The 55,223-nt window shown below is 72.8% G+C and carries 56 protein-coding genes (2 of these 56 only partly in view); 17 read left to right on the forward strand and 39 right to left on the reverse strand.

The features are described from left to right. The 6 genes from argJ to IO33_RS0108280 form a co-directional block, all read right to left on the reverse strand. A protein-coding gene (gene argJ / locus IO33_RS0108255; protein WP_031161955.1) for a bifunctional glutamate N-acetyltransferase/amino-acid acetyltransferase ArgJ crosses the window boundary here: on the reverse strand, positions 1 to 632 show its 5' portion. It extends 520 nt beyond the left edge of the window; only the first 632 of its 1,152 coding nucleotides appear in the window; its start codon is at positions 630 to 632; the stop codon falls past the left edge of the window. After that, positions 629 to 1,657 (reverse strand): N-acetyl-gamma-glutamyl-phosphate reductase, encoded by a 1,029-nt coding sequence (gene argC / locus IO33_RS0108260; protein ID WP_031161957.1) that lies wholly within the window; start codon positions 1,655 to 1,657, stop codon positions 629 to 631. Before argC ends, argJ begins: the two co-directional genes overlap by 4 nt. 56 nt (positions 1,658 to 1,713) lie before the next feature. Continuing rightward, positions 1,714 to 2,085 (reverse strand): GtrA family protein, encoded by a 372-nt coding sequence (locus tag IO33_RS0108265; RefSeq protein WP_031161960.1) that lies wholly within the window; start codon positions 2,083 to 2,085, stop codon positions 1,714 to 1,716. Continuing rightward, positions 2,082 to 3,032 (reverse strand): glycosyltransferase family 2 protein, encoded by a 951-nt coding sequence (locus tag IO33_RS0108270; RefSeq protein ID WP_031161963.1) that lies wholly within the window; start codon positions 3,030 to 3,032, stop codon positions 2,082 to 2,084. The genes IO33_RS0108265 and IO33_RS0108270 overlap by 4 nt, the downstream gene beginning before the upstream one ends. A 23-nt stretch (positions 3,033 to 3,055) precedes the next feature. After that, positions 3,056 to 5,614: a YfhO family protein gene (locus IO33_RS0108275; protein ID WP_031161965.1), complete on the reverse strand. Its 2,559-nt coding sequence runs from the start codon at positions 5,612 to 5,614 to the stop codon at positions 3,056 to 3,058. 195 nt (positions 5,615 to 5,809) lie between these two features. Next, positions 5,810 to 6,412 (reverse strand): ABATE domain-containing protein, encoded by a 603-nt coding sequence (locus IO33_RS0108280; RefSeq protein ID WP_245235735.1) that lies wholly within the window; start codon positions 6,410 to 6,412, stop codon positions 5,810 to 5,812. Positions 6,413 to 6,508: 96 nt separating this feature from the next. On the opposite strand from IO33_RS0108280, the gene IO33_RS0108285 reads away from it, so the two are divergent. From IO33_RS0108285 to IO33_RS0108300, 4 genes are all read left to right on the forward strand, one after another. Further along, positions 6,509 to 7,741: a cysteine desulfurase gene (locus IO33_RS0108285; protein ID WP_031161969.1), complete on the forward strand. Its 1,233-nt coding sequence runs from the start codon at positions 6,509 to 6,511 to the stop codon at positions 7,739 to 7,741. Between the two features lie 51 nt (positions 7,742 to 7,792). Further along, the gene (locus tag IO33_RS0108290; protein ID WP_031161971.1) at positions 7,793 to 8,218 is read left to right on the forward strand and encodes a MerR family transcriptional regulator; all 426 of its coding nucleotides are present in this window, start codon (positions 7,793 to 7,795) and stop codon (positions 8,216 to 8,218) included. Continuing rightward, positions 8,215 to 8,655, forward strand: coding sequence for a carboxymuconolactone decarboxylase family protein (locus IO33_RS0108295; protein WP_031161973.1), 441 nt, complete (start codon positions 8,215 to 8,217; stop codon positions 8,653 to 8,655). Before IO33_RS0108290 ends, IO33_RS0108295 begins: the two co-directional genes overlap by 4 nt. Before the next feature lie 103 nt (positions 8,656 to 8,758). Further along, positions 8,759 to 9,202 carry a DUF6314 family protein gene (locus IO33_RS0108300; protein WP_031161976.1) on the forward strand — a complete coding sequence of 148 codons (444 nt, stop codon included), beginning with the start codon at positions 8,759 to 8,761 and terminating at the stop codon, positions 9,200 to 9,202. Here IO33_RS0108300 and IO33_RS0108305 read toward each other — a convergent pair. The 3 genes from IO33_RS0108305 to IO33_RS0108315 form a co-directional block, all read right to left on the reverse strand. Beyond that, a complete protein-coding gene (locus IO33_RS0108305) occupies positions 9,184 to 9,777 on the reverse strand; it encodes a histidine phosphatase family protein (protein ID WP_031161978.1) in 594 nt (197 codons plus the stop codon). The two genes, IO33_RS0108300 and IO33_RS0108305, sit on opposite strands and share 19 nt — an antisense overlap. 89 nt (positions 9,778 to 9,866) lie before the next feature. Further along, positions 9,867 to 10,304, reverse strand: a complete 438-nt coding sequence (locus IO33_RS0108310; protein WP_031161980.1) for a GNAT family N-acetyltransferase — start codon at positions 10,302 to 10,304, stop codon at positions 9,867 to 9,869. Between the two features lie 11 nt (positions 10,305 to 10,315). Continuing rightward, entirely contained in the window at positions 10,316 to 11,800 is a 1,485-nt protein-coding gene (locus IO33_RS0108315) for an aminotransferase-like domain-containing protein (RefSeq protein WP_031161982.1), read from the reverse strand. Here IO33_RS0108315 and IO33_RS0108320 point away from each other — a divergent pair. After that, complete coding sequence (locus IO33_RS0108320) at positions 11,799 to 12,710, forward strand: DMT family transporter (protein ID WP_031161985.1); 912 nt, start codon at positions 11,799 to 11,801, stop codon at positions 12,708 to 12,710. The two genes, IO33_RS0108315 and IO33_RS0108320, sit on opposite strands and share 2 nt — an antisense overlap. Positions 12,711 to 12,729: 19 nt before the next feature. Continuing rightward, a complete protein-coding gene (locus tag IO33_RS0108325) occupies positions 12,730 to 12,957 on the forward strand; it encodes a DUF1918 domain-containing protein (RefSeq protein WP_031161986.1) in 228 nt (75 codons plus the stop codon). Here IO33_RS0108325 and IO33_RS0108330 read toward each other — a convergent pair. After that, positions 12,927 to 14,153, reverse strand: a complete 1,227-nt coding sequence (locus IO33_RS0108330) for a glycoside hydrolase family 10-like protein (RefSeq protein ID WP_031161989.1) — start codon at positions 14,151 to 14,153, stop codon at positions 12,927 to 12,929. The two genes, IO33_RS0108325 and IO33_RS0108330, sit on opposite strands and share 31 nt — an antisense overlap. A 172-nt stretch (positions 14,154 to 14,325) precedes the next feature. On the opposite strand from IO33_RS0108330, the gene IO33_RS0108335 reads away from it, so the two are divergent. Both IO33_RS0108335 and IO33_RS0108340 read left to right on the forward strand, forming a co-directional pair. Continuing rightward, positions 14,326 to 15,201, forward strand: a complete 876-nt coding sequence (locus IO33_RS0108335) for a 3-hydroxybutyryl-CoA dehydrogenase (protein ID WP_031161991.1) — start codon at positions 14,326 to 14,328, stop codon at positions 15,199 to 15,201. Between the two features lie 194 nt (positions 15,202 to 15,395). Further along, positions 15,396 to 15,653 carry a hypothetical protein gene (locus tag IO33_RS0108340; protein ID WP_031161993.1) on the forward strand — a complete coding sequence of 86 codons (258 nt, stop codon included), beginning with the start codon at positions 15,396 to 15,398 and terminating at the stop codon, positions 15,651 to 15,653. On the opposite strand, the gene IO33_RS0108345 is transcribed toward IO33_RS0108340, so the two are convergent. The 10 genes from IO33_RS0108345 to infC all read right to left on the reverse strand — a co-directional run bounded on the left by IO33_RS0108345 (position 15,650) and on the right by infC (position 26,556). After that, a complete protein-coding gene (locus IO33_RS0108345; protein ID WP_031161995.1) occupies positions 15,650 to 16,186 on the reverse strand; it encodes an NUDIX hydrolase in 537 nt (178 codons plus the stop codon). The two genes, IO33_RS0108340 and IO33_RS0108345, sit on opposite strands and share 4 nt — an antisense overlap. A 79-nt stretch (positions 16,187 to 16,265) precedes the next feature. Continuing rightward, entirely contained in the window at positions 16,266 to 17,606 is a 1,341-nt protein-coding gene (locus IO33_RS0108350) for an NsdA family TPR-like regulatory protein (RefSeq protein ID WP_031161997.1), read from the reverse strand. 192 nt (positions 17,607 to 17,798) lie between these two features. Then, positions 17,799 to 18,872, reverse strand: a complete 1,074-nt coding sequence (locus tag IO33_RS0108355; RefSeq protein ID WP_031162000.1) for a PP2C family protein-serine/threonine phosphatase — start codon at positions 18,870 to 18,872, stop codon at positions 17,799 to 17,801. Between the two features lie 185 nt (positions 18,873 to 19,057). After that, complete coding sequence (pheT, locus tag IO33_RS0108360) at positions 19,058 to 21,580, reverse strand: phenylalanine--tRNA ligase subunit beta (RefSeq protein ID WP_031162002.1); 2,523 nt, start codon at positions 21,578 to 21,580, stop codon at positions 19,058 to 19,060. Further along, positions 21,580 to 22,725 (reverse strand): phenylalanine--tRNA ligase subunit alpha, encoded by a 1,146-nt coding sequence (gene pheS / locus IO33_RS0108365; protein WP_031162004.1) that lies wholly within the window; start codon positions 22,723 to 22,725, stop codon positions 21,580 to 21,582. The genes pheT and pheS overlap by 1 nt, the downstream gene beginning before the upstream one ends. Before the next feature lie 125 nt (positions 22,726 to 22,850). Next, positions 22,851 to 23,984, reverse strand: coding sequence for a sensor histidine kinase (locus IO33_RS0108370; RefSeq protein WP_031162006.1), 1,134 nt, complete (start codon positions 23,982 to 23,984; stop codon positions 22,851 to 22,853). A gap of 50 nt (positions 23,985 to 24,034) precedes the next feature. Beyond that, positions 24,035 to 24,889 (reverse strand): TrmH family RNA methyltransferase, encoded by an 855-nt coding sequence (locus IO33_RS0108375; RefSeq protein WP_031162008.1) that lies wholly within the window; start codon positions 24,887 to 24,889, stop codon positions 24,035 to 24,037. A gap of 201 nt (positions 24,890 to 25,090) precedes the next feature. After that, positions 25,091 to 25,474, reverse strand: coding sequence for a 50S ribosomal protein L20 (gene rplT / locus IO33_RS0108380; protein ID WP_006141703.1), 384 nt, complete (start codon positions 25,472 to 25,474; stop codon positions 25,091 to 25,093). Between the two features lie 96 nt (positions 25,475 to 25,570). Further along, entirely contained in the window at positions 25,571 to 25,765 is a 195-nt protein-coding gene (rpmI, locus tag IO33_RS0108385; RefSeq protein ID WP_003977225.1) for a 50S ribosomal protein L35, read from the reverse strand. Between the two features lie 113 nt (positions 25,766 to 25,878). Next, on the reverse strand, positions 25,879 to 26,556 hold the full coding sequence (infC, locus tag IO33_RS0108390) for a translation initiation factor IF-3 (RefSeq protein ID WP_078963406.1): 678 nt from the start codon (positions 26,554 to 26,556) through the stop codon (positions 25,879 to 25,881). 381 nt (positions 26,557 to 26,937) lie between these two features. Here infC and IO33_RS0108395 point away from each other — a divergent pair, with 381 nt between their 5' ends. Continuing rightward, a complete protein-coding gene (locus IO33_RS0108395) occupies positions 26,938 to 27,294 on the forward strand; it encodes a DUF1844 domain-containing protein (protein WP_031162014.1) in 357 nt (118 codons plus the stop codon). Between the two features lies 1 nt (position 27,295). On the opposite strand, the gene IO33_RS0108400 is transcribed toward IO33_RS0108395, so the two are convergent. Beyond that, on the reverse strand, positions 27,296 to 28,027 hold the full coding sequence (locus tag IO33_RS0108400; RefSeq protein WP_031162016.1) for an SseB family protein: 732 nt from the start codon (positions 28,025 to 28,027) through the stop codon (positions 27,296 to 27,298). A gap of 128 nt (positions 28,028 to 28,155) precedes the next feature. Here IO33_RS0108400 and IO33_RS0108405 point away from each other — a divergent pair, with 128 nt between their 5' ends. After that, entirely contained in the window at positions 28,156 to 29,100 is a 945-nt protein-coding gene (locus tag IO33_RS0108405; protein WP_031162019.1) for a serine hydrolase, read from the forward strand. 188 nt (positions 29,101 to 29,288) lie between these two features. Here the strand turns inward: IO33_RS0108405 and mycP are convergent, their stop codons facing one another. Then, positions 29,289 to 30,476, reverse strand: coding sequence for a type VII secretion-associated serine protease mycosin (gene mycP / locus IO33_RS0108410; protein ID WP_031162021.1), 1,188 nt, complete (start codon positions 30,474 to 30,476; stop codon positions 29,289 to 29,291). Next, a complete protein-coding gene (locus tag IO33_RS52300; RefSeq protein ID WP_280921761.1) occupies positions 30,473 to 32,455 on the reverse strand; it encodes a hypothetical protein in 1,983 nt (660 codons plus the stop codon). Before IO33_RS52300 ends, mycP begins: the two co-directional genes overlap by 4 nt. Before the next feature lie 275 nt (positions 32,456 to 32,730). Between IO33_RS52300 and IO33_RS0108420 the strand changes: the two genes are divergently transcribed. After that, on the forward strand, positions 32,731 to 33,933 hold the full coding sequence (locus IO33_RS0108420; RefSeq protein WP_031162025.1) for an amino acid deaminase/aldolase: 1,203 nt from the start codon (positions 32,731 to 32,733) through the stop codon (positions 33,931 to 33,933). Positions 33,934 to 33,944: 11 nt separating this feature from the next. On the opposite strand, the gene IO33_RS0108425 is transcribed toward IO33_RS0108420, so the two are convergent. The 3 genes from IO33_RS0108425 to IO33_RS0108435 are packed head-to-tail and all read right to left on the reverse strand — an operon-like array spanning position 33,945 to position 37,512. Then, entirely contained in the window at positions 33,945 to 34,727 is a 783-nt protein-coding gene (locus tag IO33_RS0108425) for a 3-oxoacyl-ACP reductase (RefSeq protein ID WP_031162027.1), read from the reverse strand. Next, the gene (locus IO33_RS0108430) at positions 34,724 to 36,112 is read right to left on the reverse strand and encodes an aldehyde dehydrogenase family protein (RefSeq protein ID WP_031162030.1); all 1,389 of its coding nucleotides are present in this window, start codon (positions 36,110 to 36,112) and stop codon (positions 34,724 to 34,726) included. The genes IO33_RS0108425 and IO33_RS0108430 overlap by 4 nt, the downstream gene beginning before the upstream one ends. A gap of 35 nt (positions 36,113 to 36,147) precedes the next feature. Continuing rightward, positions 36,148 to 37,512 carry a glutamine synthetase family protein gene (locus IO33_RS0108435; RefSeq protein ID WP_031162032.1) on the reverse strand — a complete coding sequence of 455 codons (1,365 nt, stop codon included), beginning with the start codon at positions 37,510 to 37,512 and terminating at the stop codon, positions 36,148 to 36,150. 96 nt (positions 37,513 to 37,608) lie between these two features. Between IO33_RS0108435 and IO33_RS0108440 the strand changes: the two genes are divergently transcribed. Further along, positions 37,609 to 38,346, forward strand: coding sequence for a FadR/GntR family transcriptional regulator (locus tag IO33_RS0108440; RefSeq protein ID WP_031162034.1), 738 nt, complete (start codon positions 37,609 to 37,611; stop codon positions 38,344 to 38,346). Between the two features lie 53 nt (positions 38,347 to 38,399). Then, entirely contained in the window at positions 38,400 to 39,086 is a 687-nt protein-coding gene (locus tag IO33_RS0108445) for a gamma-glutamyl-gamma-aminobutyrate hydrolase family protein (protein WP_031162035.1), read from the forward strand. Between the two features lie 99 nt (positions 39,087 to 39,185). Here IO33_RS0108445 and IO33_RS0108450 read toward each other — a convergent pair whose 3' ends face one another. After that, on the reverse strand, positions 39,186 to 40,139 hold the full coding sequence (locus IO33_RS0108450) for a phosphotransferase (RefSeq protein WP_031162037.1): 954 nt from the start codon (positions 40,137 to 40,139) through the stop codon (positions 39,186 to 39,188). Between the two features lie 108 nt (positions 40,140 to 40,247). Next, positions 40,248 to 41,171 carry a LysR family transcriptional regulator gene (locus tag IO33_RS0108455; RefSeq protein ID WP_031162039.1) on the reverse strand — a complete coding sequence of 308 codons (924 nt, stop codon included), beginning with the start codon at positions 41,169 to 41,171 and terminating at the stop codon, positions 40,248 to 40,250. A 70-nt stretch (positions 41,172 to 41,241) separates the two neighbouring features. Here IO33_RS0108455 and IO33_RS0108460 point away from each other — a divergent pair, with 70 nt between their 5' ends. Then, complete coding sequence (locus tag IO33_RS0108460) at positions 41,242 to 42,405, forward strand: TDT family transporter (RefSeq protein ID WP_031162041.1); 1,164 nt, start codon at positions 41,242 to 41,244, stop codon at positions 42,403 to 42,405. Here the strand turns inward: IO33_RS0108460 and IO33_RS0108465 are convergent. From IO33_RS0108465 to IO33_RS0108480, 4 genes are all read right to left on the reverse strand, one after another. Then, positions 42,317 to 43,066, reverse strand: a complete 750-nt coding sequence (locus IO33_RS0108465) for a helical backbone metal receptor (RefSeq protein WP_031162043.1) — start codon at positions 43,064 to 43,066, stop codon at positions 42,317 to 42,319. The genes IO33_RS0108460 and IO33_RS0108465 overlap by 89 nt on opposite strands. Positions 43,067 to 43,088: 22 nt before the next feature. Further along, on the reverse strand, positions 43,089 to 43,658 hold the full coding sequence (locus IO33_RS0108470; protein WP_031162045.1) for a helix-turn-helix domain-containing protein: 570 nt from the start codon (positions 43,656 to 43,658) through the stop codon (positions 43,089 to 43,091). Between the two features lie 384 nt (positions 43,659 to 44,042). Further along, the gene (locus IO33_RS0108475; RefSeq protein WP_031162047.1) at positions 44,043 to 45,857 is read right to left on the reverse strand and encodes an ABC transporter permease/substrate binding protein; all 1,815 of its coding nucleotides are present in this window, start codon (positions 45,855 to 45,857) and stop codon (positions 44,043 to 44,045) included. Beyond that, on the reverse strand, positions 45,850 to 46,926 hold the full coding sequence (locus tag IO33_RS0108480) for a quaternary amine ABC transporter ATP-binding protein (RefSeq protein WP_031162050.1): 1,077 nt from the start codon (positions 46,924 to 46,926) through the stop codon (positions 45,850 to 45,852). The genes IO33_RS0108475 and IO33_RS0108480 overlap by 8 nt, the downstream gene beginning before the upstream one ends. 126 nt (positions 46,927 to 47,052) lie before the next feature. Here IO33_RS0108480 and IO33_RS0108485 point away from each other — a divergent pair, with 126 nt between their 5' ends. Then, on the forward strand, positions 47,053 to 47,973 hold the full coding sequence (locus IO33_RS0108485; protein ID WP_031162053.1) for a 5'-3' exonuclease: 921 nt from the start codon (positions 47,053 to 47,055) through the stop codon (positions 47,971 to 47,973). 112 nt (positions 47,974 to 48,085) lie between these two features. Next, positions 48,086 to 48,931 carry a siderophore-interacting protein gene (locus IO33_RS0108490; protein WP_031162055.1) on the forward strand — a complete coding sequence of 282 codons (846 nt, stop codon included), beginning with the start codon at positions 48,086 to 48,088 and terminating at the stop codon, positions 48,929 to 48,931. Positions 48,932 to 48,940: 9 nt separating this feature from the next. Here the strand turns inward: IO33_RS0108490 and IO33_RS0108495 are convergent, their stop codons facing one another. Together IO33_RS0108495 and IO33_RS0108500 are read right to left on the reverse strand one after the other, a co-directional pair. Next, positions 48,941 to 49,873 carry a 5'-nucleotidase gene (locus IO33_RS0108495; protein ID WP_031162057.1) on the reverse strand — a complete coding sequence of 311 codons (933 nt, stop codon included), beginning with the start codon at positions 49,871 to 49,873 and terminating at the stop codon, positions 48,941 to 48,943. Positions 49,874 to 49,911: 38 nt separating this feature from the next. After that, on the reverse strand, positions 49,912 to 50,493 hold the full coding sequence (locus tag IO33_RS0108500) for a GNAT family N-acetyltransferase (protein WP_031162059.1): 582 nt from the start codon (positions 50,491 to 50,493) through the stop codon (positions 49,912 to 49,914). A gap of 66 nt (positions 50,494 to 50,559) precedes the next feature. On the opposite strand from IO33_RS0108500, the gene IO33_RS0108505 reads away from it, so the two are divergent. Further along, positions 50,560 to 51,510 carry a pseudouridine synthase gene (locus tag IO33_RS0108505; RefSeq protein WP_031162061.1) on the forward strand — a complete coding sequence of 317 codons (951 nt, stop codon included), beginning with the start codon at positions 50,560 to 50,562 and terminating at the stop codon, positions 51,508 to 51,510. Between the two features lie 94 nt (positions 51,511 to 51,604). Here IO33_RS0108505 and IO33_RS0108510 read toward each other — a convergent pair whose 3' ends face one another. The 5 genes in view from IO33_RS0108510 to IO33_RS0108530 are tightly spaced (at most 49 nt apart) and all read right to left on the reverse strand, a layout consistent with a single transcriptional unit that may run on beyond the window. Beyond that, positions 51,605 to 53,077, reverse strand: a complete 1,473-nt coding sequence (locus IO33_RS0108510) for a cytochrome P450 (protein ID WP_031162063.1) — start codon at positions 53,075 to 53,077, stop codon at positions 51,605 to 51,607. A 49-nt stretch (positions 53,078 to 53,126) separates the two neighbouring features. Further along, the gene (locus IO33_RS0108515; RefSeq protein ID WP_031162065.1) at positions 53,127 to 53,747 is read right to left on the reverse strand and encodes a GTP-binding protein; all 621 of its coding nucleotides are present in this window, start codon (positions 53,745 to 53,747) and stop codon (positions 53,127 to 53,129) included. Beyond that, entirely contained in the window at positions 53,728 to 54,144 is a 417-nt protein-coding gene (locus IO33_RS0108520; protein ID WP_031162067.1) for a DUF742 domain-containing protein, read from the reverse strand. Before IO33_RS0108520 ends, IO33_RS0108515 begins: the two co-directional genes overlap by 20 nt. Then, the gene (locus IO33_RS0108525; protein WP_031162069.1) at positions 54,141 to 54,545 is read right to left on the reverse strand and encodes a roadblock/LC7 domain-containing protein; all 405 of its coding nucleotides are present in this window, start codon (positions 54,543 to 54,545) and stop codon (positions 54,141 to 54,143) included. The genes IO33_RS0108520 and IO33_RS0108525 overlap by 4 nt, the downstream gene beginning before the upstream one ends. Further along, a protein-coding gene (locus IO33_RS0108530) for a sensor histidine kinase (protein WP_209438830.1) crosses the window boundary here: on the reverse strand, positions 54,542 to 55,223 show its 3' end. The gene runs 977 nt beyond the window's last position; 682 of the gene's 1,659 nt are visible here — the last part of the coding sequence; its start codon lies beyond the right edge, outside the window; the stop codon is at positions 54,542 to 54,544. The genes IO33_RS0108525 and IO33_RS0108530 overlap by 4 nt, the downstream gene beginning before the upstream one ends.

Consider the following 55,223-nt stretch of genomic DNA (forward strand, 5'->3'; position numbering starts at 1 on the left):
TCGACGCGGTCGAAGGTGACCTTGGTGGCGGCGCGCAGGGCCTTGTCCAGGGTGGCGCTGTCGAGGTCGGCGTCGGTGGTGAGGACGACGAGCATGGTGGCGAGGCCCGGGGCGAGCATGCCTGCGCCCTTGGCCATGCCGCCGACGGTCCAGCCGTCCTGCGTCACGACGGACGTCTTGTGGACGGTGTCGGTGGTCTTGATGGCGATGGCGGCCTTCTCACCGCCGTGCTCGCTCAGACCGGCGGCGGCCGTCTCGACGCCGGGCAGCAGCTTGTCCATGGGCAGCAGCACGCCGATGAGGCCGGTGGAGCAGACGGCGACCTCGATGGCGCCCCGGCCGAGCACCTCGGCCGCCTTCTCGGCGGTCGCGTGGGTGTCCTGGAAGCCCTTGGGCCCCGTGCAGGCGTTGGCGCCGCCCGAGTTGAGGACGACCGCCGAGACCTGGCCGCTCTTGAGGACCTGCTCGGACCACAGCACCGGCGCGGCCTTCACACGGTTGGAGGTGAAGACGCCCGCGGCGGCACGGCGGGGCCCGTTGTTGACCACGAGGGCCAGGTCGGGGTTGCCGTTCTCCTTGATCCCGGCGGCGACCCCCGCCGCCGTGAATCCCTTGGCTGCCGTGACGCTCACGGTGCGACTCCGATCGTGGAAAGACCCGTGGTCTCGGGAAGACCCAGGGCGAGGTTCATGCTCTGGACGGCACCGCCGGCGGTGCCCTTGGTCAGGTTGTCGATGGCGCTGATCGCGATGATGCGGCCCACGGACTCGTCGTACGCGACCTGCACCTGAACGGTGTTGGAACCGTAGACGGACGCCGTCGCGGGCCACTGGCCCTCGGGGAGCAGGTGCACGAAGGGCTCGTCGGCGTACGCCTTCTCGTAGGCGGCCCGGAGGGACTCCCCCGTCACCCCCTCGGCAGCGGACGCGCTGCACGTGGCGAGGATTCCGCGCGGCATCGGCGCCAGCGTCGGCGTGAAGGAGACCGCGACCCGCCGCCCCGCCACCCCGCTGAGGTTCTGGATCATCTCCGGGGTGTGCCGGTGGCCGCCGCCGACGCCGTACGGCGTCATGGAGCCCATGACCTCGCTGCCGAGCAGGTGCGGCTTGGGCGCCTTGCCCGCGCCGGAGGTGCCGGACGCGGCGACGACGACCGCCTCGGGCCCGGCGAGTCCGGCGGCGTAGGCCGGGAACAGGGCGAGGGAGACGGCGGTGGGGTAGCAACCGGGCACCGCGATGCGCCTGGACCCCGTGAGCCGGGCACGGGCACCCGGGAGTTCGGGGAGGCCGTAGGGCCAGGTGCCGGCGTGCCCGGAGCCGTAGAAGGCCTCCCAGTCGGCCGGGTCCTGCAGCCGGAAGTCGGCGCCCATGTCGACCACGAGGACGTCCGGGCCGAGCTGCTCGGCGACGGCGGCGGACTGCCCGTGCGGCAGCGCGAGGAAGACGACATCGTGCCCGGCGAGCGCCTCGGCCGTGGTCTCGGCCAGCACGCGGTCGGCCAGCGGCAGCAGATGCGGCTGGAGCGCGCCGAGCCGCCGCCCGGCGCTGGAGTGTCCCGTCAGCGCACCGATCTCGACCTCGGGGTGGGCGAGGAGCAGGCGCAGCAGTTCTCCGCCCGCGTATCCGCTCGCTCCGGCCACCGCCGCACGTACCGCCATGTCCATCCTCCTCGTGATGGCATGACTATACGTAGCGCTGCAGTTTTATGCAACGACTAGGCGATCGATCCGGGGAGCATCACCCAGCGCGAGACGACGAAGGTGACCGGGATCGCCGCGGCGGAGGCGACCAACGGAGCGAAACGGCTGCCGGCGTGCAGGACGTCGACGATCACGTACACACCGGCCGTGGTGATGAGGAAATTGGTCACATTGGTCAGCGGGAACAGCAGGAACTTCCGCCAGGTGGGCCGAATGCGGTAGGTGAAGCGGGCATTCAGGAAAAAGGATCCGACCATGCTGAGCGCAAAAGCGAGAATGTGCGCCGCCAGATAGGGCAGCCAGGTGAGGAAGAGAAGGTAGAGGCAGTAATAGGTGGCGGTGTTGATCACACCGACCAAGGCGAAGGTGAGGATCTGTCGCTTCAAGGAATGAGGTCTTTCGTCCGTTCCACGTTGGTCGCCTTCACCAGGAAGTGCGGGCGACCCTTCACCTCGTAGTAGATGCGTCCGGTGTACTCCCCGATCACTCCCAGCATGACCATTTGCACTCCGGCCAGGGCCGTGACGGCGGTGATGATGGTCACATAGCCGGGTGTCTGGACCCCGTGGACGAGCGCCGCGCCCACGATCCAGGCCGTGTAGAGGCCCGCGCACAGCAGCAGGCCCATGCCGAGCCAGAGGGCGGCGCGCAGCGGGCGGTTGTTGAAGGACAGCAGCCCGTCGATGCCGTAGTTGAGCAGGCCGCGCAGGTCCCAGGAACTGCTGCCTGCCTCGCGCGCGGCGTTCTCGTACTCGAAGGTCGTGCTCGGGAAGCCCACCCAGGCGAACAGGCCCTTGGAGAAACGGTTGTACTCGGTCAGGGCCAGCACGGCGTCCACCACGCGGCGCGACAACAGCCGGAAGTCGCCGACGCCGTCGACGAGTTCGACGTCGACCAGGCGGTTGACGAGCCGGTAGTACAGGCGCGCGGTGAGGGTCCGGGCCAGGCGGTCACCAGTGCGGCTGCGCCGGGCGATGACCTGGTCGTGACCGTCCTCGCGCAACTGCACCATCCGCCTGATCAGTTCCGGCGGGTGCTGGAGGTCGGCGTCCATGACGATCACCGAGTCCCCGGAGGCGTGCCGCAGGCCGGCCAGCAGGGCCGCCTCCTTGCCGAAGTTACGGCTGAAGGAGACATAGCGCACCCGTGCGTCACGGTCCGCCAGGTGCTCCAGGACGGTGAGCGTACGGTCGCGGCTGCCGTCGTCCACGTACACGAACTCCATGTCGTGGCCGAGCGGCAGCATTTCGTCGGCGATGCGCTGGACCTGTTCGTGGAAGCGCGCGAGGACGTCTTCCTCGTTGTAGCAGGGCGCGACGATCGATATCAGCATGGCGGGTCCCCCCAGGGGCGCGGTCAGGGTGCGGTGGCGGTCACGCGCTCGTGCGGTGGTGTGGTCGTGGGCGGCACGGGGGCGCGCCGGCGGCGGACGGCAGGGCCCAGGGCGGTGAGCAGGATCAGGGTGACGAGCGAGACGAGCCCGACGGTCGTGCCCAGTCGCAGGCCGGGTGGGTGGAAGGTGCAGGTCAGGCTGGTCGAGGTGGCGTCCAGGGGGACGGCGATCAGACCGTGGTAGTCGCCGGCGGGCCGCGCCGCGTGGTCGCCCGTGGCACACCGCCAGCCGGCGATGCGGGGCGCGGCGACGACCGCGATGCCCTTGCCGGGGGCGGGCAGCCGGGCCCGGAGGGTGCCGTCGGAGACGGTCACCTCCGTGGCGCCGCCGGCCTTCAGCCGGGCTGCGGCCGTGTGCAGCCGGGCGGTGTCCAGGCAGCCGATCGCGCCGGGCGGGAGGCGGCCGGGCCGGTCCGGGGTCAGCTCGATCCGCACACGTCCGGAGGCCGGGGTGCGGCCGAGCGGCTCCATGGCGGCCCGGTCGCGGCCGTCCGCGGACCGGAAGAAGGCGTCCGTGCCGGTGCCGGCGAGCCGTGCGGTGCCGGAGAAGTGCGGCGCCCAGAGGTTCACCTGGGTGCCGGCCGGGCAGCGGGCCGTGACCGCGGGCGCGGCCGTGGCGCTCCCGGAGCCCACGGCGCGGCTGCGGACGGGCCGGCCGGCGTCGTCGTACACGCTGGTGCGGGGCACGGTGTAGACGCGGCTGCCGAGCAGCAGTTCCTGGTTGCGGTACGGCGAGGTGCCGAACGGGGTGGGGTCGGGAGTGGTCCGCACGGTCACCAGGGGCGGCACCTCGCGCCGGGTGACGGTGCTGGAGGCGCTGTCGCCGGGCAGCGCCCCCTGGTGCGGGTCCGGTGGGTTGTGCAGCCGGGCGCCGACCGAGAAGAGGACGTCGGTGACGGCGTTGTCCAGGCTCTGCACACTGCGGCCGCGGGAGGTCCAGCCGCCGCCGAGGGCGGTGAGGGTGCGGCTGAGCACGTCGGAGGTGAGGCTGCTGTAGTACTGGGCGCCCTGACCGCCGACCAGCAGCGGGTCGTTGCCGACGGTCTGTTCGCGGCCGGGGTCGGTGCGGTAGCGGGGCCAGCCGTCGGCCTCGGCGATCGCCGCCGCCTGCCGCTGCTGCCGCTCCCCCCAGGGCGCGTAGTCGTCCAGGTGCTTCATGCGCAGCTTGGTGGCGACGGCGGAGGTGGCGGCGCTCTCGCCGGCCTGGGCCCCGAGGAGGAGTACGACGGCCAGGCCGGCGAGTCGGGTGCGCGGCCCGGCGCGGCCGAGGAGGACGAGTCCGCCCAGGGTGCCGCCGACGGCGAGCAGCAGCACCGGCCAGGTGTGCGCCCGTACCAGCCCGCTGGTGCTCGCGACGGCGGTGATCAGGGCGAGCAGCGCGGCCGCGGCGCCGAGGGCGCGCCGGTCGGGCAGGCCGTACGCCAGGGCGTGCCAGGCGGCGATGACGAGCAGCCCGCACAGGACGAAGGCCTGGCGGTAGGAGCTGCCCTGGGGGGTGGCGAAGGCGTGCCAGAGCAGATGGGTGGGCGCCCACTGCAGGGAGAGGGCGACCCCGAGGACCAGTGTGGTCCAGCCCGCGCGGACCCGGGTGGGGACCGCGCGGTGGAAGGGCAGGGCGAGGGCGAGCACCAGGGCGGTGGTGCCGACGTAGAGGGCCGGGGAGCCGAAGCCGTACGTGGCCGGCAGCAGCCGGGCCAGCAGGTCCTCGCCGGGCACCGGCGTGAACTGCCGCACGCGGCCCGGGTAGGCGTGCCGGGTGCCGAAGTAGATCACGGTGACGAGCGGGGCGGCCAGGCCCACCCCGAGGGCGACGGTGCGGGTGGCGCGGCCGGCCGCCGCGAGCGCCTGACGGCGGGGCGGGCGGGCGAGCAGCAGGCGCAGCAGCAGGACCAGGGCGGCGCCGAGGGTGGCCATGTAGGCGGTGTAGAAGTTGGCGGTCCAGGCGAGGGCGACGACCAGGACGCCCGCGAACCGCCGGCGCCCGGCGCGCGCCCACTCACCGACCAGGCACAGCAGCGGCAGCGCGATCAGGCCGTCGAGCCACATCGGGTTGTAGTCGGCGTCGGCCACGGTCCAGCCGCACAGCGCGTAGGAGACCCCGAGCAGGCCCGCGGCCCACCAGCGGCCGGGCCGCAGGGCGAGCAGCAGCCAGGCCATGGCGGCCGCGGCGGAGGCGATCTTCAGGACGGTGACGGCATAGACGGCGAGGTCGATCCGGTCCCGGGGGAAGACGGCGACGAGCAGGGCGAACGGGCTGCCGAGGTAGGTACCGAGGTCGGGCAGGAAGCTGGAGCCGTCACCGGACTGCCAGTTGACCAGGAGGCCGCCGTCGGCGTGCCCGTGCAGCAGGTCCCACAGGTGGGCGTGGAAGGGCACGTACTGGTTGCCGAGGTCGTTGACGCTGCGGGTGCGGGGACCGAAGGGGTAGCCGCGCGCTAGGACGTCACCGCCGCAGAACGCGGTGATCGCGACGGCCGCGGCGAGCAGGGCGGCGGCCGGCCTCGGGCGGTCCGCCGGCTTCACGCCCTGTCCCTGTCCGTGCGGTGCATTTTCGGCGTTCCCCCACAAAGGTGTGCCCTTCATTTCGCCGACGTAGACGGTTCAAGTTTCCGGTTGGTTGTCCGCGCGCCGAAAAGTGACGTGTCCGCCTCCGAATACGGGAAACAGCGCGTGAATTCGATGACGTACCGGAAAACCTCTGATTTACGGGGGATGTTTTTATGGTGAACCGGCTTTGCGGGCCGCGTAGGCGCGGGCGGCCCGGACCCGGTTGCCGCACTTGGTCGTGCACCAGCGGCGGGCGCCGTGGGAGCGCAGGAACCACCGGCTGCAGCCCTGGGCGGCGCACTCGGTGAGCTGGCCGGCGTCCGCGCCGGTGAGCAGGTCGGCGGCGTCCTCGGCGAGCAGTGAGAACGCGGCCGCGGCCGGGTTTCCGCTGTCGGGCAGGTCGGCGCGGCGCGGGCCGTCGGCGCTCCAGGCGAGCTGGGGGGTGGCGGGCGCGGCGGCGAGGGCGGTGTTGAGGGTGTCGAGGGCGCCGGCGGGCGGGCTGCCCGCGGCGGCGCGGGCCTCGAAGAGGGCGCGCAGCGCCTCGCGCAGGCCGCGCAGCCGGCCGGACTGCCTGCCGTTCAGGTCCACCCGGTCGGGCAGCAGCTCGTGCCGGACCAGCCAGAGGTGCGCGGCCTCGGTGTCGTCGAGCAGGTCGACCTCGCCATGACTGACGGCGAAGCGCGTGTTGACCAGCGCCAGCGACAGGTACCGGTCCTCGCCCGGGACCGGGTGCCGGTGCAGGGAGACAGGGGCCTCGTGATCCACGCTCCTCATGGTAATGCTTGCGGTTCTCCGTGAGGAGGGCTTAGCTTTCCTCACGGAGAACCACCGACAAACCCGTGAGACAGAAACCGTGAGAGGTGAGCCGTCGTGGCCTTCGACGTGCACGCGCTGCGCAAGGACTTCCCCATCCTGGAGCGGACCCTGGACGGCGGCGCCCCGCTCGTCTACCTGGACTCGGGGGCCACCACCCAGAAGCCGCTGCAGGTCCTCGACGCCGAGCGGGACTTCTATCTGCGCCACAACGCGGCCGTGCACCGCGGCGCGCACCAGCTCGCGGGCGAGGCGACGGAGGCGTACGAGCAGGCCCGGCACACCGTCGCCCGGTTCGTCGGCGCCGACGCGGACGAGGTGGTCTTCACCCGGAACACCACCGAGGGCATCAACCTCGTCGCCTACGCGCTGGGCAACTCCGGCCGGCTCGGCCCCGGCGACCGGATCGTGGTGACGGAGATGGAGCACCACGCGAACCTGGTGCCCTGGCAGCAGCTCGCCGAGCGGACCGGGGCCCGGCTCGACTGGTTCGGGCTCACCGACGACGGCCGGCTCGACCTGTCCCGGGCCGATGAGCTGCTGGACGAGCGCACCAGGGTGCTCGCCCTCAGCCACCAGTCCAACGTCCTCGGCACGATCAATCCGGTCCGTGAACTGGCCGACCGCGCCCATGCGTTCGGCACCCTGGTGGTCGTGGACGGCGCCCAGTCCGTGCCGCACCGCCCGGTCGACGTGGCGGAGCTGGGCGCGGACTTCCTCGCCTTCTCCGGCCACAAGATGCTCGGTCCGAACGGCGTCGGCGTGCTGTGGGGCCGGGCGGACCTGCTCGCCGGCCTGCCACCCTTCCTCACCGGCGGCTCGATGATCGAGATCGTGGAGATGGACCGCACCACGTTCCTGCCGCCGCCGCAGCGTTTCGAGGCGGGTGTGCCGATGGCCTCGCAGGCGGTGGGGCTCGCGGCGGCGGTGGAGTACCTGGAGCGGCTGGGCATGGCGGAGGTGGCGGCGTACGAGGACACGCTCACCGCCCGCGCCCTTCAGCTGCTGGCCGAGGTCCCGGGCGTCCGGATCGTCGGCCCGGCCGGCCTCGCCGACCGTGGTTCGGCCGTGTCCTTCACGGTCGACGGCATCCATCCGCACGACGTCGGCCAGGTGCTGGACGAGCGGGGCGTGGCCGTCCGCGTCGGCCACCACTGCGCCCGCCCGATCGTCAAGCGGTACGGCATCCCGGCGACGACCCGGGCGAGCTTCTACGTCTACAACACCCCGGACGAGGTGGACGCGCTGGTGGAGGGGGTCCGGGCGGCCCAGAAGTACTTCGGAGGATGATCGGCGAACCGGCTTGACCTGGAGCACACTCCAGGTTCTACCGTTCTTGTCATGACCAGCGGACACCCCCTCCCGCAGGACCGGGAACCGTCGTTGACCATCGCCCAGGTGGCCGAGCGGACGGGCCTGAGCCACGACACCCTGCGCTACTACGAGAAGGCCGGGCTGATCGAGCGGGTCGGCCGCACCACCGGCAACCAGCGGCGCTACGACACCGCCGACCTGGCCTGGCTGGAGTTCCTGCTGCGGCTGCGCGAGACCGGTATGTCGATCGCCGACATGCAGTGCTTCGCGCGGCTGCGGGCGGAGGGGGACACGACGGTCGCCGACCGGCTCGCGATGCTCCGTGAGCACCGCGCCGACCTGGCCGGACGCATCCGGGCGCTCAGGCGCAACGCGGCCGCGCTGGACGACAAGATCGATCACTACGAACGACTGCTGCACGAGCGGCAGACGGGGACGGACGGACCGGCATGAGCGAGAGCACCACCCGTGACGAGCGTTTCACCCGCGGCCTGGAGGTTCTGAGGAAGGTCGACGGCGAGGCCGGGCAGCGGGTCGTCGACTCGCTCGCCGACATCAGCCCCGAGCTGGGCCACCAGATCGTCGCCTGGGCCTTCGGGGAGATCTACGACCGGCCCGCACTCGCCCCGCGCGACCGCCAGCTGGTCACCCTGGGCATGCTCACCGCGCTCGGCGGCTGCGAGGCCCAGCTGGACGTCCATGTGAACGCGGCCCTGAACGTGGGACTCACCCCGGAGCAGATCACCGAGGCGCTGCTGCACTCGGCCGTCTACTGCGGCATACCGAAGGCGCTGAACGCCACCTTCGCCGCGAAGAAGGTCTTCGCCGAGCGCGGGCTGCTGCCGCTCGGACAGCAGCCCGCAGGCGAGAACGCGGCTGCCTCCGCCTGAGTCCTTGCTCGAAATATCAGATACCGGTCAGCACTTCGAACGGCAAGATGGGGAGGGGGGTATGAGCACGTCAATGGGGCGTGCACGACAGGGAGGCATGACGATGGGCGCGTTCTGGCCCGTGGCCGACGTCCTCGCCCATCTCGCCGGGCGCTGGCAGGTCGAACGCAGCGTGCGGGACCTGGCGAGCGGCGACGAGGGACGCTTCGAGGGGATCACCGTGTTCCGTCCGCTGCCGGACGGCGGGCTGCTGCACGAGGAGTCCGGAACCTTCACCTGGCGGGGCGTCGCGCGCCCGGCGAGCCGCACGCTCCGCTTCCTGCCGGGGCCCGTGCCGGGTACGGCGGACGTGCGCTTCGCGGACGGCCGGCCCTTCCACGAGCTGGACCTGACGTCGGGACGGTACGTCGCCGGCCACCCCTGCGCGGCCGACCTCTACCGGGGCGAGTTCACCGTCCGGGACGCCGACCACTGGCGCGCCGTGTGGCGGGTCGGCGGCCCGGCGAAGGATCTGGTGCTGACCACGGACTACGTCCGCGAGGACTGAGCGCGGACCCCGTCGAGGCGCAGGTTCCAGCGGCCCGCGCGGCCGGTGACGGTGGACGCGGACAGCGGCCGGACGTCGATGTTCCAGTAGGTCGAGGGCGGCGCCTTCAGGGCGTAGACCAGGGCCGCGCGGATCACGGCGGGCTCGGCCACGGCGACGATCCGGCCGGCGTCGTCCACCGGCCGGGTGTCCAGCCAGCCGCCGACCCGGGAGATGAAGCCCAGCAGGGACTCACCACCGTGCGGGGTGGCGCGCGGGTCGGCGAGCCAGGCGTCGACCGCCTCGGGCTCCCGGGCCATCGCCTCGCCCAGGGTCATCCCGCGCCAGCGGCCCATGTCGCAGTCCCGCAGGGCGAGCTGGACCAGCGGGGCGTACCCCAGCGCGTCGCCGGTGGCCCGGCTGCGCGGGGTCGGCGAGCAGTAGCGCAGCTCGGCCGCCGCCAGCGGCATCAGGTCCCCGGCGACGCGCTGGACCTCGTCCCAGCCGGCCTGGTCCAGCGGCCGGTCGTCATCGAAGCGCTCCGCGAGCAGCGGGGCGCTGCGCGCGGCGGCGACGAACGTCACCCTCAGTGGCATGCGGTGATGGTGAGCCGCGAGGGAGGACAGGTCAAGGGCTGTCGGCTGTGCGTCACAGCGGGTGTGCGGCCGGTCACCGCGGCGCCGGCCTACGCGAAGGGGTGCACCATCCACTGGTCGGGGCGGTCCAGCGGCCGGAAGCCCGCCTTCTCGTACACCCCGTGGGCGTCCGCCGTGGCGAGCAGCATGCGGCGCAGCCCGTAGGGCGCCAGGTGGTCGCGGATGCGGCCGACGAAGGCGGTGCCGACGCCCTTGCCGCGCACGGAGGGGTCCACGTACACATCGGCGAGCCAGGCGAACACCGCCTGGTCGGTGACCACGCGGGCGTACGCCACCTGCTCCCCCGACGCCCGGTCGTACACGCCGAAGTTCAGCGAGGACGCCATCGCCCGCTCGTGCTTCTCGCGGGGCCGCCCGATCGCCCAGTAGGCGTCGGTCGACAGCCACCCGTGGACGCGGTCGACGTCGACGCGCGCGGTGTCGGCGGAGAACTCGTAGCGGTCAGGGAGGGCGGGTGTGTCGTTCACGGTCCGGATCCTCACAGGCCGAGGCCGGGACGTCGACCGGATTTCGCCGTCTGCGCGCCCTGGAACACCTCGTCGCAGGCCTTCCGCAGGCGCCGTACCCCTTCGACGATCTCCCCGGTCCCGGCGACCGCGGCGAAGCTCAGGCGGAGGTGGGCGGCGGGGGGTTCGGCGCTGAAGTAGGGGCGGCCGGGGGTGAGGGCGACGCCCACGCGAAGGGCGGCCTCGGTCAGCGCGGACTCCCCCTCGGTGCCGTCGGGCAGGCGCAGCCAGAGGTGGTAGCCGCCGGACGGGATGTGAGGCAGGGCGAGCTCGGGCAGGTGTGCCGCGAGCGCGCCCGTCATGGCGTCGCGGCGGGTCTTCAGCTCGGCCGACAGGTTCCGTAGATGGCGGGGCCAGGCCGGGGAGCCGACCAGTTCCAGGGCCGCCTCCTGCAGCGGCCGGGGGACGAAGAAGCTGTCCACGACCTGGATGGCGCGCAGCCGTTCCAGCACCGGGCCGCGCGCGGCCAGTGCGCTCACCCGGAAGCTGGGCGAGGTCGCCTTGGTCAGCGAGCCGACGTGCACGACCACCCCGTCCGGGTCGTCGGCGGCCAGCGGGCGGGGCAGCGGGCCCGCGTCGGCGTGCACCAGGCGCCGCACGAAGTCGTCCTCGACGACGAAGGCGCCGGCCTCGCGGGCGATGCGCAGCACCTCGGCGCGCCGGCCGGGGGCCAGGACGGCACCGGTCGGGTTCTGGAACAGCGGCTGGCAGACGAACACCCGGGCGCCGCTGGCCCGGAAGGCGTCGGCGAGCAGTTCGGGGCGTACGCCGTCGGGGTCGACGGGCACCGGTACGGGCCGCAGGCCGGCGGCGCGGGCGAGGGCCAGCATCCCGGGGTAGGTGGGCGACTCGACGAGTACCGGGGCGCCGGGCTGGGCGAGCGCGCGCAGGGCGGTGGCCAGGGCGGCCTGACCGCCCGCCGCGATCAGCACCTCGGCCGCCGTGACGGCGCCGCCGATACCGCGCGCGAACCACTCCCGCAGCTCCGGCAGTCCCTCCAGCGGAGGCCTGCCCCAGGCGCCCGGCCGCCGCCCGGCCCGGGCCAGGGCCGCCGCCATGGCCCGCTCGGGCTGGAGGGAGGGATGCGGATAGCCGCCGTTGAACTCCAGCACGCCGGGCGGCGGCGCGGCCAGCGAGACGGTGACCCCGGAGGCGTCGACCGTGCGCGGTACGAGGCCGGCGGCGCCGTCGGCGCTCAGCGCGACCTCCTGCCAGGAGGTGTCCCCGGCCGGCGTCTCCGCCGGACGCGGCCCGGCCCGGAACGCACCGGCTCCGGGCCGGGTCACCACGAGCCCCTCGGCGGCCAGCTGGGCGAGGGCGCGCGAGACGGTCACCGGGCTCACACGGAACCGCTCGACCAGCGCCCGACTCGACGGGAGCTTTCCACCGGGTGAGTAGCGGTGAAGCTCCCGACGAAGCTCTTCTGCCAGTTCACCGACACTGCTACGCTGGTTCATGAGAACACAGAGTAGCGCTACTATTCCGAGCCCGATAGCAGTCACCGCTCCCCGAGAGCGCCGCGGTCTCGGTACCGGCCTCGCCGCACTCGGCGTCGCCTCCTTCTCCCTGACCTTCCCGGCCACCGCCTGGGGTCTGGAGAGCTTCGGGCCGTGGTCGCTGGTGGCCGTGCGCAGTGTCCTCGCCGCCCTCGTGGCCGGCGGCTGTCTGCTCGCTCTCCGGGTTCCGCTGCCCGAGCGCCGGCATCTGCCGGGTCTCGCCGTGGTCGCCGCCGGTGTGGTGCTCGGCTTCCCGATGCTGACCACCCTCGCCCTGCAGACCTCCACCACCGCGCACGCCGCCGTCGTGGTGGGCCTGCTGCCGTTGACCACCGCCGTGTTCTCCGCCCTGCGCACCGGCAGCCGCCCCTCGCGCCGGTTCTGGCAGGCCGCGCTGGCGGGAGCCGCGGCCGTGGTCGCCTTCACCGTCGCGCAGAGCGGCGGCGCGCTCACGGCCGCCGACGGCTATCTGTTCGCGGCCCTGCTGGTGTGCGCGGCCGGCTACACCGAGGGCGGCCGCCTCGCCCGGGTCATGCCGGGCTGGCAGGTCATCGGCTGGGCGCTGGTGCTGTGCCTGCCGCTGAGCGTGCCCGCCGCCGCGGTGGCGCTGACGTACGAACCCGTGACTCTCACCGGGCACGGCATCGCGGGCCTGCTGTGGGTGGCGCTCGGCTCGCAGTTCCTCGGCCTGCTCGTCTGGTACCGGGGCATGGCGGCCATCGGCATCCCCCGGGCGAGCCAGTTGCAGTTGGCTCAGCCCCTGCTCACACTGGTGTGGTCGGCGCTGCTGCTGGGCGAGCATTTCACCGCGGCCGCACCCCTGACCGCCGTCGCCGTGCTCGTGTGCATCGCCGTCACCCAACGGTCGTGATCTTGAGGAGGGCCTGCAGATGCATGCATCCAAGGGTGACCGTCTTGTCCAGCACGGCAGGGTGGTCGGCCAACACGACCAGGTCTCGGAAGTGGTCGAGGTCCTGGGCTCGGAGGGCAACCCGCCGTACCGCGTCCGGTTCGAGGACGGGCATGAGGCGATCATGTCCCCCGGACCCGACTGCCAGGTCAAGCACCGGGACGAGCGGGCGCTCGATCAGCGGGGCGGCCTCGCCGATCGCCCGTAGTGATCGGCGATCACACGTGACATCGCCCCGATCGGGTCGGCCGCCACGTCCTTGGCGGCGAAGAACACATGCCCGCGCACCTGCGGGTGGCGGGCGGCGAGGGTGAGGTGCCGGGACAGCTCGACCGGGTCCTGCCAGGCCGACGGCTGCCCGGCGACCCCGGCCTTGTACAGGGCCTCGCCGAGGTACAGGTGTGTGGCGGTGCCCTCCGCGACCGACGCCCACCAGTCGGCCAGCTTCGCGTAGTCGGCGGCGGCGAAGCCGATGTTCCAGTAGAGCTGCGGGACGATGTAGTCGATCCAGTGCTCGCGTACCCAGGTACGGGTGTCCGCGTACAGGTCGTCGTACGTCTGCACGCCCGCCCGGGTGTCCGAGCCCAGCGGGTCGGTGGCGGCGTTGCGCCACACCCCGAAGGGGCTGATCCCGAACCGGGTGCCGGGCCGGACCTCCTGGATGCCGGCGGCCATCTCCTTCACCAGCAGGTCGACGTTGTCCCGCCGCCACGCCGCGCGGCTGGAGAAGTCGACGCCGTACCGGTCGTAGGCGGCGTCGTCGTCGAAGGTCTGCCCGGCCACCGGGTAGGGGTAGAAGTAGTCGTCGAAGTGGACGGCGTCGACCGGGTACCGGGCGACCGCGTCGAGCATCGCCTGCTGGACGAAGGCGCGGACCTCCGGCAGGCCCGGGTCGTAGAACAGCTTCCCGCCGTAGCCCACCACCCAGTCGGGGTGCTCGCGGGCCGGGTGCGAGGCGGCGAGCCGGCCGGGGTCGGCGTGGTTCGCGACCCGGTAGGGGTTGAACCAGGCGTGCAGCTCCAGGCCCCGGGCGTGGGCCTCCTGCACGGCGGTGTCCAGCGGGTCCCAGCCGGGGTCGCGGCCCTGGGTGCCGGTGAGGTACTCGGCCCAGGGCTCGTAGGGGGACGGCCACAGGGCGTCGGCGGTGGGCCGCACCTGGAAGATCACGGTGTTGAGCCGGTCGCGGGCGGCCTTGTCGAGGTGCGCGATCAGCTCCTTGCGCTGCTCGGCGGCGGTGAGCCCGGGCCGCGAGGGCCAGTCCCGGTTGGACACCGTCGCGAGCCACACGCCCCGCATCTCGCTGCCGGCGCGTGGCCGGCGAGCCGGTGCCGCCGCCGCGCCCGGCGCCATGACCAGCGGCGACAGCGCCGCCAGAGTGAAGGCCCGCCGTGACAGCCGCTCCATCCGCACACCCCCGTACACTCCGGATCCGCTCCGTCACGGATCGTTTCGCGCCCCAGGATGCCCCCACCCGGCCGATCGATCATCGATACTTGGCGGTAACGTGCACGATCGGAGCAGGCGCCGAACCCGGAGGTCTGCCAGCGAGTGCGGGAACACCAGCGAAGGGGACGATGTGACGGGCTTCCCATCGGGAGACATTGCGCGGGTCGGAGTCGTGGGCTGCGGCCAGATGGGCGCGGGCATCGCCGAGGTGTGCGCCCGCTCCGGACTGGACGTGAGGGTCGCCGAGACCACCGGCGAGGCCCTGGAGATCGGCCGCACCCGGCTGCTCAACTCCCTGACCAAGGCCGCCGAGCGCGGCAAGATCACCGAGGAGGAGCGGGACGCCACGCAGGCGCGGCTGAGCTTCACCACCGACCTGGGCGAGTTCGCCGACCGGGACCTGGTGATCGAGGCCGTCGTCGAGAACGAGCAGGTGAAGACCGAGATCTTCCAGGTGCTCGACCAGGTGGTGACCCGCGCGGACGCGATCCTCGCCTCCAACACCTCCTCGATCCCGCTGGTGAAGCTGGCGGTCGCCACCTCCCGCCCGGACCACGTGGTCGGCATCCATTTCTTCAACCCGGCCCCGGTGCAGAAGCTGGTCGAGCTGATCCCGGCGCTCACCACCTCCGAGGGCACCCTCAGCCGCGCCCAGGTCTTCGCCGAGAAGGTGCTCGGCAAGCACGCGATCCGCGCTCAGGACCGCTCCGGTTTCGTGGTCAACGCGCTGCTGGTGCCGTACCTGCTCTCCGCGATCCGGATGTTCGAGTCGGGCATCGCCAGCCGTGAGGACATCGACAACGGCATGGAGATGGGCTGCGCCCACCCGATGGGCCCGCTGAAGCTGTCCGACCTGATCGGCCTGGACACCATCGTCTCCATCGCCAACTCGATGTACGCCGAGTACAAGGAGCCGCTGTACGCCGCTCCCCCGCTGCTGCAGCGGATGGTCGAGGCGGGCCGGCTGGGGCGGAAGACCGGGTCGGGCTTCTACACCTATGGCTGATCGCCGCATGTGAGACAGATGGGCCCGGCACCTGGACCAGGTGCCGGGCCCATCTGTTTCACACGCGGTGTGCGCGCCGGGCACGCATATGCCCCTCGCACACACTACCCAGCCGCCCACCAGGCGAGTTCACTCTTTATGCCCATGCAAGGAAAGCGGGACCCACACGTTCGACTACACAAAGGAGTGGACACGTGACCGCCGATCGGGAGCTTCCCGTGGTCCATGGAGAACTCGCAGAGTTACGGCGCCGCCTCGACGTGGCCTACGCCCGTGTCGAGGGAGGGCTGGCGCTGCTCAGTCACCGCACCGAGGAGACCACCAAGGAACTGGACGAGTTGAACACCCGCTTGACCTCGCTGGAACAGGCGCGCTGGCCACTGCCCTCGCTCGCCGCACTCACCTCGCTGGCCGCACTGCTCGTGACGGTCTGGCAGGCGTTGGCCCGCTAACCGTCCGCCAGCCTGAGGTGGTGCAGCAGGAGTAACGCGGCCGCCATGTTGGCGGCCGGAACCTCCCCACGGGCGATCAGGTCGGGGACGACTTTGAGGGGGACCCATTCACGGCGGTCCGACTCGAAGTCGTCCACGGGGTGCCCGACATACTCGCCCTGGTCGGACCAGTAGACGTGGTGCCGGGCGTCGGTCAGACCGTTGGACGGCTCCACGGTCATGAGGTGGTGCAGCGGTCCCGGCCGCCAGCCTGTCTCTTCCTCCAGCTCCCGCGCCGCCGCGCTCACGACGTCCTCGCCGTCCTCGACGACGCCCGCGGCCAGTTCCCAGCCCCAGCTGTCGGTGATGAAACGGTGCCGCCACAGCAGGAGAACCTCGTTGGCCTCGTTGACCACCGTGGCCACGGCCACCGGCCGGAGCCGAATCAGGAAGTGGTCGAGGTGCCTGCCGTCCGGCAGCTCCACATCCGCCAGATTGACGCTGAACCAGCGGTTCGCATACACAGTTTGTTCGCTCTGTTTCGTCCACTGCACGGTTCTGCCACCTTCCGCCGCGTAAGTGGCAATATCGCAGCAGAGACTTGTCCAGGCCTACACCACGGCCGACGGAGTCCTAAAGCGGTACGCGCAGTGCCCCGTCGATGAGTTCGGCGGCCTCGGCGGCGTCGGCCGAGTCGCAGCGCGCCAGATGGTCGCGTACCGCGCGCAGTCTGTCGCGCAGCCGCTGGGACTCCATCCCACGGGCCTGCTCGGCCATCTGCACGGCGGTCGCCGACGCCTTGTCGGCGTTGCCCTGGCGCAGCTCGATGGTGCTGAGCATGGCGAGCCGGTGCACGCGCCCGCGGTCGTGGGCGGGGTTGTCGACCGCCGCCGCGGCATGCTCCCGGGCGGCGGCCAGCTCGCCGAGGCTCAGCAGCGCCTCGGCCACCTGCACATTGACCAGTCCCGGCTGGACATAGCCCGTCTCATCGGGCTCGTACCCGCGCCGGATGCGTTCAGCCGCGGTCTCCGCGCGCCGGATGCACGACAGGGCGCTGCCGGAGTCGCCGAGGTGGGCATAGGCCTTGGCCTGCATCGCGTACAGGTCCGAGGCCAGCGCCGGGGTGATGTGCTTGCCGGCGGCCCGCAGCGCGGCCTCGGCGAAGGCGACGGCCTGCCGGAACTCCCGCATGAACAGCGACTGGTTGACCAGCAGGGCTATCACATAGGCGCCAAGGCCCCGGTCGCCGCTGGCCTTTGCCAGCCGCAGCGCCTGGTGGAAGTAGCGCTGGGCGAGTCCGTGGGCGTCGGAGTCGTACGCGCAGATACCGGCGATGGCCACCAACCCGCCGGTGGCCCGGTGCAGTTGACGTCCGGTCGCGTCGGTGTAGCTGCCGCGCAGCAGGGGGGCCGCCTCTGCGTTGAGGAAGCCGACGATCCGGGTGCGGGTCGCGATGCCGCCGGCCTTGCGGTACATCTGCTCGTAGTGCGTACGGGCCGCGCGCAGCGTGTCGATGTCCGCCGCGGTGACCCGGTGCAGGCCGCCCCGGGACACATCGACGTCCTCGGGCGGGTTCTCCCACTCCCACACCGGCATGACGGCCGGGGTGCCGGTGACGGCGGGGGCGCCGAGCACATGCGGCCGCTCCTGTTCGTCGGACCGCCACAGCGCGGTGGCGCGTTCGACGAAGCCGTTGAGCGACCCGGCGTGCGGTGTGCTCGGCTCACCCGGCACTCCGAGGCCGATGTCGTCCAGGGTGACCGGCCGGTGCAGGCGCGCGGCCAGCACCTCGCAGATCAGGTCGGGCACCTGGCCGCGCGGGCGCTGGCCCTTCAGCCAGCGCGCCACGGCGGTGTGTTCGTACCGCAGAGCGAGGCCCCGTTTCCGGCCCGCCTGGTTGACGTGGGCGGCGAGACCGGCGTGTGAGATCCCCGCCTCGTCCAGGATCGCGTCGAGCAGAGTGTTCGGCTGCATGGGATGCCCCCCGGGTGGCCTGGTGCGGTCAGCGTAGTGACTCCGCCTTCACACGGGGTGTGAACGAAGTACTCGCATCCGCGCTGTACACGCGTTGTCGCTCAGCGTGTTCCGCCGGTTGACTGGGGATCCGGCCAAGCCGCCGGCTCCCCCTCGAAAAGCGGTGGCTTGGCCGGGTCGGGCGACCACGGGCTAGCGGCGCGTGGTCGGCTGGGGGTCCGTGGGGGCCTGCCGGGCCGCTCCCCGCGCCCCTGGGCAGGAGAGCTTGCCCCTCGTGCGATCGTTCCGCAGGACCAGGACCGCTATGTCGTCCCTCGGACCGTTGGACGTGTGGTGCAGGAGGGCGGCGAAGAGCGTGCGCAGGACCGTCTGGGGCGAGACCGGCTGATCGCGTACGGCCTCACGCAGGGCCGTCGGCAGGGAGAAGAACCGGCCCTTGGCGTCCCGTGCGTCCTCCACACCGTCGGTGAAGAGGACCAGGCAGTCACCGGGGAGCAGGTGGCCACAGGGGTGGGCCTCCAGGTCCTTCGGCAGCGGGAAGGGGCCCAGCGGCGGAAGCGGATCCAGCCCGCTCAACGGCTCGACCCGCACACCGTCGATCCGATACGGCCATGGATGGCCGCAGTTGAGGGCCCGCAGCCCGCCCTCCCCGTCGATCTCCAGGAGCACCAGGGTGACGAACTCCTCGGCGATCGGGTGGTCGGGGTCCGGACCGCCGTGCGCGGGGTGTTCGGCGCGGGCCCGTTCGCGTAGGTGCCGGCCGAGCGCACGCTCCAGCCGGCGCAGGACGCCGCCGAGTTCGGGCTCGTCATGGGCCGCCTCGCGGAAGCTGCCGAGGACGGCGGCGACGGTACCGAGGGCGGCCAGACCGTGCCCTCGTACGTCCCCCATCACCACCCGCACCCCGTGCTCGGTGGCGATCGCCTCGTACAGATCGCCGCCGACACACGCGCCCCGCTCCGCGGAGAGCTGGGCGGCTGCGAGGACCAGCCCGTCGAGACGTGGCGGCAGCGGACGCAGGACGACGCTCTGCGCCGCCCGTGCCACCCGGCGGGCCTGCCGCAGCTCACGCAGCAGGGCGCGGCGGACGTGGAGTATCAGCCCGGCACCCACGGCGAAGAACACGGCGCTGGTGACGACACGCGCGCCGACCCCGTCCTGCTGGGCGCTCGGACAGCCCCACTTGTAGCCGACCGCCACGGCTCCCCAGAGCATGGTCAGTACGACTCCACGCGCGGTGGGCGCCCGTGCCTTGATGCGGTTCATGCCTCTGGTCCCCCAAGTGGGCCCTGACAGAGCAGACGGACCGACCCCGAAAGGCCGGTCCGATTCTGTCCACGGCAGGGCTCCGGGCGGACCGGATCACCTCCGATGACCACCCGAACGAGTGAGGACACCCAGGCCAACCTGCATTTATGCAGCTGGCGGTGGGGAATCCGCCCCTGCGGCGCTCAGCCCCTCAGCACCGCACCCGTACGCTCGCCCGCGAGGGCGACCGCGGCGTCCCGGGCAGCCGAGGCCTCGTCCACGGTCAGCGTCCGGTCACCCGCGCGGAACCGCAGCGCGTACGCCAGCGACTTCTTGCCGTCCCCGAGCTGCTCGGCGTTCTCGTAGACGTCGAACAGCCGGATGGACTCCAGCAGTTCACCCGCGCCCGCGCGCAGCGCCGCCTCGACCTCGGCGGCCGGGACGGGCAGGTCGACCACGAGGGCGACGTCCTGCGTGGCGACCGGGAACGTGGAGATCCGCGGCGCCTGCGGAACGGCGTCGCCCACCGCTTCCAGGGCGTCCAGGTTCAGCTCCATCGCGCAGGTGCGCTCGGGCAGGCCCAGGGCCTTCAGGACACGCGGGTGCAGTTCTCCCGCGTGGCCCACGACCGTCTCCGCGCCGTCGGCGACGACCACCAGGGCGGCGCAGCGGCCGGGGTGCCAGGGACCGTACTGCCCCTTGCGCACGACCAGCTCGGCGCCGGCCTCGCGCGCGACGACACGCGCCGCCTCGACCGCGTCGGCCCATGTGGCCGGACGGCCCTTGTCCCACCAGCCGGCCTGCTCGCGGGCGCCGGTGAGGACGACGGCCACGTGCCGCGGCTGCTCGGGCAGCGCGGCGTTCAGCGCGGCGATCTCCTCGTCGGTGGGACGCCGGTCGACGGGCAGGTGCGTGGCGGCCGGCCGCTCCTCGCGGGGGTGGAACACCAGCCCCGTCTCGAACAGGGCCAGGTCGTGGCTGCCCCGCCCGTCGTTGCGCCGCAGCGCACCGAGCAGACCCGGCAGCAGCGTCGTGCGCAGCGCGGGCTCCTCCTCGCTGAGCGGGTTGACCAGCTTGACGACGCGGCGGGCCGGGTCGTCGGACTCCAGGCCGAGCTGGTCGAAGACCTGCTCGCTGACGAAGGGGTAGTTCGGCGCCTCGACGTAGCCCGCTCCGGCCAGCGCGCGGCCGACCCGGCGGTGCAGCCGCTGGCGGTGGGTCAGGCCGCGGCCCGAGGGGAGCTTGGGCAGCGTGGAGGGCAGGTTCTCGTAGCCCTCCAGGCGAATGACCTCTTCGGCCAGGTCGTTCGGGTCGGCCAGGTCGGGGCGCCAGGACGGGACGGTGACGATCAGCTCGTCCTGCCCGTACACGTCGCAGCCGACCTCCTGGAGGCGGCGGACGACCGTCTCACGGCCGTAGTCGACACCCGCCACCCGGTCCGGGTGGTTGGCCGGGAGGGTGATGGTGTGCGGGGCCGAGGGCGCGATGACCTCGGTGACACCGGCCTCGGCCGTGCCGCCCGCGAGCAGCACCAGCAGGTCCACGGTGCGCTGCGCGGCGGCCGCGGCGGCCGCGGGGTCGACGCCGCGCTCGAAGCGGCGGGACGCCTCGGACAGCAGCTTGTGCCGGCGGGCCGTGCGGGCGATGGAGACGGCGTCGAAGTGGGCCGCCTCGATCACCACGTCGGTCGTGCCGTTGACGCCGTCCTCGCTGACCTCGTGGTCGGCGATCTCCGTGTTGGCGCCGCCCATCACGCCGGCGAGGCCGATCGGGCCGCGCTCGTCGGTGATGACCAGGTCCTCGGCGTGCAGCTTGCGCTCCACGCCGTCGAGGGTGACGAGCTTCTCGCCCTCCTGGGCGCGGCGCACACCGATGGTGCCCTGGACCAGCGTGCGGTCGTAGGCGTGCAGCGGCTGGCCCAGCTCCATCATCACGTAGTTGGTGACGTCGACGGCGAGCGAGATCGGGCGCATGCCGACCTTCTGCAGCCGGCGCTGCAGCCAGATCGGGGAGCGGGCCTCGGGGCGCAGGCCGGTGACCGTGCGGGCGGTGAAGCGGTCGCAGCCGAACGGCTCGGAGACCTGCACCGGGTAGCCGAAGGCGTTCGGGGCGGGTACGTCGATCAGCGCCGGGTCGCGCAGCGGCAGGCCGTAGGCGATGGCGGTCTCGCGGGCGACGCCGCGGATGGACAGGCAGTCGCCGCGGTTGGCGGTGACGGCGATGTCCAGGACCTCGTCGACCAGCTCCAGCAGCTCGATGGCGTCCTTGCCGACCTCGGTCTCCGGCGGCAGCACGATGATGCCGTGCGTGCCGTCGTCACCCATGCCCAGCTCGTCGGTGGAGCAGATCATGCCGTGGGACGTCTTGCCGTAGGTCTTGCGGGCGGCGATGGAGAAGCCGCCGGGGAGCGTGGCGCCGGGCAGGACCACGACGACCTTGTCGCCGATGGCGAAGTTGCGGGCGCCGCAGACGATCTCCTGAGGCTCACCGGTGCCGTTGGCCTGGCCGACGTCGACGGTGCAGAAGCGGATCGGCTTCTTGAAGCCCTCCAGCTCCTCGATGGTCAGCACCTGGCCGACGACCAGCGGACCCTTGAGGTCGGCGCCGAGCTGTTCGACGGTCTCGACCTCCAGGCCGGCGGAGACGAGCTTCTCCTGGACGTCGCGGCCGGTTTCCGTCGCCGGCAGGTCGACGTACTCCCGCAGCCAAGAAAGCGGGATCCGCATCAGATCTCCATCCCGAACGGCCGGGTGAACCGGACGTCACCCTCGACCATGTCTCGCATGTCCTCGACGTTGTGGCGGAACATCAGCATCCGCTCGATGCCGAACCCGAAGGCGAAGCCGCTGTACTTCTCCGGGTCGACGCCGCAGGCGGTGAGCACCCGCGGGTTGACCATGCCGCAGCCGCCCAGCTCGATCCAGCCCTCGCTGGAGCAGGTGCGGCAGGGCCGGTCGGGGTTGCCGACGGACTCGCCCTTGCAGACGTAGCAGAGCATGTCCATCTCGGCGCTCGGCTCGGTGAAGGGGAAGAAGTTCGGCCGCAGCCGGGTCTTCATGCCCTCGCCGAACAGGGACTGGACCATGTGGTCCAGGGTGCCCTTGAGGTCGGCCATGGTCAGGCCCTCGTCCACGGCGAGCAGCTCGACCTGGTGGAAGACGGGCGTGTGCGTCGCGTCCAGCTCGTCGGTGCGGTACACGCGGCCGGGGCAGATCACGTAGACCGGCAGCTCGCGCTCCAGCAGCGAGCGGATCTGGACCGGCGAGGTGTGGGTGCGCAGCACGACACCGGACTCGGTGCCGACGGAGCCCGCGGCGGAGCCGCTATCGGACGCAGTCTGCACGAAGAACGTGTCGGCCTCGCCGCGGGCCGGGTGGTCCGGGCCGATGTTGAGGGCGTCGAAGTTGAACCACTCGGCCTCGACCTGCGGGCCCTCGGCGACCTCGTAGCCCATGGCCACGAAGATGTCCTCGATGCGCTCCGAGAGGGTGGTGAGCGGGTGCCGGGCGCCGGCCGGGACGCGGTCGTACGGCAGCGTGACGTCGACGTCCTCCTCCACCAGCACGCGGGCGTCGCGCTCGGCCTCCAGCTCGGCCTGGCGGGCGGCGAGGGCCTTGTTCACGGCGCCGCGGGCCATGCCGACGCGTTTGCCGGCCTCGGCCTTGGCGTGCGGGGGCAGGGCGCCGATCTCGCGGTTGGCCAGGGCCAGCGGGGAGGCCGGGCCGGTGTGGGCGACCTTGGCCTCGTGGAGCGCGTCGAGGGAGCTCGCTTCGGCGAAGGCGGCGAGCGCCTCGTCCCGCATGCGCTCGATCTCTTCCGGTTTCAACGCCTCGACCTCGACTGGGTCGTACGACTTATTGGGTGCCGACATCTCTTCCCGTGCTTCCGATTGGCTGGCGGATGGTCCCCGAGACCGTTGTGGGCCGTGTGAAGGACACAAAGGTGCCAAAGGCCGAGTCTAACGGGGCGGAGGTAGGCGAATGCGCCCGTGGGCCACTAGGCGAGATACGCCGGGGCCGCCACGGGCAACGTAAATCGGAACTCGGCGCCGCCGACGGAGGCGCGGCCGACCGTGATGGTGCCGCCGTGGGCCTCGACGATGCCCTTGACGATGTACAGCCCGAGGCCGGTGCCGCCGCGCTTGCTGCCCCGCCAGAAGCGGGTGAAGACGCGGTTCATGGACTCCTCCGGGATGCCGGGCCCCTCGTCGCTCACCGTGACCGATGTGCCGGTTTCCTCGCCCTCGCGCGGGGATGCGCAGGGCGTGACGTCAATGGTGACGGTTCCCTCGCCGTGCCGCACGGCATTTTCGATGAGGTTGCTGAGCACCTGGTCGATCTTGTCGGGGTCGGCCCACAGGGTGGGCAGCGGCTGCTCGATGCGGAGCAGGAAGCGGCCGGCGGGCTGGCCGGCGGCGACGTAGGCCTGGATGTGCCGGGAGACGGCGGCCCCGATGTCGACGGGCTGCCGGCGCACCTCCAGGCGCCCGCTGTCGATCCGGGAGATGTCGAGCAGCTCGGCGATGAGCCGGGTGACCCGGTCGGCGTCGGCGTCGACGGTCTCCAGCATCAGCCGCTTCTGGTCGTCGGTGAAGCGTTCCCACTTGGCGAGGAGCGTGGCGGTGAAGCCCTTGACGGAGGTCAGGGGCGAGCGCAGTTCATGGGCGACGGTCGCGATCAGCTCGGCGTGGCTGCGCTCGGTGCGGCGGCGGGCCTCGGTGTCCCGCAGCGAGACGACGACCTGCCGGACCGGTCCGAGCGGCTCGTCGCGCACGTACCGCGCGGAGACCAGCACCTCCCTTCCGCCGGGCAGCAGCAGATTGCGCTCCGGCTGCCGCACCCGGATCGCGAGCCCGCGGTAGGGGTCGGTGAGCTGCCACCAGCGGCGGCCCTCCAGATCCTCCAGCGGCAGCGCGTTCTCCAGGGGCCGGCCGAGGGCGTCGGCGGCGCGCTGGGCGGTGATGCGGGCGGCGGCCGCGTTGAAGCAGACGACACGGCCGTGCTCGTCGGCGACGACGAGGCCGTCGGGGAGCTGGTCGGGGTCGAAGCCCGCCTGATCGCCGTGCCGGGGCAGGGGCGCGCGCCGCGCGTCCCGTCCCCCCGGCGCGGTGCTCGTGCCGGCCACACTCATCCCCGTACCCCACCTCTCAGACGGCGCAGGGCCCCGCACTGGTCACCCTACTAGCTCTCGGTGACGGAGCGGCACCCTCCGGAGGCGCGCTGTGCACGGGCCGACGCGTAGAGACATACGGCGGCGGCCGTGGCGAGGTTCAGGCTCTCGGCCTTTCCGTGGATGGGGACGCGGACGACGGCGTCGGCGAGCGCCCGGGTCTCCGCCGGCAGTCCCCAGGCCTCGTTGCCGAACACCCAGGCGGTGGGCCCGCCCATGGTCCCCTTGTCGAGTTCGTCGTCGAGGTCGTCGGTCCCGGCGCCGTCGGCGGCGAGGATCCGCACGCCGGCGCCCTTCAGCCCCTCGACGGCCCGCTCGACGGGCACGCCCACGGCGACGGGCAGATGGAAGTGGGAGCCCACCGAGGCGCGTACGGCCTTGGGGTTGTACAGGTCGACGGAGGCGTCGGTGAGGACCACGGCCTCGGCACCGGCGGCGTCGGCGCAGCGCAGCACGGTCCCGGCGTTGCCGGGGTCGCGCACATGGGCGAGCACGGCGACCAGTTTCGGCCGGGCGGCGAGGATCTCCTCGAACGGCGTGTCCAGGAACCGGCACACCCCGACCAGGCCCTGCGGGGTGACGGTGGTGGAGATCTCGGCGATGACCTCTTCGGAGGCGAGGTGCACGCGGGCGCCGGCGGTCCGTGCCGCCCCGATGATGTCGGCGTAGCGCTCCGCGGCTTCGACGGTGGCGAACAGCTCGACGAGGGTGGAGGTGCCTTCTGCCCGGTGCCCGGCCGCTTCCCTGACGGCCTGCGGCCCCTCCGCGAGAAACAGCCGGTCCTTGCCCCTGAAGTTCCGCTTGGCGAGCCGCCGCGCGGCGGCGACACGGGCGGACCGGGGGGAGATCAGCTCGGGGGTGGGCATCCTGTCCTTCACCTTCAAGAAAGTCTTCGTCGTGCAGCGCCGTCGCGCTGGAACGCCCCGTGAGGGGCGCGGGGAACCGCACGATCAGCCCCCACCGAGCCGCGACGGAACGGAATGGCCGGCCCGCCCCCAACAGCAGGACCCGCAAGCCGTGAAGCCTGCGGGTCCTCCAGTGAACGTCGGCCTAGAGCCGGCGCGGCGTCACGCAGCCTTGGGCGCGTTGACGTCCGACGGCAGTGCCTTCTGCGCGACCTCGACGAGCGCGGCGAACGCGTTCGCGTCGTTCACGGCCAGCTCGGCCAGGATCTTGCGGTCGACCTCGACGTTCGCGGCCTTCAGACCCTGGATGAAGCGGTTGTAGGTGATGCCGTTGGCGCGGGCAGCGGCGTTGATGCGCTGGATCCACAGCTGACGGAAGTCGCCCTTGCGCTTCTTGCGGTCGTTGTAGTTGTAGACCAGCGAGTGGGTGACCTGCTCCTTGGCCTTGCGGTACAGGCGCGAGCGCTGACCGCGGTAGCCGGAGGCCTGCTCGAGGATCGCCCGGCGCTTCTTGTGGGCGTTGACTGCCCGCTTGACGCGTGCCACTTGTTAACTCCTTGTAGCGGGGTCGTGGGGGTACTCACACGACCCGGAATCGATTCGGTCCCGGTCCAGACGCACGGCGCTCAGGGCGCCGCGCCGTCACTTGCCGAGAAGCTTCTTGATCTTCGCGGCGTCGCCCGGGGCCATCTCGGCGTTGCCGGTGAGGCGACGCGTGACGCGGGACGACTTGTGCTCGAGCAGGTGGCGCTTGCCGGCACGCTCGCGGAGCACCTTGCCGGAGCCGGTGATCTTGAAGCGCTTGCTGGCACCGCTGTGCGACTTGTTCTTCGGCATAGCGCCGTTATCTCCTCGTCGGTGGCGCTCCGGTGCCCGGTCGTGAAACCGGGCACGATGGAGCGTCGCTCTCTTGTATCGGTTACATCCTCGGGGACGTACGTCCCCCGGGATCACGCCTCGGCGGAAGCCTCGGCAGGGGCCTCGTCAAGGACCTCGTCGTGGGCCTCGGCGTTCACAGCGTCCGGGTCCGCGGCGTTCTGCGACTTACCGGGGTTCGCCTTCGCTTCGGCCTTGCGGGCCTCCTGCGCCTGGCGGGCCTCGGCCATCGCCTCGGTCTTCTTCTTGTGCGGACCGAGGACCATGATCATGTTGCGGCCGTCCTGCTTCGGGTTCGACTCGACGAAACCGAGGTCCTGGACGTCCTCCGCGAGACGCTGCAGCAGCCGGTAGCCCAGCTCGGGCCGGGACTGCTCGCGACCACGGAACATGATCGTGATCTTGACCTTGTCGCCCTGCTTGAGGAACCGGACGACGTGACCCTTCTTGGTGTCATAGTCGTGCGGGTCGATCTTCGGCCGGAGCTTCATCTCCTTGATGACCGTGTGCGCCTGGTTCTTGCGCGCCTCACGGGCCTTCATGGCCGACTCGTACTTGAACTTCCCGTAGTCCATGAGCTTGCACACGGGCGGACGGGCGTTCGCCGCGACCTCGACCAGGTCCAGGTCGTACTCCTGCGCAAGCTCCAGTGCCTTAGCGAGGGGGACGATGCCCACCTGCTCGCCACTGGGACCGACAAGTCGCACCTCGGGAACGCGAATCCGGTCGTTGATGCGGGGCTCGGCGCTGATGGATCCTCCTCGGTAGCACCACGCGACGGTCTGGCGGACAGCCGCGTAACGTCTTTGTTCCTAAGACCTAACCGCGCCGACGCACAAAAAATGCCCCGGCCGATCACAGGCGGGGGCTCCAACGGCTACCGGAGCACCGCCGCGGTGACCGCGGGGCGCAGTTCGGGCGGCTCCATCGTCCGTACGGAACGATGGTGGCCGCCTGACCGGGTGACCCGCCGTCCCGGAGGACGGTCAGGTGGGAGTTCGGAGCCTCCACTTGTGGGCTGGGCGCCCTGTTGTTCGCAGGGGATGTCCAGCCGGTCGTCACACAAGGTTAGCAGGACCGCCGGGGAAGGGCTAATCGAGGACCTCGTCGGCGGACCGCCTATGGTGTGGGGCATGAGTGAGACCCCTCCTGAGAACCCCGACTTCGACGCGATGACCCGGGACATCGCCGAGGTCCCCGCCGTCGAGGTGATCGTGACGGTCGCCGTCAACCTGATGAGCGCCGCCGCCGTGAAGCTCGGGCTGAGCGAGGAGGGCGAGAAGTACAAGGACCTGGACGAGGCCCGCAAGCTGATCACCGCGCTCGCCGGTCTGCTGGACGCCGGCGCGACCGAGATCAGCTCCTTCCACGCGGCCCCGCTGCGCGACGGCCTGAAGTCGCTCCAGCTGGCGTTCCGCGAGGCGTCGATCGTCCCGGACGACCCGGGCCAGGGACCGGGCGAGAAGTACACCGGCCCGGTCTACGGCTGACCTACTCCTTGATGTACAGGGGCTCGCCCGGAGGCGTTGTCCCGGCCGGCAGCAGTGCCAGGTCGAGGCCGCGCACCAGGCGGGCCCTCAGTGTTCCGTCGGCGGCGAGACGCTCGGCGACCGCACGGGCGGCCGGGGCGGGCGCCACGGCCGGGTCGAGGACGAGGGCGAGGGTGCCGTCGGCCTGTCCGGGCCCGAGGTGGGCGCGCAGCACGGCGGGCTCCGCCGCCACGACCGCCCGCACCGCCGCCACGACGGCCGGGTCGGCGAGCGGGTCGGTGCTGGTGCGGCCCTCGGCGAGGGCGAGCAGCGCCGGGCCGGTCAGCTCGAACGGCACCGGTCCGGCGAGGTCCAGCACCACCGTGTCGGCCTTCTCGTGGGCGGCGGCCTGGAGCGCCTGGTGCAGGGGTACGGCGACCGGACGGGCCTCGGGATCCCAGCGGGCGAGGGCGTCGGTGGAGGTGAACGCGGGCAGGGCGGTGCGGTGACCGGACTTCAGGGTGGGTACGGCCATGTCGCTGGTCTTCTCGCGGCGCAGCCCGTTCTCGTCCTCCTCGACCTCGCCGAGCACGGCGACGACGGGGACGAGCAGGCGGGCGCCCTTGAGCGCCTGGAGCACGGGGGCCAGGGCGCCGCGGTCCTCGGCCCAGGCGGCGAGCGCGGCACTCAGTGCGGGGTCGGCGGAGCCGTCGTCGTCGGAGAAGCCGGGGTCGGGAATGTTCTTGTTCGCCACGGTCACCGACCCTATAGGCACCTCCCCGGACCGCCGCACGGGAGCCTTCACCGAAGTCTCAGCGTTCCCTGATCCCCGTCTCGTGCGCGTCCCACGCGGCGCACGTCCGCGGTCCGAGCATCGCGGCCATGGAGTCCTCAAGAGCCCGCCGCGGCCGTCGTGCGCGTCCGCCCCGGCGCCGTCCGCTGCTGTACGCCGGGCCGGCCGTGGTCGCGGCGGGCGGGGTCACGGCCGGCGGCACCGCGTATGTGAAGGCGCGGGCGTGCCCGGGGGCGGCGGCCGTATCGTCGGCGGCGCCCCCGGTCGCCTCCCCGGCCGGGGCGGGAAGGGAGGCAACCGTGACGGAGCCGGCGGTGGACCGGGACGCGCTGCTGAGCAAGGCGATGGCGGGGGTGAGCGTGCCCTCGGGCGCGCGGGTGTCGGCCGCGGTGCTGGCGGTGGACTCCGGTGAGAGCGCCGCGTACGGCGACGCGGCCTTCGACACGGCGAGCATCGTCAAGGTCGACATCCTGGCCGCGCTGCTGCTCCAGGCGCAGGACGCGGGACGGCGGCTGACGGCGGCCGAGCAGGCGTGCGCCACGAAGATGATCGAGAACAGCGACAACGCGTCCGCGACGACGCTGTGGCACGCCATCGGGCGGGCGGCCGGCCTGGACGCGGCCAACCGGCGCCTGGGGCTGACGGCGACCCAGGGCGGCGAGGGTGAGCTGTGGGGTCTGACACAGACCACGGCGGCGGACCAACTCCGCCTGCTGCGGCAGGTGTTCACGGCGGACTCCCGGCTGAGCGCGGCCTCCCGGACATCTCTGCAGGCGCTGATGAAGTCGGTCGAGGCGGACCAGCAGTGGGGGGTGTCGGCCGCCGCGGAGGGCGGCTCGTGGGCGCTGAAGAACGGTTGGCTGGCGCGCAGCACGACCGGGCTGTGGGACGTGAACAGCATCGGACGGGTGACGGTGGACGGCACCGACCACCTGGTCGCGGTGCTGTCGGAGGGCACGCGGAGCCAGGCCCGGGGCATCGCGCTGGTGGAGGAGGCGGCACAGGCGGCGGTGTCGGCGTTCACCGGCAAGTGATCGGTAGGAACCGGCAGCGATCGAGATGTGTGCGTCGGGTGATCTGGAGCGCAGTGCCTCTCGTACGCCCGACTCGCCGATCTCTCACAGCCGGTGGCCTCGTGGCCGCCGCCGTCCCCCTGCCGGTGTCCGCTCCGGCAGGCCCTCGCCGCACAGCTGCCGGAGCCGGTGCGGAAGACGCCGCACCCTCAGACCGTTTTCCTGCGGCCCCGCCACAGCACCACGCCCGCCACCAGCAGGACCCCGCCGGCACTGCCGGCCAGCGGGCCCGCCCAGTCGGAGGCCGAGGAGGTGGCCTCGGGGGCGTCCGGGCCGGCGCCGAAGTACTTCTCGCCGTACGACGCCACCTGCAGGCCCTGCGGTCTCAGACGTCCGGCCGCCTTCAGCGCCGCCGCCGGGTCGATCATGCCGAAGCCGCGGGAGTCGTCCCGGCCGCCGACCGGCGCGTCCCGGGCGGTGTCCTCCAGGAGCGACTTGACCTGGGCCGGGCTCAGGTCCGGGTGGGCGGCCTTGATCAGCGCCGCCGCGCCGGAGACGAAGGCGGAGGCGGCCGAGGTGCCCCAGCCCTCGTAGTACTTGTGGTCGGGGTCGGCGATGACCACGTTGACGCCGGGCGCACTGACGGCCGAGTACCAGCGGCGGGTCGAGAAGGAGGCGCGGGTGCCGTACTTGTCCACGGCGGTCGCGGCGATGACGCCGGGGTAGGCCGCCGGGTAGGAGATGTGATCGCCCTTGTCGCCGCCGTTGCCCGCGGAGGCGACGACCACCACGCCCTTCTTCAGGGCGTACTGCACGGCCTCGTCCTCGCTGGGCTCGGGATGCGCGGAGTTCGAGTCGTCGCCGAGGGAGAGGTTGATGACGTCGGCACCGTGGTCGGCGGCCCAGCGGATGCCGTCGGCGAGGGCGTTGCCGCGGCTGGTGCGGGCCTTGGCGCGGGCGGGGTCGCCGTCCTCCAGGATCACCCGCACGGGCAGGATCTTCGCCTCGGGAGCGACGCCCATGACGCCGGCGGTGCCGCCCGGGCCGTGGCCGTGCCCGGCGATGATGCCGGCCATGGCCGTGCCGTGCCGGGCCCATGTGCGGTCGCCGGGCCCGGCGCCGAAGCCGATCATGTCCTTGGCGGGCAGGACGTTGCCGCCGAGGTCGGGGTGGTCGGCCTCTACGCCGGTGTCCAGGACGGCGACGGTGACGCCGCGGCCCTTGGTGGTGTGCCAGGCCTCGTCCAGGTGCAGCGCCGACAGAGCCCACTGCTGGACGCGGATGCCGTCGGCGTGGGCCGCGGTGGACGGCAGCAGGGCGAGGGAGCCGCCGAGCAGCAGGCTCACCGCCGCTCCGGCCCGGTGAGCGCGGGCGCGGCCGCATATCGATCGCCTCATGAGGGTTTCTCCGTGGCCGTGCCGATGCTCTGGCGCAGGCGCCGCTCGATGCGGTCGGCCAGGCCCTGGGCCTCGTTGCCGAGACCGGCCTGGGCCGGTGCGGTGGTGGCACCGTCGCTGACGGCGTCGGCGGCGGCCTGGGGCGCGTCGACGCCGCGGCCGTCGGCCCAGCCGGAGACGGCGTAGGCGACGACGGGGGCGTCGGTGAGGACGGAGATGGTCCAGGAGGCGCGCTGCTTGTCCCCGAAGCCGGCCGCGGGGGTGCCCTCGGCCGCGTACGGACGGGGCATCAGATCGGTCCGCCGGTCCAGGCGCTCGGTGCGGAAACGGTGGGCGAGCGCGGACATGGCGGCGGGGTCGGCCCTGGTGAACAGCAGGCCGACCGTGGTGACGTAGCTCTGGGTGGCGTCGGTGTAGGTGGCGCGCAGCAGCCGCTGGCAGCCGACGGGGGCGAGGACCTTCTGCAGCAGCGGGTCGAAGGCGTGCGCGCAGCCGCTGTCCGGGGCCACGGCGATCCTGCTCCAGGTGCGGTCGGCGCCGCCGGGGCCGGCACCGGTGCCCTGGACGGTGGGCGGGAAGAGCTGGTCCACGGGGGCGTTGTGCCAGAGCGTCCCGGCGCTGGCGAAGTGGTCGCCCGGGGCGTCGTCCCCGTCGTCGGTGAGCCAGATCCCGGTCACGGCACCGCCGATGAGGCCGAGGCCGAGCACGAGACAGGCGGCGGCCACGGCGGTGCGGCGCCCCACCAGGTGCGGGGCCGGCTCGCCGAAGGCCTCGGGCTCCGCGAACGACACGACGGGCCGCGCGGCCGCGGCGGCACTCCAGGACAGCGCCGGGTCCGGCACGGCCGAGACCGTGGAGGCCGCCGGGCCGGCCGGACGGGCGGGCGCGAGGGGACTCCACTCCGCCTGCGCGCGCCCGGCGGACACGGCGGCGGTACGGCGCTCACCCCCGCGCGCGGCAGGCACGGGCGCGCCGCCGGAGCTCCCGGACTCCGCGGACCCGGTGACCTGCCGGAGCCGGGCCGTCGTCTCCGCGGAGGTCTCCGCCGGACGTCCCGGCCGCCGGGGCGCCGGGTCCGTGCGGGGGACGGAGCCGTCCCTACGCGGCTCACGCCCCGTGCTGGGCGGAGCATCGGGGAACCGGGCCGAGGCGGGCGGCGGGGGCGGAACGGCGGGCTCGGCGCCCTCGGGCCCCCTGGGATACCGGCCGCGCACGCCGGCACCCCTTTCGGCACCCTCCCCCGCCGCGGGGCCCTCGCCCAGGGCCCGTCCGGAGCCACCGGCGGACGGCCGTCCGGTACCGCCGGCGGTCGTCCGGCCGTCCCGCCCGTCAGCACCGGCGGAGGACGAGCCGGTGCCGGTGCCCGCAGCCGAACCGTGGCGCACGAACCCCGAGGCGGACTCCCGGCCGGCACGCGCGAAGTCGTCGGTGAAGGACACACCCTCACCCGCCGACCGCCCGGCGGAACCCGAACCCTGGCGCGCGAACCCCGCGGCAGACTCCCGGCCGTCGCCGGCGGGACCACCCGCACCGGGCAGACCCTCACGCGCGAAGCCACCGGTGCCGGTCAGGCCGTTGCGGGCGAGGTCACCCGTGGACGACCGGCGCTCGTGGGCGAAGCCTCCGGCGACGGGCGAGCCGCCGCGTGCCGGGCCGTTGCCCGCGGCCGGGGGGCCGTCGGCGGGTGCGGTGCCCCCGGCGGGCGGCAGGTCGGTACGGGCCGGGGCTCCGGCGGGCGGGCGGGGTGTGCGGGGGGTGAAGACCGACGGCTCGTCGTCGGGGTCCTCGGACGAAACGGCGGGAGCCGGCTGGGGCGCCTGGGCGGGTGCCGGTGGGCGCTGGGGTGTGCGTGGTGCGGGCGGCTCGGTGCCCGCGCCGGCCGGGCGGGCGGGCGGGGCCGAGGGGCGCGGCGGGACGGCCGGGCGGGGTGGGGCCGAGGGGCGCGGGGGGATGGGTGCGTGGCGCGCTTCCGTGCTCATGCACCCCCCGTTTCCTCGTGCCCGGGCCGTCCTCACGTACGCGGGCCGCTGCGCTGCTCGGCCGCACCCGGTGCGGAAGCTCCGTTCCGGGCACGCATACCCGTACGGCCGGACCGGCATCCCGGTTCAGGTGAAAGCGGCCGAGCGCCTTCCGCCGTACGTGCGCGTCACTCTACGGCTTGTCCGGGGCCAAGACCGAACCTGTCCGGGGCCCCGGGGCATCTGCCCGGAACGTCCCCCTACCCTGCGGTAATCCTGTCTGGCACGCTTCCGTCATGACTGCGCGCGCCGCCGACCGGGCCCGTTACGACCGGGCCACCGCCCATCTCGACGCCCCTCTCGCGATCGTGGACCTGGACGCCTTCGACGCCAACGCGGCCGATCTCGTCCGCCGGGCCGCCGGCAAGCCGGTCCGGGTCGCCAGCAAGTCCGTGCGCTGCCGTGCCCTGCTGGAGCGCGTCCTGGCGAAGGACGGCTTCCAGGGCATCATGTCGTTCACCCTGGCCGAGTCCCTGTGGCTGGCCCGCTCCGGGTTCGACGACGTCCTGCTGGCCTATCCGTCCGCCGACCGCGGCGGGTTCGCGGAGCTGGCCGCCGATCCCAAGCTCGCCGGTGCGGTGACCGTGATGGTGGACGACCCGGCGCAGCTCGACCTGATCGACGCCGCCCGCGACGGCGGACGTGAACCGGTGCGCGTGTGCCTGGAGTTGGACACCTCGCTGCGGCTGCTGGGCGGCCGGGTCCGGGTCGGGGCGCGGCGCTCCCCGCTGCGCTCCCCCGCCCAGCTCGCCGAGCTGGCCCGCTCGGTGGCCCGGCGGCCGGGCTTCCGGCTGGTCGGGATCATGGCGTACGAGGGGCATGTCGCGGGCGTCGGGGACGCGGTGGCCGGACGGCCGTTGCGGTCCCGGGCGATCCGGCTGATGCAGGCGGCGGCCCGCCGGGAGCTGGCGGAGCGGCGCGCCGCGGTCGTGCGCGCGGTGCGGGCCGTCGTCCCCGGCCTGGAGTTCGTCAACGGCGGCGGGACGGGCAGTGTGCAGCACACCGCCGCCGAGGACGCCGTGACGGAGATCGCCGCCGGTTCGGGGCTGTACGTGCCGCGGCTCTTCGACAACTACACCTCGTTCACCGGCCGTCCGGCGGCCCTGTTCGCCCAGCCCGTCGTACGGCGCCCCGGGGTCGGCGTGGTCACCGTGCTGGGCGGCGGGTATCCGGCCTCCGGTGCGGCCGGCCCCGACCGGCTGCCGGTGCCGTACCTGCCGGAGGGGCTGGCGTACGACCCCCAGGAGGGGCCCGGCGAGGTGCAGACCCCGCTGCTCGGCTCGCCCGCCGACGACCTCCTCATCGGCGACAAGGTGTGGTTCCGGCACGCGAAGGCGGGCGAGCTGTGCGAGCGGTTCGACGCCCTGCACCTGATCGAGGGGGGCACGGTCACCGCGACCGTGCCCACCTACCGGGGTGAGGGACACACGTTCCTCTGACGGGTCGCGCCCTACACGGGCGTGACGTACGCGCCCGCGATGCCGCCGTCCACCAGGAAGTCGGTGGCGTTCACGAAGGAGGAGTCGTCGCTGGCCAGGAAGGCGACGGCGGCGGCGATCTCCTCGGCCTCGGCGAACCGCCCGAGGGGGATGTGCACGAGCCGGCGGGCGGCCCGCTCCGGGTCCTTGGCGAACAGTTCCTGCAGGAGCGGGGTGTTCACCGGTCCCGGGCAGAGGGCGTTGACCCGGATGCCCTCCCGGGCGAACTGCACGCCCAGCTCGCGGGACATGGCGAGTACGCCGCCCTTGGACGCGGTGTACGAGATCTGCGACGTCGCCGCGCCCATCCGCGCCACGAAGGACGCGGTGTTGATGATGGACCCCCTGCCCTGCCGGCGCATGTAGGGGATGGCGGCCTTGCAGCACAGGTAGACGGAGGTGAGGTTGACCTCCTGGACCCGCTTCCAGGCCTCCAGACCGGTCTCCAGGATGGAGTCGTCGTCGGGCGGGGAGATACCGGCGTTGTTGAAGGCGACGTCGACGCTGCCGTAGGTGTCGTACGCCGTCTTGAACAGCGCCTCGACCTGCTCGGGGTCGGTGACGTCGACCTTCACGAAGAGTCCGCCGACCTCGTCGGCGACGGCCTTGCCGCGGGCCTCGTCCACGTCCGCGCAGACCACGTGGGCGCCCTCGGAGGCGAGCCGGCGGGCGGTGGCGAGGCCGATGCCGCTGCCGGCTCCGGTGACGACGGCGGTACGGCCGACCAGGCGGCGGCAAACAGATTCTGCGGTCACTGTGCGGGGCCCTCCGTGCTGGGGGAGACGTTGCTGATGAAGACGTTCTTGGTCTCGGTGAAGGCGGTCAGGGCGTCGGGGCCCAGTTCACGGCCGAGGCCGGACTGCTTGTAGCCGCCGAACGGGGTCCAGTAGCGGACGCTGGAGTGGGAGTTGACGGACAGGTTGCCCGCGCGGACGGCCTGGGAGACGCGCAGGGCGCGGCCGAGGTCCCGGGTCCACAGGGAGCCGGAGAGGCCGTAGGGGGTGTCGTTGGCGAGGCGGATCGCGTCCTCCTCGTCGGTGAAGGGCAGCAGGACGGCGACGGGGCCGAAGATCTCCTCGCGCGCTGCCGGGCTGTCGTGCCGCTCGCCGGTGAGCACCGTCGGCGGGAACCAGAAGCCGGGGCCGTCGGGGGCGCTGCCGCGCAGGGCCGGGGCGTCCTCGGGAACGTACGCCCGTACGCGGTCCAGCTGCTGCCGCGAGATCAGCGGGCCCATCTGCGTCTTCTCGTCGGCGGGGTCGCCCACGACGACGGCGGCCAGCGCGTCGGCGAGGAACTCGCGGGCCTCCTCGAACACCGACGCGTGGACGAGGACGCGGGTGCGGGCACAGCAGTCCTGGCCGGAGTTGTCCAGGAAGGAGAAGGGGTCGAGGGCGGCCCTGAGGTCGGCGTCGGCGAAGACGATGTTGGGGCTCTTGCCGCCGAGTTCGAGGGTGACCGGCTTGACCAGCCGGGCGCAGCGCTCCATGACCTCGCGGCCGGTGCGGGTGGAGCCGGTGAACACGATCTTGGCGACGTCCGGGTGGTCGACCAGGGCGCGTCCGGCGGTGTGGCCGTACCCGGGCAGCACCTGGAAGACGTGCTCGGGCAGGCCCGCCTGAAGGGCCAGTTCGGCGAGGCGGAGCGCGGTGAGCGGGGTGGTCTCGGCGGGTTTGAGGACGACGGCGTTGCCGGCCGCGAGCGCCGGGAAGGAGCCCCAGGCGGCGATCGGCAGGGGGAAGTTCCAGGGGGCGATCACACCGACGACGCCGAGGGGTTCCTGGAAGGTGACGTTCCAGCCGCCGGGCACCGGGATCTGCCGGCCGAGGAGGCGCTCCGCACCGCCGGCCGCGTACAGCAGCAGGTCACGGGCGTTGCCGGCCTCCCAGCGGGCGTTGCCGACGGTGTGACCGGCCTCGCGGACCTCCAGCTGGGCGAGTTCCTCGACGTGGGCGTCGACGGTGTCGGCGAAGCGGCGCAGCAGCCGGGCCCGGTCGGCGGGGGCGAGTGCGGCCCAGCCGGTCTGGGCGCGCGAGGCCCGTACGACGGCGGCGGCCACGTCCTCCTCGCTCGCGGCGGGGACGGTGGCGACGACCTCTTCCGTGGCGGGGTTGAGGACGGTCAGCTCGTGCGGGTCGGACACGTGATCACCTTTCACAGGCGTTGTCACAGGCGTTGTCACAGGCGTTCGAAGGAGCGGCGCAGTTCCCAGTCGGTGACCGCGGCGTCGAAGGCCTCCAGTTCGACGCGCGCCATGTTGCGGTAGTGGGCCACGACCTCGTCGCCGAAGGCGGCCTTGGCGATCGGGCTGTTCTCCCACAGCTCGGCGGCCTCGCGCAGGGTGGTCGGGACGTGCTCGAAGCCGGCGGTGTAGGCGTTGCCGGGACAGGGGTCGGGGAGTTCGAGTTTGTGCTCGATGCCGTACAGGCCGGCCGCGACGAGGCCGGCGACGGCGAGGTACGGGTTCACGTCCCCGCCGGGGAGGCGGTTCTCGAAGCGCAGGGAGCGGCCGTGGCCGACCACACGCAGGGCGCAGGTGCGGTTGTCGTGGCCCCAGGCGACTGCGGTGGGGGCGAAGGAGCCGGGCTGGAACCGCTTGTAGGAGTTGATGTTCGGGGCGTACAGGAGGGAGAAGTCGCGGAGGGCGGCGAGCTGTCCGGCGAGGAAGTGCCGCATGACGTCGGACATGCCGCCTTCGCCGTCTCCCGCCATGGCGTTGTTCCCGTCGGCGTCGGCGAGCGAGAGGTGGATGTGGCAGGAGTTGCCCTCGCGCTCGTTGTACTTGGCCATGAAGGTGATCGAGACGCCTTCCTGGGCGGCGATCTCCTTGGCGCCCGTCTTGTACAGCGCGTGCTGGTCGCAGGTGACGAGGGCCTCGTCGTAGCGGAAGGCGATCTCGTGCTGGCCGGGGTTGCACTCGCCCTTGGCGGACTCGACGGTGAGGCCGGCGCCGGCCATGTCGTTGCGCAGCCGGCGCAGCAGGGGTTCGATGCGGCCGGTGCCGAGGATGGAGTAGTCGATGTTGTACTGGTTGGCGGGGGTCAGGCCCCGGTAGCCCGCGTCCCAGGCCGCCTCATAGCTGTCCTTGAAGACGATGAACTCGAGTTCCGTGCCGGTCTGGGCGGTGTAGCCGAGCTCGGCGAGCCGCTCCAGCTGGCGGCGCAGGATCTGGCGGGGCGCGGCGACGACCGGGGAGTCGTCGTTCCAGGCGAGGTCCGCGACGAGCAGGGCGGTGCCGGGGTGCCAGGGGATGCGGCGCAGGGTGGCGAGGTCGGGGTGCATGGCGAAGTCGCCGTAGCCGCGTTCCCAGGAGGACATCGCGTAGCCGTCGACGGTGTTCATCTCGGTGTCGACGGCGAGGAGGTAGTTGCAGCCCTCGGTGCCGTGGTGCAGGACCTCGTCGAGGAAGAAGCGGGCGGCGAACCGCTTGCCCTGGAGACGCCCTTGCATATCGGGGAAGGCCAGGACGACAGTGTCGATCTCACCACTCGCGACGAGGGCGTGCAGTTCCTCGACGCTGAGCGGGGGTGTGCGGTCTGCCACGGGAGAGCCTCCTTCGGCGCCTTCGCGCTTTTTCGGCCGGGCCGGGAGCCATAAGGTATTGCTCAGAACCATTGCTTGGGAAGGGGGTAAGGCCGGATGTCCTGGGAGAGTGACACTCAGGGGGTGGGTGACCGGCTCGCTCCGGTGCTGCGGCCGGTGCGGGCGGGCAACGGCTTCGAGGAGGCGCTGGAGCAGATCCTCCAGGTCGTGCGGCTCGGCCTGGTGCCGGGCGGGCAACGACTGCCGGCCGAGCGGGAGCTGGCGGAGCGGCTCGGCATCAGCCGGGTGACGCTGCGCGAGGTGCTGAAGGTGCTCCACGACCAGGGGCTGGTGGAGGCACGGCGCGGGCGCTACGGCGGGACGTTCGTGCTGCCGCGCACGGACGCCGGCGGCGAGGACGAGCTGCGGCGCCGGATCGCCGAGGTCGACATCGAGGACATGCTGCGGTTCCGCGAGGTCCTGGAGGTGGGCGCGGCCGGGCTGTGCGCGGCGCACGGACTGACACAGGAGCAGGCGGACCGGCTGCGCGTGGCGCTGGACCGCACGCACGAGGCGCCGCTGGCGGACTACCGGCGCGCGGACACCCTGCTGCACCTGACGCTGGCCGAGCTGTGCGGGTCCCCCTCCCTGACCGCCCAGTACGCGGCGGTCCGGGCCACGGTCAACGACCTGCTCGACTGCATCCCGCTGCTGGTGCGCAACCTGGAGCACTCGCAGCGCCAGCACACCGCGCTGGTGGAGGCGGTGCTGGACGGGGACGCGGACGGCGCGCGGGAGATGATGCGCGAGCACTGCGCGGGCACGGCGGCGCTGCTGCGGGGCTTCCTGACATGACCCTCACTCTGCAAAGGTATGAGCGTGCACCTTTGGATGACTGGGAGGGCGGCGTGACCGGACGGCCGTTGATCGGTGTGAGCACGTATCTGGAGACCGGTGCCCGCTGGGGCGTGTGGGAACTGGAGGCGGCCCTGCTGCCCGCCGCCTACCCACGGCTGGTGCAGCGGGCCGGCGGGCTGGCCGCCCTGCTGCCGCCGGACGCGCCCGGGCAGGCGGCGGCGACGGTGGCCCGGCTCGACGGGCTGGTCATCGCGGGCGGCCCGGACGTGGACCCGGCCCGGTACGGCGCCGAGCGCGACCCCCGCAGCGGCCCGCCCGCGCCGGCCCGCGACGCCTGGGAACTCGCCCTGATCGAAGCCGCCCTGGCCGCGGGGACACCGCTGCTGGGCGTCTGCCGGGGCATGCAGCTGCTGAACGTGGCGCTCGGCGGGACGCTGGTGCAGCACCTGGAGGGGCACACGGAGGCGGTCGGCGTGTTCGGCGGCCACCCGGTGAAGCCGGTGCCGGGCAGTCTGTACGCCGGGATCGTCCCGGAGGAGACGACGGTGCCCACGTACCACCACCAGGCCGTGGACCGGCTCGGCACGGGACTGGTGCCGTCGGCGTACGCGGCGGACGGCACGGTGGAGGCGGTCGAGCTGCCGGCGGACCGCGGCTGGGTGCTGGGCGTGCAGTGGCACCCCGAGATGGGCGAGGACCCGCGCGTGATGCGGGCGCTGGTCACCGCCGCGGGCTGAGCGGGACAGCGCCGGCAGGGACGCGGCCGTCCGGGGGCACAGGTGCCCGAGGGGCGGCCGCTGCCCCTCGCCACTTCGGGACACTCCTTCGGGAGGTGGTCACAGCCGCTTTCCGAGCCACTCCAGGGCTGCCTCGCCCTGGGCGCGCTGGAAGGGGCGCAGCGTGGGCAGGCCCGGTGGCGGCGGGTTCAGGGAACTGCGCAGGAAGTAACCCGTGAGGGCGGCCAGCGCGGCGCTCACGGCGTCCGGGTCGGCGTCCCGGCCCAGCGGGTGCGCGGTGAAGACCTCCTCGGGATCGGGGCCGCCCTGTGCCCGCACGCACGGCAGCATGACGAGCAGGTCGAACCAGGGCGCGGCGCGCAGGGCGTGCGGCCAGTCCACGAAGACGACGCCACCGTCGCCCGTGAGCAGCACGTTGTCCGCGCGCAGGTCGCCGTGGGCCAGGGTGTCCCCCGAGGCGCCCTCGGTCCAGCGGGCTTCCAGCGCGGCGAGGTCGGGCAGCCGGGCGGCGGTCCGGGCACCGAGCCGGTCGCGCACGTCACCGGCCACGCCGTCCAGGAGCCTGCGAAAGCCGCTGAAGTCCTCGGCCAGGTCGTCCGCGACGGACGGAACGTCGAGGGGGCACGGCGTGCCGGTACGGCCGAGCACGGTCACGGCGTCGAGCACCCGGCGCAGCTCGTCCGGTCGCCAGGGCACCTGCGGCTGCCGCCCCGCCACCTCCTCGAAGACCAGCGCCACCCACGTGCCGTCGTCGTACGTCCCGAGCAGCCGGGGCGCGGGTACGGCGGCCGGGAGCGCGGCGGCGTTGCGTGCCTCCCGGCGGTGCAGGCGGGGGCTGTGCGCATTGGCCTCGGCGCTCACCGCCTTGACGAAGCCGGTACCGCCCGCCGCCGTGCGCACCCGCGCCGCCACGCCGGGGGAGAAACCGCCGCGCTGTGTCCGCGCCCGTACGACCGGCGCTCCGAGCATCTCGCCGACGGCGTGCCGGACGGCGGCGGGGAGGTCTTCCCAGGGGGCGCGGACGCCGGTGGCGGGCGGGGCGGTGAGAGCCATGCCGGCCATGGTGCCGGGCCGGTGAGCGGCGTGGCCAGCGGTTTTGCGGGGGCGCCGTAGGGGTCGCGGGACGCTCCCGGGTGCGGCGAGGTACGCGGCGAAGCCGCACTAACCCCGCGTCAGCGACAGCAGCTCCCGTGCGGGTCCCGTCGGCCGATGCCCCGTCGGCCAGACCGCGCGCAGCTCACGCCGCAGCGAGACGTCCTCCACCGGAATGCTGACCAGGCGCCGCGTCGACAGCTCCTCCCCCACCACCAGCTCGCTGAGGACGGAGGGGCCCGCGCCGCTGACCGCCGACGCCTTGACCGCCGTGGTGGAGGACAGCTCGATCAGGGGACGGGCGAGGCCGCCGAGCGCCGCGTCCAGGACCTGGCGGGTACCGGAGCCGCGCTCACGCAGGATCAGCGGCGTGACCGCCAGCTCATGGGCCGTCAGGGGACGCCTGCGGCGGGCCCACGGATGGCCGGGGGCGGTGACGACGATCAGCCGGTCATGGGCGATGACGGCGGAGTCCAGGCCCGTCGGTACCGTCAGCCCCTCCACGAACCCGAGGTCAGCCTCCCCGGACAGCAGCAGCTCGGCGACCTTCGCCGAGTTGCCGGCGAGGAGGGACACCGCCGTGTCGGGGCGTTCGGCGTGCAGCGCGAGGAGCCAGCCGGGCAGCAGGTACTCGGCGATGGTCATGCTCGCAGCGACCCTCAGGCGTGAGTCCCGCCGGTCCCGCAGCGCCCGCGCCCCCGCGTCGAAGGCCGCCGCCGCCTCCACGACCCGGCCGGCCCAGTCCGTCACCAGGGCCCCGGCGTCCGTGAGCCGGGAGCCGCGCGGCGAGCGGTCGACCAGGGCCACGCCCAGCTGCCGTTCCATGGAGCGGATCCGGCTGCTGGCGGCGGGCTGGGTGATGCCGACCTCGCGCGCCGCCGCACCGAGGCTGCCCAGCCGCGCCACCGCCAGCAGCAGTTCGAGTGCGGCCAGGTCCGGCACCCGGTGGGCCAGTGATTCCGCGCGCTCCCGCCGCCCCTGCTCCTCGCTCATAAGACCAGCTTATGCCCCCATAGGAAGGAACCTCCTGGTCAGGGACGGGCCGGGGCGCGACCTTGGAGGTGTGGTCACCGTAGCCGAGCCCCTCCCCGTCCCCTCCGTCCCCCGCGCCCGGCTCCGCCGCCTCGGGCCCAACTGGTACGCCTCCGTCATGGGCACCGCCGTCCTCGGCTCGGCCGGCCTCACGCTGCCCGCGCACGCGGAAGCGCTGCGCGATCTCTTCGAGGGCGCCTGGGCGCTGTCCCTGATCATGCTCGTCGCCCTGCTGGCGGCCCGGGCCCTGCACTGGACCCACCACCGCGACCAGGCCCGCGCCGACCTCCTCGACCCGGCCACGGCCCCCTTCTACGGCTGCCTGTCCATGGCCCTGCTGTCGGTCGGCGGCGGCGCCCTGACGGCCGGGCAGGACCTGATCGGCGCCGGCACGGCGGTGGCCCTGGACACGGTGCTGTTCACCGCCGGTACGGCGGTCGGGCTCGCGGCCGCCGTGGCCGTGCCCTACCTGATGGCCGTACGGCATCGCGTCGAACCCGCGCAGGCGACGCCGGTGTGGCTGCTGCCGCTGGTCGCGCCGATGGTGTCGGCCGCGCTCGGCCCGCTGCTCGTGCCGCATCTGCCGGCCGGACAGCCCCGCGAGACCCTGCTGCTGGCCTGTCTCTCGCTGTTCGGGCTGAGCCTGTCCGCGACGCTGCTGATGCTGCCCCTGGTCTTCGCCCGGCTGGTCACCTGCGGCCCGCTGCCGCTCGCGCTCACCCCGACCGTGTTCCTGGTCCTCGGTCCGCTCGGACAGTCCGCCACCGCGGTCGGCAGGATCGCGGACGCCGCTCCCGGGGTCGTACCGGCCCCGTACGACCGCGGCCTCGGCGTCTTCGCCGTGCTGTACGGGGTGCCGGTGACGGGGTTCGCGCTGCTGTGGCTGGCGCTGGCGAGCGTGCACGTGGTGCGGGCCCGGCGGCAGGGCATGGGGTTCGCGATGACCTGGTGGGCGTTCACCTTCCCGGTGGGCACGTGTGTCACCGCCGCCGCGGTGCTCGCCCGGCACACCGGGCTCGTCGTCTACGACGGGCTGGCCGTCGGGCTGTACGCGCTGCTCGCCGTCGCCTGGTCGGCGGCGGCCGTCGGCACCGTGCGCGGCCTGCTCAGCGGCGAGCTGCTGCCAGCGCCTCGGCCAGCACCCGGGGTGCTTCGGCCAGCGACGGGCCGTACCAGGTCAGGTGCCGCCCGCTGACCAGGGCGCAGGGCAGCCCGGGGAAGGACTCCGGGCCGTCGTCGGCGGTGAAGCGGTAGGGCTCGTCGGGCAGCACCACCAAGTCCGGGGCCGCCGCGCGCAGTTCCTCCAGCGGCACGCGGGGGTAGCGCTCGGGGTGGCCGGCGTAGCGGTGGTCGACGCCGAGCCGGGCCAGGACGTCGCCCGCGAAGGTGTCCCGGCCCAGGACCATCCAGGGCCGGCGCCAGATCGGTACGACCGCCCTCGTACGCCCCTGCGGCCGCGGCGGCGCCGTCCAGGCGGCCTCCGCCCGTTCCAGCCAGCCCGGACGCCGTGGCGCACCGCACGCGGCGAGCACCCGGTCCAGCTCCGCGAAGGCCTGCGGCACGCTCCGCACCTCGGTGACCAGCACGCGAAGGCCCGCGGCGCGCAGGGCGTCCAGGTCCGGCGCGCGGTTCTCCTCCTCGTTGGCGATCACCAGGTCGGGGGCGAGGGCGAGGATGCGGTCGAGCTTCGGGTTCTTCGTGCCGCCGATCCGGGTGACGTCCAGGCCGGCCGGGTGGGTGCACCAGTCCGTGACGCCGACGAGGGCTCCGGGGAGCGTGACGGCCACCGCCTCGGTGAGAGACGGCACCAGGGAGACGACCCGCGCCCCGGCGGGGGGACGTGCGCAACCGGCCATGACGAGATCCTCGGGCGACCGGCTAGCGTGAGCGGTCCTGTACGGCCTCGATGTGTTCGGCGACCGCCACCACGATGACCCGCGTGTCCGGCACCGTCGCCCGCCAGCGGTGCCGTACCCCGCCGGTCAGATACAGGGTGTCGCCGCGACCGAGGCGATACGCGCGCCCCTCCGCCTCGATCTCCACCGCACCGTCGGCGACGTACATCAGCTCGTCGTTGCGGTGCTGGAACTCGCGGCCGGCGTCGTGGTCGCCGATGAACTCGGAGGCGTGCAGCTGGTGGTGGCCGCGCACCAGGGAACGGGTGCGGGGCTCGAAGTCGTCCGGGTCGGCCGGGTCGGCGCGCACGACGTCCACGCTGGCCGCCGGGTCGGCGGCGGCAAGGAGTTCGACGGCCGTGGTGCGCAGGGCGTCGGCCAGCTTCTCCAGCGAGGTGCGGCTGGGACGGGCCCGGTCGTTCTCGACCTGGCTCAGGAACGGCACCGACAGACCGCTGCGCTCGGCCACGACGGCGAGGGTCAGCTCCAGGGCCCGGCGGCGCCGCCGGACGGCCGCGCCCACCCGCACGGGCTGTTCTTTGTGGTCGCCCATCGCTCCGGCTCCCTCCCTCGCTCGTCGTGCCGCTGTCCGGGTGCCCGGGTCGGGACGGACCCGTCTGATGACTTCTCTGCACCCTACGCATGTTCGGCAAACCGTTTCACGCCCCTGTCACATCCCCGGCACACCGCGGAGCCCCCACCCTCACGGTTCGCGCCAGCGCGACAGGGGCTCGGGATCTCCTGGGGCCGAGTACCCAGCGGGGGTGAATATGCCGACCAGCTGGGCCGCACGCCTCCGCACAGGCCAACGGTCATCACCCTCAGTGATTGGCCGGATTCTTGCCGTACCCCGTGATGCCGCGAGGGGCGGGCCCGCCGAACGCCCTGCGGCGTACGGCGGCGCCCGCCCCTCGGGTGGCGGTCCGGGAGGGTCAGGTCACCCGGCCGCCCGGCTCCGGGCGTCCTTCCTGGCGACCGGGGCCCACTGGTCGAGCAGCCCGGGGTGCCGGCGGAGCCAGCCGCGGACGGCCTCCTGCTCCTCGCCCTTGCCGGCCTTCTGGATCTGCGACTCCAGGCCGGTGAGCTGCTTCTCGGTCATGGAGAAGTCCTTCAGCCAGCGCCCGACCTGCGGGTTGTCGGCGGCGAAGCCCTTACGGGCCAGGGTGTGCACGCCGTCGCCCTTGCCCCAGGCGCCCCGGGGGTCCTTGAGCTTCTTCAGGTCGTAGTCGCTGTAGGCCCAGTGCGGGGACCAGAGGGTGACGACGACCGGCTGCTTCTTGGTGTAGGCCCGCCTCAGCTCGGAGAGCATGGCCGACGTGGAGCCGTCGATCACGTCGTAGCGGCCCTGAAGGCCGTACTCCTTGAGGACCTTGCTCTTGAGCAGGCCCATCATGCCCGCGCTGGGCTCGATGCCGACGATCTTCCCGCCGAACTCGGAGGCGTGGTCCTTGAGGTCCGCCAGAGAGTTCACGTCCTTGACATACGACGGGACGGTCAGCTCCAGGGAGGTGGGGCCGTACCACTTGCCGAGGTCGTCGAGCTGCGTGCCGTACTTCTTCCAGTACTCGGCGTGGGTGGTGGGCAGCCAGGAGTCGGTCTGGAAGTCGAGCTGGCCGGTGGCGAGGCCGGTGTAGAGCGGGCCCGCCGTGTACTGGGTGGTGGTGACCTCGAAGCCGCGCTCCTCCAGGATCTCCTTCCAGAGGAAGGTGGAGGCGATGCCCTCGTCCCAGGGGATGTAGCCGATCCTGATCTCCTTGCCCTTGCCGATGTCCGGGCCGGAGGCCCCGGAGGTGCCGGCGGAGCGGCCGAAGACGCCCATGCCGCCCGCGACCAGGGCGAGCACGACCACGCCGACGCCCGCGACGGCCGGGCGCGGGCGGTACGACCACACGCGCGTGCGGGCCTTCGCGGCGGCCCTGCGGCCCTGCGGGGAGAGCTGGGTGCCGAGCGCGCCGGTGATCCGGTCCAGGTAGATGGCGAGGACGACGATGCCGACGCCCGCCTCGAAGCCGTGGCCGATGTCGACCTGGCCGATGGCCTCGTTGACGGCACCGCCGAGGCCACCGGTGCCGACCATGCCGGCGATGACGACCATGGACAGGCCCAGCATGATCACCTGGTTGACGCCCGCCATGACGGTCGGCAGGGCGAGCGGCAGCTGGACGCGCCAGAGGATGCGGCGCGGGGTGGTGCCGAACGCCTCGGCGGCCTCGACGAGTTCGGCGTCGACCTGCCGGATGCCCAGCTCGGTCATGCGGACGCCGGGGGCGAGCGCGAAGATCAGGGTGGCGACGACCCCGGGGGCGGTGCCGAGGCCGAAGAAGAGCATGGCCGGGATCAGCAGCACCATCGACGGCATGGTCTGCAGCAGGTCCAGGACGGGTCGCACGGTCGCGCTGACCGTCCTGGAGCGGGCCGCCCAGATGCCCAGCGGGACGGAGATCACCAGCGCGAGCACGGTGGCCACCAGGACGAGGGAGAGCGTGGACATGGCCTCGTCCCACAGGGCGAGCGAGTCGACCAGCGCGAACCCGGCGAAGGCGAGGACACCGGCGGTGAGGCCGCGCAGCCACCAGGCGAGGACGGCGAGGATGCCGGCCGTCAGCAGCGGCTGGGGCGCGCCGAGCACGGCGTCGATGCCGTCGTACATGCTCTCCATGACCGCCTTGACGGCGTCGAAGAGCCAGGAGAGGTGGTCGAGCAGCCACTTGACGCCGGAGTCGACCCAGTCGCCGAGGTGGATCCTAGGCACGGCTGATCACCGTCCCCTCCGGGTTGTCGCAGGGGGCGGGAGCGGCCGTCTCGTCGCCGAGGAAGCCGACCAGCCGCTGCCTGGCGACGACACCGACGACCCGGTTCGCCGCGTCCACGACCGAGACACGGTGGGACAGCCGGGCGCTGATCGCGCACAGCTGCGCGAACGGGGTCTCGCGGGTCGCGGTCTCGCAGCCGCACAGCGGGGCGGCGGCCGTCACCGAGGTGTCCATGAGGGCGCCCGCCGTCAGCACGCGCGAGCGGTCGATGTCCTGGACGAAGGAGGCGACGTAGTCGTTCGCGGGGCGCAGCAGGATCTCCTCGGCGGTGCCGGTCTGCACGATGCGGCCGTCGCGCATGACGGCGACGCGGTCGCCGAGGCGCATGGCCTCGTTGAGGTCGTGGGTGATGAAGACGATGGTCTTCTTCAGGGTCTTCTGCAGCTCCAGCAGCTGGTCCTGCATGTCGCGGCGGATCAGCGGGTCCAAGGCGCTGAAGGACTCGTCCATCAGCAGCAGGTCGGCGTCGGTGGCGAGGGCGCGGGCGAGGCCGACGCGCTGCTGCATGCCGCCGGACAGCTCGTCGGGCCAGGACTTCTCCCAGCCGGCCAGGCCGCACAGGGCGAGCGCCTCGTCGGCGCGGCGTTCGCGCTCGGCGCGGGGCACGCCCTGCACTTCCAGGCCGTAGGCCGCGTTGTCGCGGACGCTGCGGTGCGGGAACAGCGCGAAGTGCTGGAACACCATGCTGATCTTCTTCGAGCGCAGCTCGCGCAGTTCGCGGGCGGTGAGCGCGGTCAGGTCCTGGCCGTCGAAGCGGACGCTGCCCGCGGTCGGTTCCAGCAGGCCGTTGAGCATGCGCAGCAGGGTGGACTTGCCGGAGCCCGACAGGCCCATGACCACGAAGATCTCACCGGCCTCCACGCGGAACGAGGCGTCGATCACGGCGGCGGTGGTTCCGTCGGCGCGCAGTTCCTCTCTCTCGGCGCCCTGCCGCAGGCGTTCCACCGCGTCGTCCGGTCGTCTGCCGAACACCTTGAACAGGTGCTCGACCTCAAGCCTCGATTGCACGCGTACCTCTCGTCTCGGGGGCAGGGACGCAGCTGGCCGCGCCTCCCCGAGATCAACATGGTCAAACTTTTAAGTGGCTTACCTCACATCGTCGGGACGGTCCGTGGCGTACGGCATGATGCGAGCGTGACCGGACGACTCATGCTCCTCGACACCGCATCGCTGTACTTCCGCGCCTACTTCGGCGTCCCGGACTCCGTGAAGGCCCCGGACGGCACGCCCGTGAACGCCGTGCGCGGACTGCTGGACTTCATCGACCGGCTGGTCAAGGACCACCGGCCGGAGCAGCTGGTGGCCTGCATGGACGCCGACTGGCGGCCGCAGTGGCGGGTGGACCTCATCCCCACCTACAAGGCGCACCGGGTCGCCGAGGAGCACGAGGGCGCTCCGGACGAGGAGGAGGTGCCGGACACCCTCTCCCCGCAGGTGCCGGTCATCGAGGACGTGCTGGACGCGCTCGGCATCGCCCGGGTCGGCGTCGCGCGGTACGAGGCGGACGACGTGATCGGCACGTTCACGGCGCAGGCCGCGGGCCCGGTGGACATCGTCACGGGCGACCGCGATCTGTACCAGCTGGTGGACGACGCGCGCGGGATCCGGGTGCTGTACCCGCTGAAGGGCGTCGGCACGCTGCAGCTGACCGACGAGGCGGTGCTGCGCGAGAAGTATGGGGTCGACGGGCGCGGGTACGCGGATCTCGCGCTGCTGCGCGGCGACCCGAGCGACGGCCTGCCGGGCGTGGCCGGGATCGGCGAGAAGACAGCCGCCAAGCTGCTCGCCGAGTTCGGCGACCTGGCCGGGATCTTGGCGGCGGTCGACGACCCCGGGGCGAAGCTCACGCCGTCGCAGCGCAAGCGGCTCACCGAGGCCCGGCCCTATCTCGCGGTCGCGCCGAAGGTGGTGCGGGTGGCCGACGACGTGCCGCTGCCGGATGTCGAGACCGCCCTGCCGCACGCCCCGCGGGATGCGGCGGCGCTGGAGCGGCTGGCCAGGCGGTGGGGGCTCGGCGGCTCGCTGCAGCGGCTGCTGACCACGCTCGCCGGGTGACCCGGCCCGGAATATTCCGGCAAAGGGCTCCCATCCCGCGCTCACGAAAGAGGTGTTGACCCCGAGAGAGATGCTAACTTAGGTAAACCTAACCAATCCGCAGGAGGTCGTGATGGCAGAGCGTCCGGGACGAAAGCCGCGCAAGGCCCGTACCGCCCATGTGATCCGCACCGAGCGCCTGACCCCGCACATGCAGCGGGTCGTGCTCGGCGGCGAGGGCTTGGCCGACTTCGCGGCGGACACCTGCACCGACCACTACGTCAAGCTGCTCTTCGGCCCTGAGGGGGTCACCTACCCGGAGCCCTTCGACCTGGAGCGGATCCGTGCCGAGTTCCCGCGGGAGCAGTGGCCGGTGACCCGGACCTACACCGTGCGCGCCTGGGATCCCGAACACCGGGAACTGACCCTGGACTTCGTCGTCCACGGCGACGAGGGGCTGGCCGGTCCGTGGGCCACCCGGGTACGGCCGGGCGAGCCCGTGCGCTTCATGGGCCCCGGCGGCGCCTACGCCCCCGACCCGGCCGCCGACTGGCATCTGCTCGCCGGCGACGAGAGCGCGCTGCCCGCGATCGCCCGGTCCCTGGAGGCACTGCCCGCCGGTGCCCGCGCGCACGCCTTCGTGGAGGTGTCCGGCCCCGAGGAGGAGCAGAAGATCGACTCCGAGGTGGAGGTCGTCTGGCTGCACCGCGGGGACCGGCCGGTCGGCGAGGCACTGCTGCAGGCCGTACGCGCGCTGGAGTTCCCAAAGGGGCGGGTGCACGCGTTCGTGCACGGCGAGGCGGGCTTCGTGAAGGAGCTGCGCCGGCTGCTGCGGGTCGAGCTGGAGATCCCCCGCGTGGACCTGTCGATCTCCGGGTACTGGCGCCTGGGCCACAACGAGGACGGCTGGCAGGCCTCCAAGCGCGACTGGAACGCCCGCATCGAGGCCGAGCAGGAGAGCGGCGCGGCGGCGGCCTGAGCCCCGGGCTCAGGTCTCGTTGATCCTGCCGAACGGGATGTGCACGCTCGGCGTGGTCCGTGCCGTGCTCTGCAGGTGCGTGACCTGGTCGTCGAAGAAGATGTGCGGATCCAGCACCCGCATGACCGCGCCCTTGTCGATACCGCCGAGGAAGAAGGCGCCGTTCACCGCCACGCCCCACTTCTTGAGGCTGTTCACGGCGCGTTCGTGGGCGGGGGCGTTGCGCGCGGTCACGATGGAGACGTGGACCCGGAGCGCGTAGCCCGGATCGCTCCTGCGCCGCTCCTCCTCCCGGCGCTGTATCCGGTTCACCCCGGCGAGGAAGTCACGCAGCGGCCCGGGGTCGTGCGGGGTCGCCGCGTTACGGGCCTCGTGCGCGCGGAACTCCTCCAGTCCGCCGGACTGGTACACCTGCTCGGCGGCGTCACTGGCGAGCACCCCGTCGAAGTCGAACGCGATCCGCAGCTCCCGGTCGGCTAGGTCGTCCGGGCACGGCGCTCCGAGAACATGTCCCGCGGGCAGTCCGGCGGCGACGGCCTCCCGCACGTCGTCGCCGTTCGCCGACAGGAACAGCGACATGTTCAGCGCGGGCATGAACGTGTACGGCGACCGGCCCTGCATGAAGACGGCCCGGCTGATCGGCAGCCCGTGCGTCTGGATCGACCGCATGACCCTGAGCCCCGTGTCGGGGTCGTTGCGGGACAGGATGATGACCTCGACCAGCGGGTCCCCCGGCTCGCCGAGGTCGTTGAGCGACAGCAGCCGCCGGATGAAGGCGAAGGCGACACCCGGCCGCAGCGTGGTCTCCCGGTTCTCCTCCTGATAGGCCCGGTAGGCCTCCTCGCCCTGCTCGCGGAAGACGGCGTCCGACTCGCGCAGATCGAACAGGGCACTGGAGGCGACACCGACGACGAGTCGGCCGGCGAGATCGTAGGCGGGCATGGACCACATCTTCACACCGACCGGTCCCGGCCCGGTGCTCAGTCGCCGCGTATGCGGGCGTGCAGGTGCATGTCGTGCCAGCCGTCGGGGTGGAGCAGGGCGCTGCGCTTGGTGCCCTCCAGGGCGAAGCCGGCCTTCACGGCGACGCGGCAGGAGGCCTCGTTGGCGACCGCGTGCAGGAGTTCGAGGCGGTGGAAGCCGATCTCGTCCAGGGCCCAGCGGCTGAGCGCGGTCGCCGCGCGGGCCGCGACGCCGCGCCCCCGGGCCTGTGCCGCCGTCCAGTACGCGATCTCGGCGCATCCGTCACCGAGCAGGAGCTGGCGCAGCGCCATCCGGCCCAGCAGTTCGTCCGTCGCCTCGTGGACGACGGCCCACTGGGCGCCCTGTTCCGCCGCCCAGTACGTCTGCCACCGCTCGATCCAGCCGGCGACCTCCGCCACGGAGTCCGCGGACCTCAGGTGCCACTGCTGCATGACCGGATCCTGCATGGCCGCGTACACGGCGGGCGCGTCCTCGGCCCGCCACGGGCGCAGCAGCAGACCGTCACCGGTCGGCAGGGCCGGCTGGGGGCACCGGGCGAGGGTTCCGGAGGCCAGCACCGGACTGGTGAGAAAGGGCATGACCGACATCCTGCCGACCGCCGGGCCGTCGGCGCACCCCATTTCCGCCTCGTACCCTTGACCCCGATGAGACGCCGTACCCCGCCCCCGCCCGCCCCGCTCCCCCAGATCGACGGTGTCGACCCCGTGCGGGTGCGGCTGCCGCATGCCGGGACGTGGGCCACGGCGCGGGAGTACCTGGTCGCGCGGCTGACGGGGGCCGGGCCCGGGATGGTCGAGTCGATGTTCGCCGCGGGGCGGGTCGTCGGCGCCGACGGGCGGGCGGTGCCGCCGGACGCGCCGTACCGGCCGGGGATGTTCGTGTGGTTCCACCGCGAACTGGCCCCCGAGGTGCCGGTGCCGTTCCCGGTGGAGGTGGTGTACCGGGACGACCACATCGTCGTCGCCGACAAGCCGCACTTCCTCGCGACGACCCCGCGCGGCACGCATGTGGCCGAGACCGCGCTGGCCCGGCTGCGCCACGAGCTGGGCCTGCCGACGCTGACCGCCGCGCACCGGCTGGACCGGCTGACGGCGGGCCTGGTGCTGTTCATCGTGCGTCCCGAGGAGCGCGGCGCGTACCAGACGCTGTTCCGGGACCGGCGGGTACGCAAGGAGTACGAGGCGGTCGCCGCGTACGACGCCTCACTGGTCCTGCCCCGGACCGTGCGCAGCCGGATCGTGAAGGAGAGCGGGGTGCAGGCGGCGCGGGAGGTCGAGGGCGAGCCGAATGCCGAGACCCTGGTGGAGCCGGCCGGGCGCCGAGGCGGTCTCGCCCGGTACCGGCTCTTCCCGGCGACCGGGCAGACCCATCAGCTGCGGGTGCATCTGAACGCGCTCGGTGTGCCCGTCCTCGGCGATCCGCTGTACCCGGAGGTGACCGGCCCGGTGCCGGCCGGTGACTTCCGGCGCCCCCTGCAACTGCTCGCCCGCAGGCTGGAGTTCACGGACCCGGTCACCGGAGCGGAGCACACGTTCGTCAGCGGGCGTGTGCTCCGCGCCTGGTCGTCCTACGCCGACTGGGCCGACGGGAACTGAGCACCCCGAAGAGGCGCGAGGAGGTGCGCGACCGGCCGCCCCGCAGCCGCGGGCGGCCGACGGCACAGCGCGGCGCTCAGCGCGGAGCGCTTCCTCACTCGCCCCGCCACCAGTGCAGCAGCCGCCGCCAGATGCCCCGGGGACGCGCTGCCGGTCGCGGAGCCGCGGGGTAGGGCGCGACGGGGTGCGGCGCGGCGGCCGGGGTCTCCTGGCCGGGACGCGCCGGGGCGGCCTGCCGGGCCGGGTACGGCGACGGGACGGCCAGGGGCCGGGGCGGGCCGTCGACGTCCTGCTGCGGCTTCGGCTCGAAACGCACGGGCAGGGACACCAGGTGCCGGGAGGCGATGGACGAACGCCAGCGCAACTCCTCTTCCGGGCAGCCGAGTTGCACATCGGGCAGCCGCATCAGCAGCGCGTCGACGCCGACGTCGGCGATGGCACGGCCGATGTCCTGGCCGGGGCACTCGTGCGGGCCGCCGCCGAAGGCGAGGTGGGAGCGGTTGCCCTGCATGCTCGCGGACAGGTCCGGGCGGATGCGCGGGTCGAGGTTGCCCGGCGCGGGTGCGAACAGCAGGCCGTCGCCCTTGCGGATGCGCTGCCCGCCCAGCTCGGTGTCCTGCTTGGCGTAGTAGCCGAGGACGGTGCTGAACGGCGGCTCGTCCCACAGCGACTGCTCGATGGCCTCCGGCACGGTCATCTGGCCGCCGCTGAGCTGGGCGCGGAAGCCCGGCTCGGTGAGGACCATGCGCAGCGCGTTGGCGAGGAGGTTCGCGGTGGCCTCGTAGGCCGCGAAGAGGACGAGCCGCAGGTGTTCGCGGACCTCGTCGTCGCTGAGTCCGGCCGGGTGGGTGACCAGGTGAGAGGTGAAGTCGTCCTCGGGCCGGGCACGGCGCCGGGTGGTGAGCCGGCTCAGCGCGTCCATGACGTAGGCGTGGCTCTGGATGGCGGTCTCGGTGCCCTTCAGGGCGTCCCGCGCGGCCTGCACCATGCGGTCGTCGTACTCCTCGGGCATGCCGAGGATCTCGCACATGACGGCCATCGGCAGATGCTCGGCGAACTGGGAGACCAGGTCGGCCCGGCCGCGTTCACAGAAGCTGTTGACCAGGCCCTGGGTGTAGCGGCCGATGTGGCGGCGCATGCTGCGGTGGTCGATGGTGGACATGGCCGCGGTGACCGCCGCGCGCAGCCGCTGGTGCTCGTTGCCCTCGGCGTGCGAGCAGATCGGCTGCCAGGCGATGTGCGGCATGAGCGGGTGGTCGGGCTTGACCATGCCCTCGGTCAGCGGGCTCCAGATCCGGCTGTCGCGGGTGTAGAGGGAGGGGCTGCGCACCAGGTGCAGGTTCTCGGCGTGTCCGAGGACCACCCACATGGGCACGTCGTCGTGGAGCAGGACGGGGGCCACGGAGCCGTGCTGCTCCCGCAGCCGCTCGTAGAGGTCGCCCAGGTCCTGCGCGTCGGGGCCGTAGAGCCGGTGCAGCCCGCCGGGGCCGAGGCCGTGCGCGGGGCAGCCCGGCGGCGGGACGCGGGTGGGGTCTGTGTCGGGCAGGGACGTGAATTCAGACGTCACGGTGTCGCTCCGGAACGGAAAAAGGGTGTGGGGGTGGGTCGGCTGAGGGTCAGGTGAGGGCGCCGGTCAGGGCGATCGAGTGCAGGAAGCGCATCAACGTCATCAGGACGTCCTTGCTGGAGGCCCGGCGGCGTACGTCGCACTCCATGATCGGGATCTCCGGGGTGAGGTCGAGCGCGGTGCGCAGTTCCTCGACCGGGTAACGGGGTGCGTCCGGGAAGGAGTTGACGGCGACGACGAAGGGCACACCGCGTTCCTCCAGCCGGCCCATGACGTCAAAGCTGACCTCAAGGCGCCGGGTGTCGACGAGGACGACCGCGCCGAGGGCGCCTTCGAACAGGCCGTTCCACAGAAACCAGAAGCGCTCCTGGCCGGGGGTGCCGAAGAGGTAGAGCACCAGCTTGTCGGTGACGCTGATGCGGCCGAAGTCCATGGCCACGGTGGTGGCGGTCTTGGTTTCGGAGCCGTAGTTGTCGTCCACGCCGATGCCGGCCTGGGTCATGGTCTCTTCGGTGGTCAGCGGTCTGATGTCGCTGACGGAGCCGACCATGGTCGTCTTGCCGACACCGAAGCCGCCCACGATCACGATCTTCACCGCGGCCTGGGCCGTGTGCGGCAGGTGATCCTCGGTGCGCGGGCCGGGGATGGTGTCAGAGCCGTTGAAGTCCATGCATCACCGCTTCGAGGAGTGAACGGTCGGGTACCGCCCGACGGACGATCGGGGCGCGCACCTGCACCAGTTCGGCCGTGATCAGCTCGGTGATCAGGACGGTCATCGCGCTGAACGGCAGGTTCAGATAGGCCGACAGCTCGGCCACGGACAGGGGGTTGGCGCAGAGGCGCAGGACGGCGGCCTGCTCGGGTGAGGCGGCCGGCTGGGGCGCGTCGCGCGCCACGATCAGGGTCACGAGGTCGAGTTCGGCGCGTGCGCCGTCCTCGGATCCGGCGACGGTGTAGAGCCGTTCGGGGTTCTTGGGCTCGGCCTCACCGTCCGCCGGCTGGGGCGCGGGCGGCTGGGGAGGCGGCGGGGGCTTCGGCTCGCGCCGTTTACGTTGCGGAGGAGTCATACGGTCTGCCCGTTCCGCCGGGGCGGACTGGTGAGATGGGCGCCGATCCGGACGACGAGGTCGCGCATCATGCCGCTCATCCGGCCCGGCTCGCAGGTGACGTCGGCGAGTACGGCGAGGTAGGCGTTGTCGCCGGCGTTCATGAGGTAGAAGTAGCCGCCGTCGATCTCGAAGACGACCACCTTCATGTCACCGGCGCCGGGGAGTTCCTTGATGATGGCGCCGGCCAGGCTCTGCACTCCCGCGCAGGCGGCGGCCACCCGGTCGGCGGCGTCGGGGTCGCCGCCGTAGCGGGCGATGCGCAGTCCGTCGGCGGAGAGGACCACGATCATCTCGATGCCCGGTACGCCGTCGTTCAGCTGCTTGAGCATCCAGTCGATGTTGCCTCGCTGCTGGATCACTTGAGGTCCCCCTCGTCGTCGGCCCCGGTGGCGGTGTCCGAATCGTTGAGCAGATGCACGTACTTTTCCGGGTGCAGCGTGAAGTCGGTCAGTTCGGCGGCGGTGGCGTCCTCCGGCATGCCCTTGCGCAGGCCGGCCCAGAACTCCTCGATCCCCAGGCCGGGCGGCCGCTCCCGGAGCTTCCTGATCTCGGGGTCCATCTCGGGCTCGGGCTTCGGTTCGGACCTGGTCTGCGACCAGATGGTGGGCCTGCCCTCGCGCTCGGCCCGCTCGACCTCCGCCGCCTCGGCGTAGCGCTGGCTCAGCGGGGTCTTCATCCGGCTGCGGCGCTGCGGCAGTCCGCCCGCCGTCCACTCGGTGACCTCGGGTACGTCGTCCTCCATGGTGATCCCGGCGGGGATCTTGGGGCTGGTGGGACGGCGCCTCTTCGGCGGGCGCTTGGGGCCTTCGACGGCGCCGAGCGCGGGCACCGGCGCGCCCGTCGCGCCGATGCCGTGGGCGGCACCGACACCGGGCTCGGTGGTGGTCATGACGCGCGGCACGATGAGGATCGCGCGGACGCCGCCGTAGGCGGAGGCGCGCAGCGAGACCTCCATGTCGAAGAACTTGCACAGGCGGCCGACGACGGCCAGGCCGAGGCGCGGGTTCTCGCCGAGGTTGTGGGCGTCGTCGCCGTTC

It is taken from the genome of Streptomyces durhamensis (assembly GCF_000725475.1).
Lineage (GTDB): Bacteria > Actinomycetota > Actinomycetes > Streptomycetales > Streptomycetaceae > Streptomyces > Streptomyces filipinensis.

Bases quoted from the DNA above. Each gene is read 5' to 3' on its own strand.
- IO33_RS0108520 (WP_031162067.1), bottom strand. From the start codon at position 54,144: ATGACTCCTCCGCAACGTAAACGGCGCGAGCCGAAGCCCCCGCCGCCT.
- IO33_RS0108470 (WP_031162045.1), bottom strand. From the start codon at position 43,658: ATGGGCGACCACAAAGAACAGCCCGTGCGGGTGGGCGCGGCCGTCCGG.
- IO33_RS0108450 (WP_031162037.1), bottom strand. From the start codon at position 40,139: ATGGCTCTCACCGCCCCGCCCGCCACCGGCGTCCGCGCCCCCTGGGAA.
- pheS (WP_031162004.1), bottom strand. From the start codon at position 22,725: ATGTCGGCACCCAATAAGTCGTACGACCCAGTCGAGGTCGAGGCGTTG.
- IO33_RS0108495 (WP_031162057.1), bottom strand. From the start codon at position 49,873: ATGCCCGCCTACGATCTCGCCGGCCGACTCGTCGTCGGTGTCGCCTCC.
- IO33_RS0108355 (WP_031162000.1), bottom strand. From the start codon at position 18,872: ATGAACCGCATCAAGGCACGGGCGCCCACCGCGCGTGGAGTCGTACTG.
- IO33_RS0108490 (WP_031162055.1), top strand. From the start codon at position 48,086: ATGGCAGAGCGTCCGGGACGAAAGCCGCGCAAGGCCCGTACCGCCCAT.
- IO33_RS0108330 (WP_031161989.1), bottom strand. From the start codon at position 14,153: ATGGAGCGGCTGTCACGGCGGGCCTTCACTCTGGCGGCGCTGTCGCCG.
- mycP (WP_031162021.1), bottom strand. From the start codon at position 30,476: ATGAGGCGATCGATATGCGGCCGCGCCCGCGCTCACCGGGCCGGAGCG.
- pheT (WP_031162002.1), bottom strand. From the start codon at position 21,580: ATGCGGATCCCGCTTTCTTGGCTGCGGGAGTACGTCGACCTGCCGGCG.
- IO33_RS0108505 (WP_031162061.1), top strand. From the start codon at position 50,560: ATGAGACGCCGTACCCCGCCCCCGCCCGCCCCGCTCCCCCAGATCGAC.
- IO33_RS0108270 (WP_031161963.1), bottom strand. From the start codon at position 3,032: ATGCTGATATCGATCGTCGCGCCCTGCTACAACGAGGAAGACGTCCTC.
- IO33_RS0108440 (WP_031162034.1), top strand. From the start codon at position 37,609: ATGTCCTGGGAGAGTGACACTCAGGGGGTGGGTGACCGGCTCGCTCCG.
- IO33_RS0108295 (WP_031161973.1), top strand. From the start codon at position 8,215: ATGAGCGAGAGCACCACCCGTGACGAGCGTTTCACCCGCGGCCTGGAG.
- IO33_RS0108320 (WP_031161985.1), top strand. From the start codon at position 11,799: ATGAGAACACAGAGTAGCGCTACTATTCCGAGCCCGATAGCAGTCACC.
- IO33_RS0108515 (WP_031162065.1), bottom strand. From the start codon at position 53,747: ATGGACTTCAACGGCTCTGACACCATCCCCGGCCCGCGCACCGAGGAT.
- IO33_RS0108305 (WP_031161978.1), bottom strand. From the start codon at position 9,777: ATGCCACTGAGGGTGACGTTCGTCGCCGCCGCGCGCAGCGCCCCGCTG.
- IO33_RS0108465 (WP_031162043.1), bottom strand. From the start codon at position 43,066: ATGGCCGGTTGCGCACGTCCCCCCGCCGGGGCGCGGGTCGTCTCCCTG.
- IO33_RS0108375 (WP_031162008.1), bottom strand. From the start codon at position 24,889: ATGCCCACCCCCGAGCTGATCTCCCCCCGGTCCGCCCGTGTCGCCGCC.
- IO33_RS0108280 (WP_245235735.1), bottom strand. From the start codon at position 6,412: ATGAGGAGCGTGGATCACGAGGCCCCTGTCTCCCTGCACCGGCACCCG.
- IO33_RS0108325 (WP_031161986.1), top strand. From the start codon at position 12,730: ATGCATGCATCCAAGGGTGACCGTCTTGTCCAGCACGGCAGGGTGGTC.
- IO33_RS0108405 (WP_031162019.1), top strand. From the start codon at position 28,156: ATGGAGTCCTCAAGAGCCCGCCGCGGCCGTCGTGCGCGTCCGCCCCGG.
- IO33_RS0108500 (WP_031162059.1), bottom strand. From the start codon at position 50,493: ATGCCCTTTCTCACCAGTCCGGTGCTGGCCTCCGGAACCCTCGCCCGG.
- rpmI (WP_003977225.1), bottom strand. From the start codon at position 25,765: ATGCCGAAGAACAAGTCGCACAGCGGTGCCAGCAAGCGCTTCAAGATC.
- IO33_RS0108395 (WP_031162014.1), top strand. From the start codon at position 26,938: ATGAGTGAGACCCCTCCTGAGAACCCCGACTTCGACGCGATGACCCGG.
- IO33_RS0108370 (WP_031162006.1), bottom strand. From the start codon at position 23,984: ATGAGTGTGGCCGGCACGAGCACCGCGCCGGGGGGACGGGACGCGCGG.
- IO33_RS0108300 (WP_031161976.1), top strand. From the start codon at position 8,759: ATGGGCGCGTTCTGGCCCGTGGCCGACGTCCTCGCCCATCTCGCCGGG.
- IO33_RS0108290 (WP_031161971.1), top strand. From the start codon at position 7,793: ATGACCAGCGGACACCCCCTCCCGCAGGACCGGGAACCGTCGTTGACC.
- IO33_RS0108315 (WP_031161982.1), bottom strand. From the start codon at position 11,800: ATGAACCAGCGTAGCAGTGTCGGTGAACTGGCAGAAGAGCTTCGTCGG.
- IO33_RS0108420 (WP_031162025.1), top strand. From the start codon at position 32,731: ATGACTGCGCGCGCCGCCGACCGGGCCCGTTACGACCGGGCCACCGCC.
- IO33_RS0108455 (WP_031162039.1), bottom strand. From the start codon at position 41,171: ATGAGCGAGGAGCAGGGGCGGCGGGAGCGCGCGGAATCACTGGCCCAC.
- argC (WP_031161957.1), bottom strand. From the start codon at position 1,657: ATGGCGGTACGTGCGGCGGTGGCCGGAGCGAGCGGATACGCGGGCGGA.
- IO33_RS0108350 (WP_031161997.1), bottom strand. From the start codon at position 17,606: ATGCAGCCGAACACTCTGCTCGACGCGATCCTGGACGAGGCGGGGATC.
- IO33_RS52300 (WP_280921761.1), bottom strand. From the start codon at position 32,455: ATGAGCACGGAAGCGCGCCACGCACCCATCCCCCCGCGCCCCTCGGCC.